This is a genomic window from Duganella alba (genome assembly GCF_009674495.1).
Taxonomy (GTDB): Bacteria; Pseudomonadota; Gammaproteobacteria; order Burkholderiales; family Burkholderiaceae_D; genus Rugamonas; species Rugamonas alba.
Window position 1 is genome coordinate 169,337 of the sequence record NZ_WKJN01000009.1, and the last position, 50,836, is coordinate 220,172.

Genomic DNA, 50,836 nt, shown 5'->3' on the forward strand with positions numbered 1-50,836 from the left:
GGCCCGGCCACTTGCGGCATGGCGGCGGCGATGATGGCGGCCAGCGGATCGTGTTTCTCGCACATGGTCAACGGCTCCGCTCAGGCGACCGACGGCACGGTGCGCGCACGCGCCATGATGCGGCTGAGGAAGTTGGTTTTTTCCTGCTCGTGCATATTGCGCTCGACTTCGCTGGCCCACTGTTCCGACAGCTGGGCGCAGGTGGCGCTCAGGACCGGCGCCAGGTCGGGCAGGCTGGCCAGCGCTTTCAGGTGGCGCTCGATGACCGAGGCCAGCTTGACGCAGCTGCCGGAGGTGTCGGCGCCGGCGGTGTAGTGCGACATCAGATGCAGCACGGCGGACAGCATCAGTTCGGGATTGTGGCCGCCATGCGATGGGGCGAGGAAAATCGGGTTGCTATGTTCGATGGCCATCAGACACTCCTGGTTCGGTAGAGAGTTTGGCTGGCTGCATGGCTGGCTACTCGGGGGGAGAGTGGGCGCGGCGGCGCCCTTTAACGCACAGTTAATCGTTGCTTACGCGGTCAGAATCAGTTTGTTGAGCTGGGTGATACGCAGGCGATACACGCGGCCGCCATGTTCGATTTCCAGCTCGCGGCCGCCATCCATCAGGCCGGCGCTGCTGACGCGCTTGACCGGCTTGACCGCTTGCACGGCGGCGTTGACAGGGTGGGCAGCGATGGCTGGCGGCATTGCAGGGGTAGTGGTAATCATCGTCTGGTTCTCCATAAATAAGAATGATTCGTATTTGCATTCATTATTGTGGAAGGTGGGCTGGAATGCAAGCGTTTTTCTACGGTTTTTCGTTGCAATGGAGATAAAACAGATAAAAAAACGGCCCGGTCATGAACCGGGCCCAAGGCTGGGTAATGCGGGAGGTAGTTACTACAGAATCACTACTGAATCACAACTGAATCACAACTGAATCACACTACTGGTACTACAAAGCCGCCAGCAACTGGCCGGACGGTACGGTGTCGCCACCCTTGGACTTGCCGGTGGCGGGCTTGCCCCGCGTGCGCGACGGCGGCAGGCGGCGCAAGGTTTTCAGGGCTTCGGAATCCTTGATGCCGATGGTGCGCTGGTCGACGCTGATCAGGCCGATTTCGTTGAACGCCGACAGCGTGCGGCTCACGGTTTCCAGCGTCAGGCCCAGGTAGCTGCCGATTTCGTGGCGCGTCATGCGCAGGTTGAACAGCTTGCTGGAATAGCCCATCTGCGCGAAGCGCTCGGCCAGCGCCACCAGGAAGCGCGCCACGCGGGCTTCGGCGCTGAGCGCGCCCAGCATGCCGATCATGGCCTGCTCGCGCACCAGCTCGCGGCTCATGACGCCGTACATCATGTTTTCCAGTTCCAGGTGGATGCGGCCCAGCGCGGTCAGCTTCTTGAACGGCAGCAGGATCAGGTCGCAATCGGACAGCGCCACCGCCTCCGACGAGTAGTGGCGGGTGTGGATGCCGTCCACGCCCAGCATGTCGCCCTTCATCGGGAAGCTGAGCACCTGTTCGTTGCCGTATTCGTCGATCAGCACGGTTTTCAGGAAGCCGGAGTTGACGATGTACAGCGTGTCGAACGGCTGGCCGATGGTGTGGATGCGCTGGCCGGTCTTGAACTGCACGTGCTGGAACAGCAGTTCTTCATTGGCGATCGAATTGGCCGCCGGAATGTGCAGCAGGTCGCAGACTTCCTTGAGGTTCGACCAGAGCCGCCCTTGACGCTGGCGGCCGGCTTCCATCGACGACGATTGCAGCGCCGTCGTGGCCGGGCGAATTTCAGACGTTTGCGTAGACAGCATGGTGGTCTCCTGTGGGCAGGTATCTGGACGGTATGGTTTCAGTATGCCAACACAGTGAGCGGATAGATATCAGCAATGGCTGAATCTAAAGGTAGGAGCCGGGCTAACGTTTGTAGGAGAAGTCCTACCAATGAGCCTGCTATCAGGTCTTGAACGGGGACAGCAGCCGGTGCGCGACCGCGTATTGCACCATTTCCGACAACGAGCTCATGCCCATTTTCTGCATGATGCGGGTTTTGTGGGTGCTGACGGTCTTGACGCTCAGGTGCAGGCTGTTGGCGATCTCGGTGATCGAGCGGCCGGCCACCAGCAGCGAGAACACTTCGAACTCGCGGTCCGACAGCTGCTTGTGCAGCAGCGACTCGTGCGGCATCATGATGTTCAGCGCCAGCTGCTCGGCCACCTCGGTGCTGATGTAGGGGCGGCCGGAGGCCACCTTGCGGATCGCGCCCACCAGCTGGGTGCCGGCGCTTTCCTTGGTCAGATAGCCCTGGGCGCCGGCGCGGATGGCGCGCACCGCGTATTGTTCTTCCTCGTGCATGGTGAGGATCAGGATCGCCAGCTTGGGCGCCTCGGCCTTGATCTGGCGGATCAGGTCGACGCCGCTGCGGCCCGGCATGGATAAATCGAGCAGCAGCAGGTCGAAGCCGCCCTGGCGCACGTGGCCCAGCACCTCGAAGCCGTCGATGGCTTCGCCGACGATGTCGATGTCCGGCGCGCCATCAAGGATGCGCTTGAGGCCTTCGCGCATAATGGTGTGGTCATCCGCAATCACGATTCGAATCATGGAAGGGCCGCTCAAAAATGATTAATAGTAAGTGTTATTATTTTTGAATCAACCTTATGATCTTACTACAAACTGCGGCCCGTGGGACGTTATTTGGTCCCGGGTTCCTTGATCAGACGGTGCACCAGCACCGGAATTTTGGAATGCTGCAACACCTTGTTGGTAACGCTACCTAGCAGCAGCTGGCCCCAGCCGCTGCGGCCGTGCGAGCCCATGAAGATCAGGTCGCAGCCATGCTGTTGCGCCACGTCGACGATTTTCAGCGCCGCGCTTTCGTGGAAGGCGGTCATGGCTTCGCAGCGCACGCCGCGCCTGGCGCAGGAGTCGGCCACGTCCTGGGTGTGCTCCTGGCCGGCGCGCTGCATGGCGGCGCGGTATTCGGTTTCGCTGGGATAGCTGGGCGGGATGATTTCGACGTAGATCGGGTACTGGTATTCGGGCGCCACGAACAGCGCCAGCACCTCGGCGCCGAGCTGTTCGGCGAACTGCACGCCGGCGCACGCGGTCTTGCTGGAGACGGCCGAACCGTCGGTGGTGATCAGGATTTTGCGGTACATGATGAACCTCCTTTCAGATCAACTCCGTGCTTCATTGTAGTCCCGATTTACATTATTGACAGTATAGAAAGACTTGATGTTTATCAAATAAAAGCGCTTTATCCTGTGCGGCACGGTGTGGGCTTTTATGCCTTTTACACCTTTTTTTTGCACTAAAGCACTACTTTTGTGTCATGGACCGTCCCCCGGCGATCTATCCAATGTTAGTATCTCCAAATACAGCAAGTTTAGGGCAGTAAATTTATCAATATGGAGAAGCAGGGATTATGACTAACGCCGCTGACGATTTCGACGCCTTATTTGAAGAAGTGTCCGCTCAGAGCAAGACCGCAGCGCCTGCTCCAGCGCCTGCGCCAGCCCCGGCCGCCAGCGCAGAAGATGACCTGGAAAGCCTGTTTGAAGAAGTCGCCGCCGCGCGCCCGGCCGATGCCGCGCCGGCCGCCGCCATTGCCGCACCTGCCGCCGCTGCGGCCGAGGGTGACGGCGACGGCGAGCCGAAGGAAGACAAAGCCATGTTCGAACGCCTGGGCGGCATCGTGCGTCTGCTGCACGATTCGCTGCGCGAGCTGGGCTACGACAAGGCGCTGACCGAGGCATCGACCCAGATCAACGACGCCCAGGACCGCCTGGAATACGTCGCCACGCTGACCGAGCAGGCCGCCAACAAGGTGCTCAACACGCTGGACGAGGCGATGCCCGACCAGGACACCCTGTCGAAGCAGTCGAAGGACATGGAAAACCGCTGGGCCGACCTGTTCGCGGGCAAGCTCAGCCTCGACCAGTTCAAGCAGCTGGCCGGCGATGCGCAGCAGTTCGCCATTGCCGTGTCGGCCGCGACCGAGACCGAGAAAGCCCGCCTGCTCGACATCATGATGGCGCAGGACTTCCAGGACATCACCGGTCAGCTGATCAAGAAAGTGGTGAACATCACCAAAACTGTCGAGAGTGAACTGGCCACGCTGCTGCGCGACAACGCGCCGCCGGCGGTCAAGGAGAAGATCGCACAGAAAGAGGTGTCCCTGATGTCCGGCCCGTCGGCTCCGACCGTGGCGCTGAACCAGGATAGTGTTGACGATCTTCTTGCCGATCTGGGGTTCTAATGGACGATATGCTGAAGGATTTCGTCGTCGAGGCGATGGATCTGGCGGTCAATGTCGAGGAGCACCTGCTGCGCCTCGAACGCGACCCGGACAATAAAGAAACGCTGAATGCGGTGTTCCGCTCCTTCCACACCATCAAGGGCGGCGCCGGGTTCATGGGCCTGCCGGCGATGGTGACCGCCTGCCACCTGACCGAGAATCTGTTCGACGCCCTGCGTACCGGCGCCGCGCCGGTGACGCCGCTGTCGATCGAAGCGGCGCTGCAGGCGTCGGGCTTCGTGGCCGACCAGCTGGCCGAACTGAACAACGGCGCCGAGCCGAGCAGCCTGCCGGCCTTGCCGGCCAGCCTGGAAACGCTGCTCAACGACGCCATCGCCGGCAAGACCGATTCCGCACCGGCCAAACCTGCCGCCGCACCGGCGCCAGCGCCGGCCGCCGCCGCGCCCGCACCGGTTGCGGTCGCCGCGGCGGTGTCGTCGCCGGACGGCCTGGACTGGGAAGGCATGTACGAAGCCGTGATGCCGGCCGGTAGCTACACCCGTTCCGCACCGGCCCCTGTCGCGGCTGCCGCGTCGGCGCCGGTGCCGGCCGCTGAAATCGCCGCCGTGGCCGCCGCCGTGCAGGTCGCGCCGAAAGCCCGCGAAGCCACCGAGAAACGCGAAGAGCGTCCGCAAAGCGCGCCGGCCAAGGAAGAATCGATCCGTATCGACGCCGTCAAGCTCGACGCGCTGCTGGAAGTGGCCGGCGAATCGGTCCAGGCCGCCAACCAGGCCGCCGTGCTGCTGGAGCGCCTGCTGCAATTCAAATTCGAAGGCCAGGCGCAGACGCTGATGGCGACGCTGGCGGAAACGCTGGAACGCGCCTCGCGCTACTCCACCGAACTGCAGCGCGCCACGCTGGCGACCCGCATGCAGCCGGTCGGCCGCCTGTTCCAGAAGTTCCCGCGCCTGGTGCGCGAGCTGGCCAAGGATCTGGGCAAGGAAGTCGAACTGAACATCGAAGGCGCGGAGACCGAAGTCGACCGCGTGGTCGTGGATTCGCTGTACGATCCGCTGGTGCACATGCTGCGCAACTCGCTGGACCACGGCGTCGAGACGCCGGAAGAGCGCGCCATTGCCGGCAAGCCGATCAAGTCCTTCATCCAGCTCAAGGCATGGCAGGAAGCCAACAGCGTCATGATCGTGCTGCAGGATGACGGCAAGGGCATGGACCCGGTGCGCCTGCGCCAGAAAGCCTTGCAGAAGGGCCTGATCTCGGAATCGGCGCAGTTGTCCACCGACGATTGCCTGCAACTGGTATTCTTGCCGGGTTTCTCGACCAAGGAAGTGGCATCGAGCGTGTCCGGCCGCGGCGTCGGCATGGACGTGGTGAAGACCGCCGTGGAGAAAAACCGCGGCGCGATCCAGATCGAGTCCGAGCTGGGCAAGGGCACCAAGTTCTCCATCCGCCTGCCGATCGAGCTGTCGATCGTGCCGACCATGCTGGTGTCGACCTCGGGCGCCGCGCTGGCGCTGCCGATGGCCGTGGTCCAGCGCGTAGTCGAGCTGCCGGAAGTGTTCATGGAAGTGGGCGGCGCGCCGGTGCTGAAAGACCAGGGCCGTCCGCTGCCGGTGCGCTCGCTGGCCGACTCGCTGGGCTACGACAGCTGCCGCGAGAAGGTGGGGATTGTTGTCTCGGCGCCACAGCCGTACATCCTGGCCGTGGAAGCGGTCGATGGCACCGCCGACCTGGTGATCAAGCCGATGACGGCGATTACCGTCGAGGGCATTACCGGCACGGCGCGCTCCGCGGAGGGCGAGCTGGTGCTAGTGGTGGGCCTATCGTTCCTAATGGACGGTTGTCGAGGTAGTGTACGCATGGCGGCCTGAGTCTTAGCAGACTCGGACCAGAAAGACCAAAAGCCTGCGTTCACGCAGGCTTTTTTTTTGCAGTACAGAATACAGGGGCCGTACCAAGTGGATGGATGGGCAGAAGGCGTCGGGCTCAAGAGGCTGGACCGCGGTGGCTGCTATTGCATTGCACAATATGGCATAATCAAGTTGGATAATAGTAGCAGTACCAAAAAGACATCATGAAGACGCTTTACGACAAACTCTGGGAATCCCATGTGGTCCGTACCGAAGACGACGGCACCACCATCCTGTATATCGACCGTCACCTGGTGCACGAAGTCACCAGCCCGCAAGCCTTCGACGGCCTGCGCGAAGCCAACCGCCAGCCATGGCGGCTGTCGGCCAACCTGGCGGTCGCCGACCACAACGTGCCGACCACCTCGCGCGCCGAGGGCATCGCCGATCCGGTCTCGCGCCTGCAGGTCGAAACGCTGGACAAGAACGCCAAGTCCTACGGCCTGACCTACTTCAACATGAACGACAAGCGCCAGGGCATCGTCCACGTGATCGGCCCGGAGCAGGGCGCGACCCTGCCGGGCATGACCGTGGTCTGCGGCGACTCGCACACCTCGACCCACGGCGCCTTCGGCGCGCTGGCGCACGGCATCGGCACCTCGGAAGTGGAGCACGTGCTGGCCACCCAGACGCTGCTGCAGAAGAAATCGAAAGCCATGCTGGTCGAAGTCAACGGCGCGCTGCCGGCCGGCGTCACCGCCAAGGACATCGTGCTGGCCATCATCGGCAAGATCGGCACCGCCGGCGGCACCGGCTACTGTATGGAGTTCGGCGGCGCGGCCATCCGCGCGCTGTCGATGGAAGGCCGCATGACCGTCTGTAACATGGCGATCGAGGCGGGCGCGCGCGCCGGCATCATCGGCGTCGACGACACCACCATCAACTACGTCAAGGGCCGTCCGTTCTCGCCGGCCGGTCCGCACTGGGACATGGCGGTCGCCTACTGGCGCACGCTGCACACCGATCCGGGCGCCAAGTTCGACCTGGTGGTGACGCTGAACGCCGCCGAGATCAAGCCGCAGGTCACCTGGGGCACCTCGCCCGAGATGGTGCTGCCGGTCGACGGCCGCGTGCCGGACCCGGACCACGAGAAGGACAGCGTCAAGCGCAGCGCCATGGAAAAGGCGCTGGTGTATATGGACCTGAAGCCGAACACGGCCATTGAAGACATCCGCATCGACAAGGTGTTCATCGGCTCCTGCACCAATTCGCGCATCGAAGACCTGCGCGCCGCCGCCGCCGTGGTGCGCGGCAAGCAGCGCGCCTCCAACGTCAAGCTGGCGCTGGTGGTGCCGGGCTCCGGCCTGGTCAAGGAACAGGCCGAACGCGAAGGCCTGGACCGCATCTTCAAGGATGCCGGTTTCGAATGGCGCGAGCCGGGCTGCTCGATGTGCCTGGCGATGAACGCCGACCGCCTGGAACCGGGCGAGCGCTGCGCCTCGACTTCCAACCGTAATTTTGAAGGACGCCAAGGTCAGGGCGGACGCACCCATCTGGTGTCTCCCGCCATGGCCGCGGCAGCCGGTATCGCCGGCCATTTCGTTGACGTGCGCGCATTGCACTAACACCCATTATCCATCGGGAACCACCATGAAAAAACTGTTCGCTCTGACTCTCCTCGCTATCGCTATCACCGGCTGCAACACCATTGCCGGCATGGGCAAGGATGTACAGAAAGCCGGCCAGGCGGTGCAGGGCGCCGCGGGCCATTGATACCCGACCCGGCCGCGCGGCCACGCCGCGCGGCACACTTATGAAGCATCATGGAAAAATTTACGATTTATGAAGGACTGGTCGCGCCGCTGGATCGCGCGAATGTCGATACCGACGCCATCATTCCGAAGCAGTTCCTGAAGTCCATCCACCGCACCGGCTTCGGTCCCAACCTGTTCGACGAATGGCGCTACCTGGACCACGGCGAACCGGGCATGGACAACAGCAAGCGTCCGCTGAATCCGGACTTCGTGCTGAACGAGCCGCGCTATCAAGGCGCCTCGATCCTGCTGACCCGCAAGAACTTCGGCTGCGGCTCCTCGCGCGAACACGCGCCGTGGGCGCTGGACCAGTACGGCTTCCGCGCCGTGGTGGCGCCGTCGTTTGCCGACATCTTCTTCAACAACTGTTTCAAGAGCGGCTTGCTGCCCATCGTATTAACTGAAGCGCAGATCGATCATCTGTTCAACGAAGTCAAGGCCTTCCCCGGATACAAACTGGTGGTCGACCTTGAGCAGCAGCGCATTTCCACCAGCAACGGCAGCGTCTCCTATCCCTTCGAGATCGACGCCTTCCGCAAATACTGCCTGATGAACGGCCTCGACGATATCGGCCTGACGCTGCGTCACGCCGACACCATCCGCGAATACGAAGCGCGTCATCTGGCAACCCAACCATGGTTGGCTAACGTCATCTAAAGATAAAAGACATGAAAATCGCAATCCTCCCGGGCGACGGCATCGGCCCGGAAATCGTCGCACAGGCCGTCAAGGTGCTGAATGTGCTGGGCGAACCATTTGAAATGGAAACCGCACCGGTCGGCGGCGCCGGCTACGAAGCCAGCGGCCACCCGCTGCCGGACGCCACGCTGAAGCTGGCCCAGGACGCGGACGCCGTGCTGTTCGGCGCCGTCGGCGACTGGAAGTACGACACGCTGGACCGCCCGCTGCGTCCCGAGCAGGCGATCCTGGGCCTGCGCAAGAACCTGGGCCTGTTCGGCAACCTGCGTCCGGCCATCCTGTATCCGGAACTGGCCAACGCCTCGACGCTGAAGCCGGAAATCGTTTCCGGCCTGGACATCCTGATCGTGCGCGAACTGACCGGCGACATCTACTTCGGCCAGCCGCGCGGCGTGCGCGAATGCCCGGACGGCCCGTTCAAAGGCCAGCGCGAAGGCTTCGACACCATGCGCTACGCCGAAGGTGAAATCCGCCGCATCGCCCACGTGGCGTTCCAGGCCGCGCAAAAGCGCGACAAGCGCCTGACTTCGGTGGACAAGGCCAATGTGCTGGAGACCTTCCAGTTCTGGAAAGACATCGTCACCGATGTGCACAAGGAATACCCGGACGTCGCGCTGGATCACATGTACGTCGACAACGCCGCCATGCAACTGGTGCGCGCGCCGAAGAAGTTCGACGTCATCGTCACCGGCAATATGTTCGGCGACATCCTGAGCGACGCGGCGGCCATGCTGACCGGTTCGATCGGCATGCTGCCGTCGGCCTCGCTGGACGCCAACAACAAGGGCCTGTACGAACCATCGCACGGTTCGGCGCCGGACATCGCCGGCAAGGGCATCGCCAATCCGCTGGCGACCATCCTGTCGGCCGCGATGATGCTGCGCTATTCGCTGAACAGGCAGGAGCAGGCGAACCGCATCGAGGACGCCGTCAAGAAAGTGCTGGCCCAGGGCCTGCGCACCGCCGACATCTACGAAGAGGGCACCACCAAGGTGGGCACCGAAGAGATGGGCAACGCGGTCGTCAAGGCACTCGCATAAAAATTCATAGACAAGGAAGAGCAAAATGAAACTCGTAGGTCTGGTAGGTTGGCGCGGTATGGTGGGTTCGGTCCTGATGCAGCGCATGCAGGAAGAGGGCGATTTCGCCCATATCGAACCGGTGTTCTTCACGACGTCGAATCCGGGCGGCAACGCGCCGGCCATGGCCAAGAACGAAACCAAGCTGAAAAGCGCCACCGATATCGACGAACTGAAAAAGTGCGAGATCATCATCTCGTGCCAGGGCGGCGACTACACCACCGAGGTGTTCCCGAAACTGCGCGCGGCCGGCTGGAACGGCTACTGGATCGATGCCGCATCGACGCTGCGCATGGAAAAAGACGCGGTCATCGTGCTGGACCCGGTCAATATGCACGTCATCAAGGACGCGCTGGGCAAGGGCGTGAAGAACTTCATCGGCGGTAACTGCACCGTGTCGTGCATGCTGATCGGCCTGGGCGGCCTGTTCCAGCACGGTCTGGTCGACTGGATGACCTCGATGACCTATCAGGCCGCATCGGGCGGCGGCGCGCAGCACATGCGCGAACTGCTGACCCAGTTCGGCACCATCAACGGCGCGGTCAAGCCGCTGCTGGACGATCCGGCGTCGGCCATCCTGGAAATCGACCGCCAGGTGCTGGCCACCCAGCATGGCCTGTCGCCGGAAGAGATCAAGCAGTTCGGCGCGCCGCTGGCCGGCAACCTGATCCCGTGGATCGACAAGGACCTGGGCAACGGCCAGTCCAAGGAAGAATGGAAAGCCGGCGCCGAGACCAACAAGATCCTCGGCCTGGGCGCGGACTTCGGTTCCAAGGCGATTCCGGTCGACGGCCTGTGCGTGCGCATCGGCGCCATGCGCTGTCACTCGCAGGCGCTGACCATCAAGCTGAACAAGGATGTGCCGCTGGACGAAATCACCGACATCATCGCCTCGGCCAACCAGTGGGCCAAGGTGGTGCCGAACACGCGTGAAGCGTCGGTCAAGGATCTGTCGCCGGCCGCCGTCACCGGCAGCCTGACGATTCCGGTCGGCCGCCTGCGCAAGATGAGCATGGGGCCGGAGTACCTGTCGGCCTTCACCGTGGGCGACCAGCTGCTGTGGGGCGCGGCCGAGCCGCTGCGCCGCATGCTGCGCATCGTGCTGGACCAGTAAGCGTCAGACGGCGATTCCGGCAGCGGCATCGTTGTAAGAGAAGGGGTTTTTCCTATGTGTTCTCATAGGAGAAATCCCTTTTTTACGTTTAAAGTAGTGTAATGCTTGCACGCTCTTGTGCAGGATGTTATGTTGATATATCTGGGAAAGTAACATTTTCCAACTGACAACCATAAGAATCGCCCCACTATGCCTGTACAAAATCGCCCCCGCATTGTTTCGTTTGCGTTGAAAACTCTCACCAGCGCAGTCGCCAGCGCGGTGCTGATGGCCGCCACGGCCAATGCGGCCGGATTGGGCAAGCTGACCGTCCTGTCTTCACTGGGCCAGCCGCTGCGGGCGGAAATCGAATTGACCGCCGTGTCCGCCGAAGAAGCCAATGGCCTGGTGGCCAAGCTGGCGCCGGCCGACGCCTTCCGCAGCGCCAATATCGACTTCAATCCGGCGCTGACGGCGTTGCGTTTTGACGTCGAGCAGCGCAACGGCCGCCAGGTCATCAAAGTGAGCTCCAGCCAGGCCATCAACGAGCCCTTCGTCGACATGCTGCTGGAACTGACGTGGACCGGCGGCCGCCTGGTGCGCGAATACACCTTCCTGCTGGACCCGCCGGACCTGCGCGCCACGCAGGCGCCGCAAGTGACGGCGCCGGTGGATGTCAGCAATCGTACCGCGCCAGCCGCCGCGCCAGCCGCCGCGCCAGCGCCGGCGCCAGCCGCCGCGCAGCCTGCGCCAGCGCGTGCGCCGGCAGCCGCACCGGCCAAGGCCGCTGCCGAGGAGTACACCGTCAAGCGCGGCGACAACCTGACCCGCATCGCCAGCCAGGTCAAGCCGGTCGACGTGTCGCTCGATACCATGCTGGTCGCCTTGTACCGCGCCAATCCGGAAGCCTTCAGCGGCAAGAACATGAACCGCCTGAAATCGGGCCAGATCCTGGCCGTGCCGGATAGCGAGCAGATCCGCGCTGTCGGCGGCGAAAGCGAAGCGCACGGCGTGGTGGTCGCGCATGCGGCCGACTTCAACGCCTACCGCGCCAAGCTGGCCGGCCAGGTGGCCGCCGCAACGCCGGCCAAGGAAGCCGATCCAACGCAGAACGTGTCGGGCAAGATCACCGCCAAGGTGGAAGAAAAACCCAACGCCACCAACACCGCCACCGACAAGCTGACGCTGTCCAAGGGCACCACCGCCGCGCCGCAGGCCGGCAAGACCGGCGTGGCGGCGGAAGAAGACAAGATCGCCAAGCAGAAGCAGGTGGACGAAGCCGCCGCCCGCGTCAAGGAACTGGAAAAGAACGTCAACGATCTGGAAAAGCTGATGGCGTTGAAGAGCAAGACGGCGGCCGAGGTGAAAGCGCCGGCGGCCTCCGCCTCGGCTTCCGCCGCAGCGTCGGTCCCGGCGCCAGCCGCCGACAAGCCGAAGCGCACGCCGGTACTGCCGCCGAAGCGCATCGCCGAGCCGAGCCTGTTCGAAACCCTGATGGACAACATGGCCTATGTCGGCCTGGCCGCCGTGGCCGTGCTGGCCGGCGCGCTGGCCATCATGTCCTCGCGCCGCCGCAAGAAATTCGTGGTGCCGCAGGACGAGCCGTCGATCCTGGGCGATACCGCCATGCCGCCGCCGCAGCCGCTGATCGCCGAAGCGGGCGGCCAGAGCATCGACACCAACAACAGCGTGTTCAACTCGAACTTTGCGCCGTCGGCCAGCCAGCTCGATACCAACGAAGTCGATCCGGTGGCGGAAGCCGACGTCTACATCGCCTACGGCCGCGATGCGCAGGCGGAAGAAATTCTGAAAGAAGCGCTGCGCACCCATCCGGAGCGCCACGCCGTCCGCCTGAAGCTGCTGGAAATCTATTCGGCCCGCAAGGATGCGCGCGCGTTTGAAACCCAGGCTTCCGAGCTGTACGCGCAAACGCGCGGCCAGGGCGACGAATGGGAGCAGGCCGCCGCCATGGGCAAGGCGCTGGATCCGGCCAATCCGCTTTACAGCGAAGGCCCGCAGGACGGTTTCGCCACCGCGCCGATCGCCACCGCCGCCGTGGCCGCAGGTGTCGCCGCTGCCGCCGCGCCGGACTTCGGCAGCGACTACGGCAACACCTTCGCCGCCGAGGCGCCCGCCGCACCGGCGCCGCTGGACTTCGACCTGAGCCAGGATGCGGTGCGTTCCGCGCCGATCTCGCACAGCCCGGACTTCGGCGCCGACTTTGGCGCCAACGATCTGGAAACCGCGCTGCCGCAAGCGGCGGACGCCAGCGTGTCGCCGGCATCGGTCGCGGCCGACAACCTGATGGACTTCGATCTGGGCGGCCTGAGCTTCGAGCCGGTCGCCGCGCCGGCGCCGGCGATTGAAATGCCGGCGCCGGCGGCGGAAGCCGACGACATGAGCATGGACTTCGGCTTCGATCTGCCCACCCCGGCGCCGGCGCCGGCTCCGGCGCCTGCCCCTGCCCCGGCCGCCGCACGGGAACTGACCGCGGTCGGCGATCCGCTCGACCTCGACCTGGCCGGCTTCGATATTCCGGAAGTGCCGGCGTTCACCGCGCCGCTGAAGGAAGCCACGCCGCTGGACTTCGAAACCACGCTGGACCTGCCGGGCGACGTAGAAACCATCGCTCCCGCGCCGGCCCCGGCCGCACAGGAATTCGACCTGTCCAGCATCGACCTCGACCTGGGCGGCTTCGGCGCCGACACCGCCGGCGAAGCGCCGGCCGCCGCGCCGGCCAGCAACGAACCGCTGTCGGCCCTGCACATGGAGATGGACACCAAGCTGGACCTGGCGGTCGCCTATCAGGAAATCGGCGACAAGGAAGGCGCGCGCGAGCTGCTGGACGAGGTGCTGCGCGGCGGTAACGACGAGCAGGTCGCCAAGGCCAACGCCATGAAGGCCCAGCTGGGTTAAAGTCCGGCCGTTATATAATGGCCGATTCAGACTTTTGGATTGGGCAGTAGTGAAACGGATAGCAATCGGTCTCCAGTACGACGGCCAGGCATGGCACGGCTACCAGAAGCAGGACCATGGCCTGACGGTGCAGGACAAGCTGGAGAAGGCGCTGCTGGCGTTCGCCACGGTGCCGCTGGCCACCACCTGCGCCGGCCGCACCGACGCTGGCGTGCACGCCTCCGAGCAGGTGGTGCACTTCGATACCGACCTCGACCGTTTGCCGCATGCGTGGGTGCGTGGCATCAACGCCTTCCTGCCGCCGTCGATTGGCGTGCGCTGGGCCAAGGAGCTGGAAGGCGATCCCGCCGTGGACGACTTCTTCCATGCCCGCTTCAGCGCCCGCGCCCGGACCTATCACTACGTGCTGTACAACCACCATACGCGCTCGCCGCTGCTGAACGGACGGGCCGGTTTCTACCATCGTCCGCTGGATGTGGAGCGCATGCAGGAAGCGGTCAAGCCGCTGCTGGGCTGGCAGGACTTCAGCACCTTCCGCGCCGCGCATTGCCAGGCCAAGTCGCCGGTCAAGCTGATGCATGACATCCAGATCCGCCGCCATGGCGAGCTGATCGTGTTCACGCTGAAGGCCAACGCCTTCCTGCACCACATGGTGCGCAACCTGGTTGGCTCATTGGTTTATATTGGCCAGGGCCGCGAGGAAGTCAGCTGGATGGGCGAACTGCTGGAAGCAAAAAACCGCCAACTGGCCGCACCAACGTTCATGCCGGACGGGTTATACCTGGCTAAAATCGACTACGACGAAAAATGGGGACTGCCGCTGGAAACCACCAGCGCCTTGCCCTGGTTCTAAACAGCACCCCGACCGAAAGGGTCTGACCCCGTACGGGGTCAGACCCTGGCCGCAGCGCTGTGCGGGTTGGGTTGGTGCCGCCAGCGCCCAAAGGAAAAAACATGCGTACCCGTATCAAAATCTGCGGCCTGACCCGTCAAGAAGACATCCAGGCGGTGGTAGCCGCCGGCGCCGACGCCATCGGCTTCGTGTTCTATCCAAAAAGCCCGCGCTACGTCACGCCCGAACGCGCCGCCGAACTGATCCGCGCCGTGCCGCCATTCATCACCACCGTCGGCCTGTTCGTCAACGCCACGCCGGAAGAAGTGGCGGCGGCGGTGCGCATCGCCCCGGTATCGTTGATACAATTGCACGGCGACGAAACGATCGCCGAAGCCGCCGCCATTGCCGCGGCCGTCAACCGCCCGTTCCTGAAAGTGTTCCGCGTCAAACCTGACACAGCCCCGGATGAACTGCTAGAATACGAGCAGGCAAACCGCGCCGCCAGTCCATTGTTCACCAGCCTGTTGCTGGATACCTACGTGGACGCCTACGGTGGCGCAGGAAAGGGTTTTGATTGGTCTCTCATTCCAAAAGATCTCGCGCCTCGGGTCGTTTTAAGTGGTGGCTTGAGCGTACACAACGCGACTGACGCGGTGGCCGGTGTACGCCCCTACGCTGTCGACATCAGTTCCGGTGTCGAAGCGGCCAAGGGGATCAAGGATGCCCGCAAGATCGCCGACTTTGTCGCGGCGGTGCGGGCAGGCGATACCACGATCGAAAGAGAACACATTCATGAAACCTCTGTTTCACGCCAAGGACTACCCACTTCCTGACGCCAAAGGTCACTTTGGCCCTTACGGCGGCAGCTTCGTCGCCGAAACGCTGACCTACGCGCTGGCCGAGCTCAACGAAGCCTACGAGCGCTACAGCAAAGATCCCGAATTCCTCAAAGAATTCCGCTACGAGCTGAAGCACTTTGTCGGCCGTCCGTCGCCGATCTATCACGCCAAGCGCTGGTCCGAGCAGGCCGGCGGCGCGCAGATCTACTTCAAGCGCGAAGACCTGAACCACACCGGCGCGCACAAGATCAACAACGTCATCGGCCAGGCCTTGCTGGCCAAGCGCATGGGCAAGCCGCGCATCATCGCCGAAACCGGCGCCGGCCAGCACGGCGTGGCCACCGCGACCATCTGCGCGCGTTTCGGCCTGGAGTGCGTGGTGTACATGGGCAGCGAGGACGTCAAGCGCCAGGCGCAGAACGTCTACCGCATGAAGCTGCTGGGCGCGACGGTGGTGCCGGTCGAATCCGGTTCCAAGACCTTGAAGGACGCGCTCAACGAAGCGATGCGCGACTGGGTCACCAACATTGAAAACACCTTCTACATCATCGGCACCGTGGCCGGCCCGCATCCGTATCCGATGCTGGTGCGCGACTTCCAGTCGGTGATCGGCGAGGAATGCCTGGTGCAGATGCCGGAAATGACCGGCCGCCAGCCGGACTACGTGCTGGCCTGCATCGGCGGCGGTTCCAACGCCATGGGCATTTTCTACCCCTACATCGACCAGAAGGATGTGAAGCTGATCGGCGTGGAAGCGGCGGGCGAGGGCCTCGACGGCGACAAGCACGCGGCCTCGCTGACCAAGGGCTATCCGGGCGTGTTGCACGGCAACCGCACCTATCTGCTGCAGGACGAGAACGGCCAGATCATCGAGACGCATTCGGTGTCGGCCGGCCTGGACTATCCGGGCGTGGGGCCGGAGCACGCCTACCTGAAGGACAGCGGCCGCGCCCAGTATGTGTCGATCACGGACGAGGAAGCGCTGCAGGCCTTCCACGACTGCTGTCATATCGAGGGCATCATTCCGGCGCTGGAGTCGTCGCACGCCCTGGCCTACGCGGCCAAGCTGGCGGCCACGCTGCCGAAGGATCAGATTGTATTGGCCAACCTGTCGGGCCGCGGTGACAAGGACATGCATACGGTCGCAGAACGTATGGGTCTGAACTTCAACTAAGGAAACCGACAATGTCCAAGATTGCAGCAACTTTCAGCGCCTTGAAGGCGCAAAACAAGACCGCGCTCGTTACTTTCATCACGGCCGGCGATCCCGGCAAGGAATCGACCGTGCCGCTGATGCATGCGCTGGTGGCCGGCGGCGCCGACATCATCGAGCTCGGCGTACCGTTTTCCGATCCGATGGCCGAAGGCCCGGTGATCCAGCGCGCCTGCGAGCGGGCGCTGGCCAACGGCGTCGGCATCCGCGATGTGTTCGGCTACGTGGCCGAGTTCCGCAAGACCAACCAGACCACGCCGGTGGTGCTGATGGGCTATGCCAATCCGATCGAACGCATCGGTCCGCAGGCCTTCATCGAGCAATCGGTGGCGGTGGGCGCGGACGGCGCGATCGTGGTCGATTATCCGCCGGAAGAGTGCGAAGAGTTCGCCGCCGCCATGCGCGCGGCCGAGCTGGACCTGATCTTCCTGCTGGCGCCGACCTCGACCGAGGAGCGCATTGCGCAGGTGGCCAAGGTGGGCGGCGGCTTCAGCTACTATGTCTCGCTGAAGGGCGTGACGGGCGCCGGCAATATCGACGTGGCCGATGTGGCGCAGCGCCTGACGGCGATCCGCAAGCACGTCAAGTTGCCGGTCGGCGTAGGCTTCGGCATCCGCGACGGCGCCACCGCGCGCGCCGTGGCCGAAGTGGCTGACGCGGTCGTCATCGGCAGCCGCATCATCCAGGAAATCGAAAGCGCCGGCCAGGACGGCGCAGTTGCCGCAGTGCAAGCCTTCACCACCTCCATCCGCACCGCCCTCGACGCCTGACGCCCCGCAAATCCCGACTGCTCACCTTGATACATAGTTAAGTATTCGCTATGTTGAAAGGGAGCGGTCGTGCGCTTCACCTGGGATCCCCGCAAAGCCAAAGCCAACCTGCGCAAGCATGGCGTGAGCTTTGAAGAAGCTTTAACCGTGTTCGACGACCGATACGCCGAGGTTGAGTTTGACGCCGTCCACTCTGACAATGAGGATAGATATATTATCCTCGGCTATAGCGAAAAGGCACGGCGCCTGGCTGTCTGCCACTGTTATCGTCAACGCGATTCGGTACGAATTATTTCCGCACGGAAGATTTCTTATTGAAAGGGTATTGTATGCCTAAGGTGATACTAAATCCGTATTTTGAGAGTTTAAGTAAGGAAATAACTTTCCGGCTTGATTTCCATTCGATCGACTACTACAAGAAATTAGGCGAGCCGTATGGCTTGTCAGCAGAAGACATGATTTATCGCTATCTGCGCTATATTGCGGGAACGGGATATACGATTGATATCAATGAGCCAACGTTGGCGGAACGCGAGGCGTAGTGGTTTACCTCTAAAGGCCCACCTTTTCCATGACGGCAGGTCAAAATTAATGTAATGCAATGTTCGACAGGGCGGCGGGAAACGGCTACACTTCGGCCCACGAGTTAGCTGCAAGGAGAATTTATGAGTTGGTTGGAAAAACTGCTGCCCCCTAGAATTCAGCGTTCCGACGCTGCCGCGCGCAAGACCATGCCGGAAGGCCTGTGGGTCAAATGCCCGTCGTGCGAAGCCGTTCTGTACCGCACCGACCTGGAGTCGAACCTGCACGTTTGCCCGAAATGCGACCACCATATGCGCATCCGCGCCCGCGAACGCCTCGACAGCCTGTTCGACGCCGGCGGCCGTTATGAAATCGGCATGGATACCCTGCCGGTCGACACGCTGAAGTTCAAAGACAGCAAGAAATACCCGGACCGCCTCAAGCAAGCCATGGAAGCCACCGGCGAGACCGATGCGCTGATCGTCATGGGCGGCTCCATCATGAGCCTGCCGGTCGTGGTGGCGTGCTTCGAATTCGAATTCATGGGCGGCTCGATGGGTTCCGTGGTCGGCGAGCGCTTCGTGCGCGGCGCGCAACAGGCCCTGGAACAGAAAGTGCCGTTCATTTGCATCACCGCCACCGGCGGCGCCCGCATGCAAGAGGGCCTGCTGTCGCTGATGCAGATGGCCAAGACCACCGCCATGCTGACCAAGCTGTCGGAAAAGAAACTGCCATTCATCAGCGTGCTGACCGACCCGACCATGGGCGGCGTGTCCGCTTCGTTCGCCTTCATGGGCGACGTCGTGATCGCCGAGCCGAAGGCGCTGATCGGCTTCGCCGGCCCGCGCGTGATCGAAAACACCGTGCGCGAGAAACTGCCGGAAGGTTTCCAGCGCGCCGAGTTCCTGGTCACCAAGGGCGCTGTCGACATGATCGTCGACCGCCGCAAGATGCGCGAAGAAATCGCCCGTCTGCTGGCATTGCTGCAAAACCAACCTGTGGAAGTCCTCGCCTAAAAACAGGCCCGGCTCACACGCCACGGCGCGCAATCGGATATCATCCGGCCTGCGCGCCGTTTTCATTTCAGAGTCTCATCATGTCGAACCTCCCAACTACTTTGCCCGCCTGGCTTGCGCTGCTCGAATCGCGCCACGCCGAAACCGTCATCAACATGGGCCTGGACCGCGTTCTCGCCGTCAAGGAACGCTTGCAGCTGAGCTTCAGCTGCCCGGTCATCATGGTGGCCGGCACCAACGGCAAGGGTTCGACCTGCTCGATGCTGGAATCGATCCTGCTGCGCGCCGGCTATAAGGTTGGCCTGTACATCAAGCCGCACTTCCTCGACTTCAACGAACGCGCCCGCGTCAACGGCGATCTGGCCAGCGATGACGTGCTGGTCGCCGCTTTCAACGAGGTCGAAGCGGCGCGCGGCGACACCACGCTGACCTATTTCGAATTCACCACGCTGGCCATCATGAAGCTGCTGTCGCAAGCCGGCATGGATGTCGTCATCCTCGAAGTGGGGCTGGGCGGCCGCCTGGACGCGGTCAATATCGTCGACGCCGACGTCTCCATCGTCACCAGCGTCGACATCGACCACACCGACTACCTGGGCGACACCCGCGAGAAAATCGGCTTCGAGAAAGCCGGCATCTTCCGCGCCGGTAAAACCGCGATCTGCTCGGACCCGGTGCCGCCGCAGTCGCTGATCGACCATGCCGAAGCCATCGGCGCCGATCTGTGGCTGATGGGCCGCGATTTCAATTACTCCGGCGACAAGCAGCAGTGGAGTTACGGCGGCCGCAACCAGCGCCGCAATTCGCTGGCCTATCCGAGCCTGCGCGGCGCCAACCAGATTCTCAACGCCTGCGCCGCCCTGGCCGCGCTGGAAGCGCTGAAGCTGGACCTGCCGGTCGGCGCGCAGGAAGTGCGTACCGGCCTGGTGACGGTGGAACTGCCGGGCCGCTTCCAGGTGCTGCCGGGCCGCCCGACCATCATCCTCGACGTCGCCCACAATCCGCACGCGGCCGCCGCGCTGAACCAGAACCTCGGCAATATGGGCTTCCACCGCTACACCTACGCCGTGTTCGGCTCGATGCAGGACAAGGACATCGACGGCGTCATCGCCGCCATGTCCGAGCACATCGACCACTGGTGCCTGGCGACGCTGCCGTCGCCGCGTTCGGCCAGCGCGTCGGAGCTGGCGGCCAAGGTGCAGCTGGTGCAGCCGGAGCGCGACGAACGCACCATCAATGTGTTCGACGATCCGGCCGCCGCGTACGCAAATGCCATCAGCCGGGCCGGTGAGGATGATAGAATTGTGGTCTTTGGATCTTTCCTGACCGTCGCCGGTGTCATGGCGGCGCGAAAATCCTCACTCCACTGAACGCACAGGACTGAAATCACGCATGGGCTTGTTCTCGAAATCCGGTAAAAACAAGCAAGACACCGCTGGTCAAGACAGCGGTTATTACACCAGCGCAGACGATCAGGCGATGACCGAACGTGCCCGCTCCAAGCGCGCTTCGTCGTCCGATGGTCCGAAGCGCCGCAGCCGCGACCGCGAAGAGGACGATCCGGTGTTGCCGGAAAAGAAACGCGCGCGCCGCCGCTTGGTGGGCGCCATCATGCTGGCGCTGGGCGTCGCCGTCGGCCTGCCGATGCTGCTCGATTCCGAGCCGAAGCCGCTGTCGACCGACATCGAAATCAAGATCCCATCCAAGGACAAGCCGTCCGCCGACATCGCCCCGGCGCCGGCCGCCGCCGTGCCGCCATCCGCCGCACTGGACAGCAAGGAAGAAATCGTCGACGACGTCAAGCCTGCGCCAGCCGCCAAACCGTCCCCGGCCGCCGCCGCTGTCGACACCACCAAGGCCGACGAAGCCAAAGCCAAGGCGGAAGCCCGCGCCGAAGCGCAAGCCAAGGCCCAGGCCGACCGCGAGCTGAAAGCCCGCCAGGACGCCGACTACAAGCAGGAACAGGAACGCAAGCTGGCCGAGGCCAAGGCCGAAGCCAAGTTGAAGGAAAAGCAGGACGCCGAGCGCAAGCTGGCCGAAGCCAAGGCCGCCAAGCCAGCTGAAACCAAGCCGGCCAAAGCGGACACCAAGTCGGAAGACGCGCGCGCGCTGGCCATCCTGGAAGGCAAGGGCGCCGCGCCTGCCGCCGCCGACGGCCAGAAATTCGTGCTGCAGGTGGCCGCGCTGAGCGACCAGGCCAAGGCCGACGAGCTGCGCACCAAGCTGAAAAACGCCGGCATCAGCTCCTTCACGCAGAAAACCGCGAGCGGCATCACGCGCGTGCGCGTGGGGCCGTTCAGCAGCAAGGAAGAAGCCGAGAAGGTGAAGGCCAAGCTGAGCAGCATGGGCCTCGAAGGCCGTCTGGAAACCGTCTGATCCGCAGCGCGACGTGACGATTTTCGACTACCTGGTGATCTTCGTGCTGGCCACGTCGGTCATCATCGGCGTGGTGCGCGGCCTGGTCAAGGAAGTGCTGTCGCTGGCCGGCTGGATCGTCGCCTTCGTCGCCGCCAACGCCTACGCCGCGCCGCTGGCGCAGATGCTGCCGGCGGCGGTGCCGGGCGAGGTGCTGCGGCTGATCCTTGCCTTTATCGCACTGTTTGTCGGTGCGCGGATTTTGATGGGCCTGCTGTCGATGGCGCTGGACGCCCTGATCGACGCGGGCGGCCTGAGCCTGTTCGACCGCCTGCTGGGCATGGCGTTCGGCGTGTGCCGTGGCCTTGTAATTGTGTTGGCCGGCGTCATCTTATGTGGGATGACCTCGTTGCCGAAGCAGGATTTTTGGAAGCATGCCGCTTTGAGTCCCACCGCCGAAACCGGCGCCCGCATGGTCAAGGCGTATCTTCCCGCTGCAATGGCGCAGCATGTGAACTTTTGAATTCTTTAAATCTGCGTTTTTAATCTTTAGTACCTGTCAGGAGCACCATCATGTGTGGCATCGTCGGCGTCGTTTCCCATCAACCTGTTAATCAAATGCTGTATGACGCTCTGCTGCTGCTGCAGCACCGCGGCCAGGATGCGGCAGGTATCGCGACCAATCACAGCAGCATGTTCGCCATGCACAAGGCCAATGGCCTGGTGCGCGACGTGTTCCGTACCCGTAACATGCGTACGCTGCAAGGCAATTCCGGTATCGGCCACTGCCGTTACCCAACCGCCGGCTCGTCGAGCGAGGAAGAAGCGCAACCGTTCTACGTCAACGCCCCGTTCGGCATCACGCTGGCCCACAACGGCAACCTGACCAACTGGGAACAGCTGAAAAAGGAAATGTTCGAGAACGACCGCCGCCACATCAACACCGATTCCGATTCGGAAGTGTTGCTGAACGTGCTGGCGCACGAGATCGAAAAAGCCACGGTCGGCATCTCGATCGACGCCGATACCATCTTCAACGCCGTCACCGTGCTGCACCGCCGTGTGCGCGGCGGCTACGCTGCCGTGGCGCAGATCGCCGGCGTCGGCCTGCTGGCCTTCCGTGATCCGTTCGGCATTCGTCCGCTGTGCCTGGGCATCAACGAAACGCCGGAAGGCGTGGAATACCTGATCGCGTCGGAATCGGTGGCGCTGGAAGGCATGGGCTTCCGCTTCGTGCGCGACATCGCGCCGGGCGAGGCGGTCTTCATCGACAACAACAAGCAGCTGCACGCGCGCCAGTGCGCCGACAATCCGTCGCTGAACCCTTGCGTGTTCGAGTTCGTCTACCTGGCCCGTCCTGACTCGGTCATCGACGGCGCCTCGGTCTACGCCACCCGCCTGAAAATGGGCGAGTACCTGGCCGAGAAGATCAAGCGCGAACTGAAGGACATGAAGATCGACGTCGTCATGCCGATTCCGGATTCGTCGCGTCCCGCCGCGATCCAGCTGGCGCTGGCGCTGAACGTGGAATACCGCGAAGGCTTCATCAAGAACCGCTACATCGGCCGTACCTTCATCATGCCGGGCCAGGCCGCGCGCAAGAAGTCGGTGCGCCAGAAGCTGAACGCGATTCCGGACGAGTTCAAGGACAAGGTCGTGCTGCTGGTGGATGACTCCATCGTGCGCGGCACCACCAGCCGCGAGATCGTGCAGATGGCGCGCGACTCGGGCGCCAAGAAAGTGATCTTCGCGTCGGCGGCGCCACCGGTGATCTACCCGAACGTGTACGGCATCGACATGCCGACCCGCGACGAGCTGATCGCCCACGGCCGCACGGTGGAAGAGGTGTGCCGCGAGATCACCGCCGATGCGCTGGTGTACCAGGACATCGATGCGCTGAAACGCGCCATCTCGGATGTGAATCCGGCGCTGACCAGCTTCGAAGCTTCGTGCTTCGATGGCGTGTACGTCACCGGCGACGTCACCCGCGAATACCTGGACAAGCTGGAGTACGAGCGCCACCACCCGAGCAAGGCCGCCGCGCCGGAAGACGCCGGCCGTTCGCAGCTGAACCTGAACCTGGCCGCCAGCGAAGCGTGATTGAGTGTTGACCCCGCACCCGGACGCGGGGTCAGACCCCGCATGGGGTCTGACCCCTGTTCGCCGCCGTGCGGGGTAGACGGCAGCAACACGGATCACCATTCGACAAGTTATCTGTATTCAAACGCTCATCCCATGAACGACAAGAAAAACTACGGTTTCACCACCACCATCCTGCACAACGACCGCCTGAAGGGTATCGAGCACGGTTCGCTGCACAAGCCGATCCACACCTCGGTGGCGTTCGGCTATGCCGATGCGCGCCAGCTGGCGTCGGTGTTCCAGGGCAAGGAGCCGGGCTTCCGTTACGGCCGCCAGGGCAATCCGACCATCTCGGCTCTGGAAGACAAGGTCAACAAGATGGAGCAGGGCGTCGGCACGATCTGCTTCGCCACCGGCATGGGCGCCATCGGCGCCGTGGTGCAGGCGCTGCTGCGCACGGGCGACCACGTGGTGTCGTCGGCTTTCCTGTTCGGTAACACCAACAGCCTGTGGCAGACCGCCATGAGCCAGGGCATCGGCGTGTCCTTCGTCGACGCCACCGATGTCGCCAATGTCGAAGCGGCCATCACCGAAAACACCCGCGTGGTGTTCGTCGAAACCATCGCCAATCCGCGCACGCAGGTGGCGGACCTGAAGCGCATCGGCGAACTGTGCCAGGCGCGCGGCATCCTGTACGTGGTGGACAACACCATGACCACGCCTTACCTGTTCCTGCCGAAGGACGTCGGCGCCGGCCTGGTGGTCAACGCGCTGACCAAGTCGATCGGCGGCCACGGCAACGCGCTGGGCGGCAGCCTGACCGATACCGGCGCCTATGACTGGACGCGCTTCCCGAACATCTACGAGAACTACAAGAAGGCCGCGCCGCTGCAATGGGGCCTGGCGCAGATCCGCGCCAAGGCGCTGCGCGACTTCGGCTCCTCGCTGGCGCCGGACGCCGCGCACCACATCGCCGTCGGCGCCGAAACGCTGGCGCTGCGCATGCAGCGCACCACCACCAATGCGCTGGCGCTGGCCGAGATGCTGGAAAAAGATGAACGTGTGGCCGCCGTCTACTACCCGGGCCTGAAATCGCATCCGCAGCACGCCATCAGTTCGGAACTGTTCCGCGCGCACGGCTCGCTGCTGAGTTTTGAACTGAAGGACGGCCTGGACTGCTTCGACTTCCTGAACCGCCTGAAGCTGGCGATTCCGGCATCCAACCTGGGCGACAACCGCACGTTGATCATCCCGGTCGCGCACACCATCTTCTTCGAGATGGGCGCCGAGCGCCGGGCGTCGATGGGCATCGCGGAATCGCTGATCCGCGTCTCGGTCGGCATTGAAGATACCGCCGACCTGCTGGACGACTTCTGCACCGCCCTGGAAGGGTGCTGAAAAACGTGGGGGGGGGGGCAACCCCCAAACGAAAGGGTCAGACCCCTGCGGGGTCTGACCCTGGCCGCAGCGGTGTGCGGGTTGCGCGGGTGCCGCGAGCTGTTACAGCATTAATGCCAGGTCCGCATCAGGCCGACCGCCAACCCTTCCAGCGCAAACTCGTCCGCCTCCGGATCGACCTTGATGATCTTGAAGTCCGGATTCTCCGGCAGCAGCTCGATGGTCGAGCCGGTCTTGCGGTAGCGCTTGACCGTCACTTCGCTACCGATGCGGGCCACCACGATCTGCCCGTTCTTGGCGCTATCCACCTTTTTCACGGCCAGCAAATCGCCGTCCATGATGCCGGCGTCGCGCATCGATTCGCCGCGCACCTTCAGCAGGTAGTCGGGCTTGGAGGCAAACATGGCCGGATCGACGTTGTAGCTCGCCTCCAGGTTTTCCTGCGCCAGGATCGGCGAACCGGCGGCCACGCGGCCGATCAGCGGCAGCGACATCATCAGCGCGGCCGGGATCTTCGGCGTGGCCGGTTCGGCGTGCACGCCCAGCAGGCGGATGCCGCGCGAGGTGCCGGCGGCGATTTCAATCGCGCCCTTGCGCGCCAGCGCCTGCAAATGCTCCTCGGCGGCGTTGGCGGACTTGAAGCCCAGTTCGTTGGCGATCTCGGCGCGCGTCGGCGGGAAGCCGGTGTTTTCGATGGCGTCCTTGATCAGATTCAGGATTTGTTCCTGGCGTGCGGTGAGCTTGAGCATGGGGTACGTTGGGCTGTGTATATAGACAGTCTGTATTTTTGTACAGTGCGCGCCGTAATGCAAGGGAATTTATTGCTTTGAACGAAATAATGTGAAAAAAGTTGCCTGATTCATCGCGTCGCGCCCTGCGGGCGGATCACGAAGCGCAGGCCGATGTCACGTTTGGCGCCCGGCTTGAGCGTGAAGCCGCCGGTGACCCAGCTGGCGTAGTCCTCGTTGGCGGCGCGCTGGTCGGCCGGCGGCTGCCAGCCGGTCAGCGGCGTGCGGCCGTCGGGCAGTACGCGCAAGGCCGGCGGCTGGCCGTTCAGGCGCGCCACTTCGACCAAGCCCTTGTCGCCGATGTGCGGCTTGACCGTGCTGGCGCTGGCCTGGATCTCGTCCGGCGTGCGGCCGGCGATCATGTTGTCGAACACCATCGGCATCGCCGCTTCACCCACCTCGACCGCCTGGCTGCCGCGGTTGACCAGGGTGTAGCGCAGCACCAGCGCGCCCTTGTCGTTGAGCCAGCGGCGCTCGACCGTCAGCGGCAGGCCGGCGCCCATGGTGGGGCCGAGGTCGGCGGCGGCCAGCACGCGCACCGCCGGCAGCACCCGTACCGGCTGGCGCGCCGAATAGGTGTCGTAGCGCTGCCACGCGCCGCCCGGCAGCCGCAGCTTGAGGCTCAGGTCGCCGATGTGGCGGTAGCCGTCGAACTGGCGTTCGGCCTCGCGCGGGCCGGGCGTGAAGTCGAAGCTGGGATCGGCCACCGGCGTCAGCCGCGCCAGCGTCTGGGTGTCGCTGCGCAGCGCGAACAGCAGCTGCGGCGTGCTGTAGGCCTTGGTCTGGATGGCGGGATAGTCGGTGGCGAGGGCCGGGCCGGCGGCCAGCGCGAAGGTGAGGGCGAGGTATGGCTTCATGGGCAATCCTGTTGTCAAGGCAAGCAAGCCGCACTGTAGCACCTGCCACGCCGCGCTGGCGTTCCGCTTGAAAAGCTGATATAGTCGCGGGCTTACCTCTTCCCACACCTGTCTTGACGCCAGGGTGGGCTATTTTTTAAAGTCCTTAAGGGAGTTATACATGCGTCACTACGAAATCGTATTTATCGTCCACCCGGACCAGAGCGAGCAAGTGCCCGCGATGATCGAACGTTACAAAACCACCGTAACGACCCGCGGCGGCGCCGTGCACCGTGTTGAAGATTGGGGCCGTCGTCAAATGGCTTACTCGATCCAGAAACTGGCCAAAGCACACTACATCTGCCTGAACATCGAATGCGACAACGAGACCCTGGTCGAGCTGGAAACCGCATTCAAATTCAATGATGCCGTTCTGCGTCACCTGACCGTCAAGATGAAGAAAGCGGAAACCGCTCCTTCGCCAATGATGAAGTCGGTACAACGCGAAGATGCAGCGAAATCGCATCGCACTGAAGCCCCGGCCGCTGCTCCAGCCGCTGCTTAATTGTTCTGAGAAGGAACCGCGCTGAACCAGCTCCAGTTCATCGCCCTCATCGCCGAACGGGATGCGATCCGTTACACCCCGGCCGGCATGCCGATCGTCAATGCTGTACTCCAGCACCGGTCGCAGCAGATGGAGGCGGGCATCGCCCGATTGAGCGAGTTTGAAATTTCCGCGATTGCCGCGGGCGAAATTTCAGGCCGCTTCAGTCAGACGCCGCTGGCAGGGCTGTACCAGTTCACCGGTTTTCTCAACAAGAAAAGCCGCAATAGCAAAAGCCTGGTGTTTCACATCATTGATTTTAGTGCTGTCGCAGACAGCTCAATTTAGATACAGGAGCCTAAAATGGCATTCGGTAAAAAGTTCGACAAAAACAAGCTCAAGCTGAAAGAAAAGCGCAAGCAACAAAACCCACTGTTCAAGCGCAAGAAGTTCTGCCGCTTCACCGCCGCTGGCGTTGAGCAAGTAGACTACAAAGACGTAGACACCCTGAAAGACTTCGTCCAGGAAAACGGCAAAATCATGCCAGCACGTCTGACCGGCACCAAAGCGCACTACCAGCGTCAAGTTGACACTGCAATCAAGCGCGCTCGCTATCTGGCCCTGCTGCCGTACACCGATCTGCACAACGCTTAATCGCGGCAGAGTAACTGGAGAAGAACTATGCAAATCATTCTGTTGGAAAAAGTTGTCAATCTGGGCAACCTGGGTGAAGTCGTTAAAGTTAAAGACGGCTACGCACGTAACTTCCTGATCCCGCAAAAAATGGCTCGCCGCGCTACCGCTGCCGCCGTTGCGGAATTCGAAGTCAAACGCGCTGAACTGGAAAAAGCTGCTGCCGCCAAACTGGCCGCCGCCCAGGCGCAAGGCGAGAAACTGAACGGCATGACCGTGACCGTTTCGCAAAAAGCCGGCGTGGATGGCCGTCTGTTCGGCTCGGTAACCAACTTCGACATCGCTGAAGCCCTGACCAAAGCCGGCTTCGCAGTGGAAAAAGCTGCCGTGCGTCTGCCAACCGGTCCGCTGAAGACCGTGGGCGAGTTCCCAGTCACCGTTTCGCTGCACACCGACGTGCTGGCGGAAGTGACCGTTGCTGTTGTGGGCGAAGCTGCCTAAGAACTGGCTGGGCGGCAACGCCTGACTGGTTTGCAACACCCTTGAAAAAAGCCGGGCTTGCCCGGCTTTTTTCTCGTCATAATTTTGTAGTACGGCACAAGCAGGTATAATTCGCGCCATGAACGCCCCCTCCGATCCGCAAGTCGATTCGCTCCGCGTCCCGCCGCACTCCATCGAAGCAGAACAGTCCGTCATCGGCGGCCTGCTGCGCGATAACGCGGCGTTCGACCGTATTGCGGACATGATGCAGCCGGATGACTTCTACCGCTACGATCACCGCATCATCTTCGAACAGATCGTCAAGATGATCAACTCGTCCAAGCCGGCCGACGTGATCACCGTCTTCGAGAACCTGACCCAGCTGGGCAAGGCCGACGACGTCGGCGGCCTGACCTACCTGAACGCGATGGCGCAGAACACGCCGTCGGCCGCCAACATCCGCCGCTACGCCGAGATCGTGCGCGACCGCTCGGTGCTGCGCCAGCTGATCACGGTGGCCGACGACATCTCCGGCCAGGCGTTCAGCCCGCAGGGCAAGGAAACCAAGGAAATCCTCGACGAGGCCGAATCGCGCATCTTCGCCATCGCCGAGCAGGGCGCCCGCGGCGCCGCCGGCTGGCTGGCGGTGCAGCCGCTGCTGACCCAGGTGGTCGAGCGCATCGACGAGCTGTACTCGCGCGACAACCAGTCCGAGATCACCGGCGTGCCGACCGGCTTCATCGACCTCGACCGCATGACCTCCGGCCTGCAGGGCGGCGACCTGGTCATCGTGGCCGGCCGTCCGTCCATGGGCAAGACCGCATTTTCCGTGAATATCGGCGAAAACGTCGCCATCGAAGCCGGCCTGCCCGTGGCGATCTTCTCGATGGAGATGGGCGGCGCCCAGCTGGCGATGCGTATGCTCGGTTCGGTCGGCCAGCTCGACCAGCACCGCCTGCGCACCGGCCGCCTGAACGACGAGGACTGGCCGCGCCTGACGCACGCCATCCAGAAGATGAACGACGCCCAGCTGTTCATCGATGAAACCCCGGCACTGAATCCGATCGAGATGCGCGCCCGCGCGCGCCGCCTGGCGCGCCAGTGCGGCAAGCTCGGCCTGATCATTGTCGACTACCTGCAGCTGATGCAGGGTTCCAAGGCGGGCGACAACCGCGCCTCCGAGATCTCGGAGATTTCCCGTTCGCTCAAAGGCCTGGCCAAGGAGCTGGGTTGCCCGGTGATCGCGCTGTCGCAGCTGAACCGCTCGTTGGAACAACGCCCCAACAAACGGCCCGTCATGTCCGACTTGCGCGAATCCGGCGCTATCGAGCAGGATGCGGACGTCATCATTTTCCTGTATCGCGACGAAGTCTATAACCCCGACTCGCCCGATAAGGGAACGGCCGAGATCATCATCGGTAAGCAGCGTAACGGCCCGATCGGCGCGGTGCGCCTGACCTGGATCGGCCAGTACACCAAGTTTGGCAACTACTCCGGTAACCTCGCGGTTTACCAGGGCGACTAATCCTCACGCCGGCCGGGCACAAGCCGGGCGGCGACCAGCAGTAATCAATAAAACGGAGAAGAGTATGTTTGGACGTTTGATGCCCTCCGAGGGCAAATTCTTTGACTTGTTCAATCAGCACGCCGAGCTGTGCGTCAAGGGCGCAAAAGAGATGGTGGGCCTGATGTCCAATTTCGATGACCTGGAAAACCGCGTGCACGCGATCGAGAGCATCGAGAAACAAGCCGACAAGATCACCTACGCCACGGTCGACCTGCTGCACAAGACCTTCATCACCCCGATCGACCGCGACGACATCCACAAGCTGATCACCCGCCAGGACGACATCCTCGACCTGCTGGAAGACGCGGCCCAGACCGTCTCGCTGTACGACCTGCATTCGGTCACGCCGGAGGCCAAGCGCCTGGCCGAGCTGGTGCTGGCCTGCGCCGAGAAGGTCAAGGAAGCCGTGGCGCTGCTGCACAACATGGACAACTCGCGCCAGATCGTCGCCATCTGCGAAGAGATCGACCGCCTGGAATCGGACGCCGACCACGTGATGCGCGCCGCCATGTCCAAGCTGTTCCGCGACGAACCGGACGTGCGCAACCTGATCAAGATGAAAGCCATCTATGAAATCCTGGAAACTGTGACCGACCGTTGCGAAGATGTGGCCAACATCATCGAAGGCATCATCGTCGAAAACGCTTAAGACAAAGATCTGACATGCATACCATCCAAATCAGTATCTACGTGCTGGGCCTGCTGATCGCCCTGGCGTTGATATTTGACTTCATGAACGGCTTCCATGACGCCGCCAACGCCATCGCGACCGTGGTCTCGACCGGCGTGCTGAAGCCGCAGACGGCGGTGGCCATGGCCGCGCTGTTCAACTTCGTGGCGATCTTCGTGGTGGGCCTGCACGTGGCCGGCACGGTGGGCAAGGGCACCATCGATCCCGGCATCGTCGACCAGTACGTCATCTTCGGCGCGCTGGTGGGCGCCATCGTGTGGAACCTGTTTACCTGGTACTACGGCATTCCGTCGTCGTCGTCGCACGCGCTGATCGGCGGCCTGGTCGGCGCCGCGGTGGCCAAGTCCGGCACCAGCGCGCTAGTCGGCGACGGCCTGTGGAGCACCGTCAAGTGGATCGTCATCTCGCCGCTGATGGGTTTTGTGTTCGGCTCGATCATCATGCTGATCGTGTCGTGGATCTTCGTGCGCTCGACGCCGCGCCGGGTCGACAAGTGGTTCCGCCGCCTGCAGCTGGTGTCGGCCGCTTCGTACAGCCTGGGCCACGGCGGCAATGACGCGCAGAAGACCATCGGCATCATCTGGATGCTGCTGATCGCGGTCGGCCAGGTGCCGGCCGGCGGCGATGCGCCGCCGCTGTGGGTGATCGTCTGCTGCTACGGCGCGATCTCGTTCGGCACGCTGTTCGGCGGCTGGCGCATCGTCAAGACCATGGGCCAGAAGATCACCAAGCTGAAGCCGGTGGGCGGCTTCTGCGCCGAAAGCGGCGGCGCCATCACCCTGCTGATCGCCTCGCACTTCGGCGTGCCGGTCTCGACTACGCACACCATCACCGGCGCGATCGTCGGCGTCGGTTCGGCGCAGAAGATGTCGGCGGTGCGCTGGGGCGTGGCCGGCAACATTGTCTGGGCCTGGGTCTTCACCATCCCCGCCTCGGCCTTCGTGGCCGCGCTGGCCTGGTGGGTCGGACACCACATCATGTAACACCAAGGGAGCCGCGGCTCCCTTTTTTGTTCCTGCTGATCTGGCGCAAATGCCTGGGTTGGCAATCGGTGTGTGATGGGCCTTCTGGGAGGAGCTCATGGATACCGTCGACTTGCCTTGGGAATCGATTGCACAACGGATACTCGTCGACTTCATTTTCGAGCTCAATCAGGCTGAGCTCGACATCTTGAGGTCGCAATTTGCGACTTCAAGTTGGGGCGGGAAACCGCGCAGCTTTCAGCGAGGCATGAAGGTTTTGCTGAACAGCTTGCCCAGGTGATTGAGGCGATCAGACTGCTCACGGCGGTGCCGCCGGCGGCCGAAAAGCGGCCGATCGGCTTCCTCGCCCACGAAGAAAAGAAACATTAGGTATAGTGCTGGTTTGTTGTGTTCTGGTGAATTAAAGAATGGCCATCGATTTCGCAACCCTGAAGCAGATGGCGGAGCAGTCCGCCGCAGTGACCCAATCCTGCCGCTGCAACGACGCGCAGGCATGGGGCTGGCAGCAGATGCCGCTGACGCTGGAACTGGATCAGTTCGAGGAAGTGGGCACGCTGGTGGAAAATCCGTATGACGAACCCACGTTCAAGGAATACCATGCCGCCGGCACCCGGCTGCAAAGCGACGATGCCCCCATCGCGCCGCGTTACTATCCTGCCAATCTGAGCCAGGTACTGCGCTGCGTGAAATGCAGTCGCCTCTACCTGCGCTACACCGAAGGCGGCGGCTACTTCACCGAGGTGCGCATCCGCGCCTTGCAGCCGCAGCTGCTGGTGGACGCCGCGCTGTAACGCTCTCCCTCAAAAGCGCCGCGATGGCCGCCGGCTATTGCGTGATTGCCGTCCCGACCTTAGACTAACCAATTATCAATATTGGCAGCTGACAAATGGCCGACACTCATCCCGCCCACGATCTTGAATGGGACGCCGGCGACCTTGCCTGCGGCGACCTGGTGCTGGAACTGCGCCGCCGCGTGCGCGCCGAACCGGGCAAGGTCTTCAAGATCATCGCCCGCGATCCCGGCGCGCCGGCCGACCTGCCGGCCTGGTGCGGCATGACCGGCCACCATCTTATCGCCCAGGACGGCGCCGCCCAGGCCTACTGGATACGCGCCAAGTCCTGATCCACCACCGCTGTACTCAACCAAGGAGTCATCATGTCCGGCAAATTCCTCGTCAACCTCACCAGCGGCCTCGATAACACCGACAAGGCCACCGTCGCGTTCGTGGTCGCCAACGCCGCCGTCGCCTCCGACAAGGAAGTGATCGTGTTCCTGTCCACCGAAGCGGTGCGCCTGTCGCAACAAGGCGTATCCGACGCCGTCCATGAAGAAGGCTTCGCGCCGCTCAAGGAACTGATGGACAACTTCGCCGCCGCCGGCGGCCGCATGTTCGTCTGCTCGCCGTGCTTCAAGAAGCGCGCGCTGGACGAGAACGCGCTGGTGCCCGGCGCGGCCGTGGTCGGCGGCGCCAAGCTGGTCGAGTTCATGACCACCAGCGAATGCCCTAGCGTCAGCTACTAACCAACAAGGATACCCATGACCGCACCTAAACGCCGTCAACTCATCAAGGCCGGCGCGTTCGCCGCCGGCGCCATGGCGCTGGGCGCCGCCGCCCCCGTGCTGGCACAGACCAAGCGCAAGCTGCGCTTCGGCGTCGGCCCGCTGCTGCCGACCGCCGAGGACACCAAGAAAGCCTACAACGCCTTCTTCGCCCACCTGGCCAAGGAACTCAACGCCGACTTCGAACTGCACGCCACCACCGACTGGGCCGGCATGGCCGTCGCCATGGGATCGAGCCAGCTCGACCTGGCGTGGATGGGCCCGTGGGGCTACATCATCGCCAACAACAGCACCGGCTGCACCGCGCTGGCCACCGTCAAGTACGACGAGAAGCCGGTGTACCACGCCATCATCATCGGCAAGCCGGACCTGAAGGTGAACAAGTTCCCGGAAGACACCAAGGGCCTGACCATTTCGTTCGCCGACGTCGGCTCCACCTCGGGCTGGCTGATTCCAAGCTGGTACGCCAAGGAAGTGTGGAAGATCGATCCGAAGAGCTACTGGAAATACAGCGAAGGCGCGACCCACGCCGCCAATGAAATGGCGGTGCAGGCAGGCCAGGCCGACATGGCCACCGACTTCGACCGCAACCGCAACGCCATGATCGAGTCGGGCAAGGTCAAGCCGGACAGCAACAAGATCCTGTGGACCTCGGCGCCGCTGCCGAACGACGCCATCGCCGTGCCGAAGGGCACCTCGCCGGCGCTGGTGGCGCAGATCCAGAAGATCCTGACCGCGATCACGGTCGAACAGGCCAAGACGCTGCTGCCTAACCATTACACCGGTTTCGTCGCCGCCACCCATGCCGACTATGCGTCGATTGAAAAAGCCGGGCTGACGCTGGGCAAACTCAAGAAGGCATGAGCGTGAGCAGGCCACCAAGCGCGCGTGTCAGCGTGACAGCGGTGCAGGCCGCGCTGGCGCGCCAGCTGGGCGGCCGCGCCAGTCCGGGCCGCCGCCTGCGGCGCGCCGCGCTGGTGGTGGTGCTGATCGTGTTGTACGGCCTGTGCTGGCAGCTGGCGCAGGTCGACCTGGTCAAACTGGCGGACGGCCTGCCCAAGCTGGGCCACTGGCTGGCGCAGGCCTGGCCGCCGGACGTGGCCGAGCTGCCGCTGTTTGCGCAGCGCATGGGCGAGACCATGGCGATGGCGGCGCTGGGCACCACGGCCGCCGCGCTGCTGGCGCTGCCAATGGCGGTACTGGCCAGCCGCAACATCACGCCGTTCCCGAAACTGTACTATCCCGCGCGCTGGCTGCTGAACGCCTTGCGCGGCATCGATTCCTTTGTCTTCGCGCTGCTGTTCGTGGCGGCGGTGGGCCTGGGGCCGTTTGCCGGCGTGCTGGGCATCGCGCTGCACACCTGGGGCAGCGCCGCCAAGCTGTTTGCCGACCACATTGAAAACGCCGGCACCGGCCCGCTGGAAGCGGTGCGCACCACCGGCGCCGGACGCGGCACGGCCATTGTCTACGCCTTGCTGCCGGACCTGCTGCCGGTGCTGCTGTCGACCACCTTGTTCTGGTGGGAATTCAACGTGCGTGCCTCCACCGTGCTGGGCGTGGTCGGCGCCGGCGGCATCGGCCTGGAGCTGAAGAACAGCATGGACCTGCTGGACTTCTCGCGCCTGTTCACCATCATCGCGCTGATCCTGGTGGTGGTGACGCTGCTCGACCAGCTGAGCGGCTGGCTGCGGAAGCGCCTGGTATGAGCGCGCCGCTGTTCGAAGTGCGCGCCGCGCGCAAGAGCTATGGCGAACTGGTGGCGCTGGACGACGCCAGCTTCCGCGTCGCGCGCGGCCAGATGCTGGCGGTGCTGGGCCCCAGCGGCGCCGGCAAGAGCACGCTGTTCCGCTGCCTGGCCGGCCTGGCGCCGCTCGACGGCGGCGCGGCGCTGCTGCACGGCGGCGACGTCGCCGAGCTGCGCGGCCGCCAGCGCCGCAGGATCGCCGTGGTGTTTCAGCAGTTCAACCTGGTGAACCGCCTGAGCGCATTGGACAACGTGCTGGCCGGACGGCTCGGCCATGTGCCGGCCTGGCGCGGCTGGCTGCGCCGCTTCGGCGCGGACGACATCCGCCTGGCGCTGGAATGCCTGGACCGCGTCGGGCTGCTGGAGCATGCCGACCAGCGCGCCGATGCGCTGTCCGGCGGCCAGCAGCAGCGCGTGGCGATCGCCCGTGCGCTGGCGCAGCAGCCGGACCTGATCATCGCCGACGAGCCGGTGGCCAGTCTTGATCCGCACACCGGCGCCGGCGTCATGGCCTTGCTGTCGTCGATCTGCCACGAAGGCGAGGGCGGCATCGCTGTCATCTGCAGCCTGCACCAGCCGGAACTGGCGCGCCGCTACGCCGACCGCGTGGTTGGCCTGCGCCAGGGCCGCATCGTGCTCGACGTTGCCGCCGCCGACTGCGCCGACGACGCGCTTGAACAACTGTACGGCGCCGCGCCGCTGGCGCCCGCCGCCTGAATCACCCGGAGAAACACCATGACCGCATCCTTCAACCACCCGCAGCAGCCGGACGTCAGCTTCGACGGCGGCGATCTCGACTGCGGCAACGGCCTGCTGCTGCTGATCCGCCGTCACATCGATCCGCTCGAGCGTGGCGGCCTGCTGGAAATCCGCTCCACCGAAATTTCGGTCGATGAAGACCTGCCGGCGTGGTGCCGCATGACCGGCAACGAGCTGGTGTCCTTCATCAAGGAAGGCAGGCAGCGCAGCTTCCTGGTCTGCAAGGGCCAGCTGGCCGAACGCCGCGCGGCGCCGGCGCAACCGCCGCAGCAGCGCGGCGGTATCGAACTGGTGGCGGTCAAGCCGCTGACGGTGTACCCGGCGCCGGCCACCGCACCGGCGATCCGGCCGCTGTCGGTGATGGGCATCGGCAGCTGGCCGCGTCCGCGCTGGATGCTGCAGGCGGTGCACGAGCATATGGAAGGCCGGCTCGATGACGCCGCCTTCCACGCCACCGCCGACGACGCCGTCAGCCTGGCCATCAATGCCCAGCTGCGCGCCGGCGCAGACGTGGTCAGCGACGGCGAGCAACGGCGCGACAGCTATTCCAGCTTCGTCGCCTCGCGCCTGGACAACTGCCAGCTGATTCCGCTGACCGACCTGCTGCCGCTGGTCGACGATCCCGAGGAATTTGAACGCGAGCTGCGCGCGCTGGACGTGCCGGCCGGCGACGTGCGCCATCCCGCCGTGTTCGGTCCGCTGGGCCGCAGCCGGGGCATTGCCGTGCACGAAGTCGACTACGCGCGGGCGCTGACCAAGGCGCCGGTCAAGGTGGCGCTGCCCGGGCCATACCTGCTGACGCGCACCATGTGGATGGAATGCATCTCCGACCGCGCCTACGACAACCGCGAAGACCTGGCGCGCGACATCGTGCGCGTGCTGCGCGAGGAAATCGCCTGCCTGCTGGCCTCCGGCGCGGCGCTGGTGCAGCTCGATGAGCCGGTGCTGTCGGAAGTGGTGTTCAGCGGCCCGGCCAACCAGCGCAGCTTCATGTGCGGCGCGCTGGGCGCCAAGGGCGACACGCCGACCGAACTGGCGTTCGCGCGCGACCTGGTCAATGCCGTCACGCAGGGTTTCCCGCGCGAGCGCATCGCCCTGCACATGTGCAGGGGCAACTGGACCGCCGACGAAAGCAAGGCGCTGTCGGGCAACTACCAGCCGCTGGTCGACACGCTGGGCCAGATGCGGGTCGGCACGCTGTTCCTGGAACTGGCCACGCCGCGCGCCGGCGAGATGGAAATTCTGCGTTCGCTGCCGGACGACATCCGCATCGGCGTCGGCGCCTGCAACCAGAAGCACGCGCACGTGGAAAGCGTGGACCACGTGGTGGCGCATGCCGAGCACGCGATCCAGCTGTTCGGCGCGCAGCGCGTGCTGCTGACGCCGGATTGCGGCTTCGCCACCTTTGCCGACAATCCGCTCAATTCCAGCGCCACGGCGGAAGCCAAGCTGGCGGTGCTGGCGCAGGCCGCGCGCATCCTGCGGGAACGTCATGGCATCTGACATCGCGGGCAAGCTGGTGGTGGTGCTGGAACGCGCGGTGACGGCGCCGGAGGTGATGTCGGCGCTGCGCTACGCCAGCACGGCGGCCGCCATGGACATGGCGGTGGAGGTGCACGCGGTCGGCGCCTCGGTGGCGCTGTTGCGGCGCGGTGCCGAAGCCGGCGATGCGGCCTGGCAGGCCGCGCTGGCGCAATCGCTGGAGCTTGGCGTGGAATGGTTTGCCTGCCCGCAAGCGTTGACCGGGCACGGCATGACGCAGGACGACCTGGCCGGCGGCGTGGCCGTGCGCGGCGCGGCGTCCCTGCTGGCGGCCGGCATGGCGCCGGGCGGCCGCTTCATGGTCTTCTGAAACGCCGGGGATTCACCGGCTGCCGCCCGGATAGGCTATCATCGCGGCTCTTCTGTTGTCCCCGAGTCCCATGAATCCTCCCCGCAACAAGCGCTACTCCCGAATTCACCACGGTATGGAAGTCCTGCTGGACTGGGCCATGCTGGGCGGGCTGGTGAGTGCCTTGAGCTACCACTGCGGCCTGCATGGCCGCATGGGCGTGACGCGCTACGCGCTGACGCTGCCTGATGAGCGCCGCCTGCCGCAGCCGCTGAAGATCGCCTTCGCCTCGGATTTCCACGCCGGCCGTCCCACCCATCCGGCCATCTTCGACGATCTGTTCGCCCGCATCAAGGAAGAACAGCCGGACGTGCTGCTGCTGGGCGGCGACTACGTCACCGGGCCGGCGCGCAACGCGGCGGTGCTGTGTCCCGGCCTGGCGGCCTGCCGGCCGCCGCTGGGCAAGTTCGCGGTGCTCGGCAACCACGATTTATCCACCGACGACGGTCTGCTGATCCGCATGTTTGCTTCGGCCGGCGTGCGCACGCTGGTCAACCGCGCCGTGACGCTGCCGGCGCCGTTCGACAGCGTCTCCATCTGCGGCATGGATGATCCGTGGACCGGTGCGCCGGACGCCAAGTCCACCTTTGCCGGCGCCGCCGCCACCCGCGTGCTGCTGATGCATGCGCCGGACGGCCTGCTGATGCTGGACGGCCAGCACTATGACATCGGCTTTGCCGGCCACACCCACGGCGGCCAGATCGCCTTGCCGAACGGCACGCCGCTGGTGATGCCGCAGGGCCCGCTGTCGCGGCCGTTCTACTATGGCCGCTTCCCGGTGCGCGACAACGGCGACCTGGTGGTCAGCCGTGGCGTCGGTTGCGGCGGCATTCCGGTGCGCATCAACGCCGATCCGGAACTGGTCATCTGCACTGTGCAATAATCTGCACCATGCATCCCATCCATTTGATTGAAGAAGATCCTGGCGCGCCCGAGTCGGCCCTGCTGATGGCGGAGTTGTCGACCGCGCTCGAAGCGATCACCGGCGACAGCGGCCGGGCCTCGTTCGACGTCGATGACGTGCGCGGCCCGCTGGCCTGCTTTGTCGTGGCGCGCGGCGGCGACGGCGCGGCGCTGGGCTGCGGCGCGTTCCGGCCGCTGGAGCCGGGCGTGGCGGAAATCAAGCGCATGTATGCGCGCCACGGCACGCAGGGCGTCGGCAGCGCCGTGCTGCGCTACCTGGAGGACGAGGCGCAGGCACTGGGCTACCAGGCCATCTGGCTGGAAACGCGGCTGGTCAATCGGCGCGCGATGGCCTTCTACGAGGCGCGCGGCTATGCGCGCATCGCCAACTATGGCAAGTACATCGGCAATCCGCTGGCCGTGTGTTTTGAAAAGCAGCTGTCATGAAACCGTATATTTTCCTTGCTTTGGCATTGATGCTGACGTCCAACATGCCGGCGGCCGGCCCGTTGCGCGACCGCCTCGCCGCCATGCGCAGCGAGATGGAGGAAGAGGGCGCCGCGCCGTTCGCGCTGCCGGACGGCGTCAGGCTGCTGGCCGACCAGCCCTATGGCGAGCATCGCCAGCAGCGCTACGACGTCTACCTGCCGGCCAAGGCCGACCATGCGCCGGTGATCTTCATGGTGCATGGCGGCGCCTGGCGCACGGGCGACAAGGCCAGCGCGGCGGTGGTGCAGAACAAGGTGCGGCGCTGGACCGCGCGCGGCATCATCGTGGTGTCGGTCAATTACCGCTTGCTGCCCGGCGCCGACGTGGCGGCGCAGGCGGCCGATGTCGCCACCGCGCTGGCGGCGGTGCAGGGCAAGGCGGCCGGCTGGGGCGGCGATCGCGCCAGATTCGTGCTGATGGGCCATTCGGCCGGCGCCCATCTGGTGGCGCTGCTGGCGTCGGCGCCGGTGCCGGCCGGCGTCACGCCCTGGCTGGGCACGGTGGCGCTGGACAGCGCGGCGATGGACGTCCCGGCGCTGATGTCGCAGCGGCATTTCCCGTTTTACGACGCCGTCTTCGGCAGCGACGCTGCCTACTGGCGCGCGGTATCGCCGCTGGCGCAGCTGAAGGCGGGCGGCATGCCGCTGCTGGCCGTGTGTTCGTCGCGCCGCCAGGATTCCTGTCCGCAGGCCGAGGCCTACGCCGCGCGCGCCAACGCGCTGGGCATGCGGGTGCAGGTGTTGCCGCAAAACCTCAGCCACCGCGAGATCAATCAAACGCTGGGGCAGGCCGGTGCTTACACTAGCGCTGTGGAAACTTTCCTTGCCAGCCTGGATGCCGTGTTCGCGGCGAAACTTTTGTAAGTATCGTCTTACAAGGAGCCGCGCCCGGCGCTGGTTCCGGATGCGGCCGGCAGGCGTCACAATGCTGCCTATGAAAATCATCGATCAACGCTATCTGGACAGCGGCAACCGCTACTCCACCCAACCATGCCTGCTCAGCATCCTGGAACTCGAACCGGTGACTGAGGCGGCAACGGAACAATTGCAACAACGCCTGTACGCCGCCCTGCCTGGCCTGCGCCGTCTGCACGGCCTGGTCGGCAAGCGCGCCGACGAAATCCCGACCATCGTGGAACTGGTGCAGCAGACCGCACTGGAATTGCGCCGTCTGGCGCTGAATGAAGTGACGCTGGGTTTTGTCGGCGTGGTGCCGGGCATGCCGGGACGCTATCGCATGGTGCTGCCGTACAGCGCCCAGAGCGCCGCCGCGCCGACGCTGGCCATGGCCACGCAACTGGTAAACGCCATGCTGGCCGGCCGCTCGTTCAACGTCAAGGCCGGCCTGGCGCGTCTGCGCGCGCTGGCCGACCGCCGCAGCAAGCCGCGCGGCACGCTGATGCAAACCGCCCGCACCCTGCTGATGTCCGTCATCCCGAAACGGACTTTCGCCGCGCCATTCCTGGTGCCGCGCCTAAGCTAATTCGATTTCCATGCCTTCGTAAGCCAGGAACACCTGCAGCCCGCCCAGCAGCGGCGCGTGGCGTTCCATGACTTCGGCGAACACGGCTTCCAGCTCGTCGTCGCTGCGGGTCGGCTCGTGGTGGGTGCAGTACAGCGCCTTGGCGCCGGTGCGCAGCGCCAGCGCGAAGGCGGAATCGAAGGTGCCGTGGCCCCAGCCCTGTTTGGCAGGGTATTCCTCGCGCGTGTAGGAGCAATCGACGATCAGCGCATCGACGCCGCGCACGGTGGCGTCGATGGCGGCGTCGCGCTCGGCCATCCAGGCCGCGTAGGCCGCATGTTCAGGGTGATCCGCCGGATGGATGTTGTAGTGCGGCTCGTGGTCGCCGGTGAAGAACAGCGAACGGCCATTGCATTCGACGCGGTAGCCCAGGTCGGTGACCGGATGGTTCATCACCACATTGCTGACGGTGGCGTCGTCCACCGCGATCGGCACATCCACCTCCAAAGTACGGTATTCGATGGTCGCGTCCATCTGCGTCTCGCTGACCGGGAAGTAGCTGTTTTGCAGCTGCACGCCCATCACGTGCTCGATCCCGTTGCCGGTCACCGGATCGGTCACGCCATGCAGGCGCACGCGGCTGTCGCGAATGAACAGCGGCGTGAAGAAGGGCAGGCCGTGGATATGGTCCCAGTGACTGTGGGTAATGAAAATGTTGGCGTGGATCGGGCGGGCTTTTTGCTGGATGAGCGACTGCGCCAGCGAGAACAGGCCGGTGCCGCCGTCGATGATGATCAGGGTGTCGTTGTCGGTCCGGACTTCGATGCAGGTGGTGTTGCCGCCGTAGCGTGCCGTGCGCGGCCCGGGCGATGGGATGGAACCACGGACCCCCCAAAATTTGAATTTCATACGCGATCCCTGGTGTGCTCTTTTTATTGCTATGTGTGTTGCCGCATTGCCTACGGCGGATGATAGCTTTTTTTTCCGGGCACAGGGAAAAGCCGACGCAATTTTGTCGCATCCGTCATTTCCCGATGTACAACAGCTTGCACTACAGCTACACTTCCACACTGCGCCTGCCACTTGTGCATGGTTGCGTTCCGTCCCTACAGGTATCGAAAAAACAACCATGCAAGAGTTGAATCAAACGCAAATCGCCGAACGCCTGGACCAGTTGACGGAATTGAGCGTCCGGCTGGGCAGCAGTCACGATACCGACTCGTTGCTGGAGCGCATACTCATTGTCGCCAAGAGCATGACCAACGCCGACGGCGGCACGCTGTACCGCCCGAGCGAGGACAAGCGACAGCTGAATTTCCACATCCTCATCAACGACACGCTCAACACCCACCAGGGCGGTTCCAGCGGCCAGCCGGTGACGGCCGGCAGCGTGCCGCTGTTCAACGACGACGGCGAGAAGAACCTGTCGGCGGTGGCGGCCTATGCCGCGCACTTCGGCCTGTCGGTCAACATTGAGGATGTGTACAAGGCCGACGTGTTCAACTTCTCCGGCATGGTCAAGTTCGACCAGATGCGCAACTACCACTCGCAGTCCTTCCTGACGGTGCCGATGAGCGACCACGAAGGCGAACTGGTGGGCGTGCTGCAGCTGATCAATTCCAAGGACACCGAAACCGGCCAGATCCGCGCCTTCACCCAGACCGACCAGCGCTTCATCGAAGCCCTGGCGGCGCAGGCGGCGGTGGCGCTGACCCACCAGCGCCTGATCGCCCAGCTGGAAGAGCTGCTGGAATCGCTGGTCAACCTGATCAACATCGGCATCGACGAAAAGTCGCCGTATACCGGCCGCCACTGCCAGTTCGTGCCCGAGCTGACCATGATGCTGGCCGAGGCGGTGCACAACACGGACACCGGCCCGCTGGCCGATTTCCAGATGACCGACGCCGACCGCAAGGAACTGTGGCTGGCCGGCCTGCTGCACGACTGCGGCAAGATCACCACGCCGGTGCACGTGGTCGACAAGGCCACCAAGCTGGAAACCATCTTCGACCGCATCGCGCTGGTGGACACGCGCTTCGAAGTGCTGCTGCGCGACGCTGAAATCGCCGCCCTCAAGCGCAAGCTCGAAGCCGGCGCCGACCACGCTGCGATCGATGCCGAACTGGCCCGGCAGCAGGCCGCGCTGCGCGACGAGCGCGATTTCATCCGCTACGCCAACGTCGGCGGCGAAGGCATGAAGCCGGAAGACCAGGAGCGCGTGCGCCAGATCGCCCAGCGCCGCTGGACCGGCCCGGATGGCTCCGAGCAGGCCTTCCTCGACGCCGACGAGCTGACCAACCTGACCATCAAGTTCGGCACGCTGACCGAGCCGGAGCGCAAGGAAATCAACAACCACATCTCGATGACCATCAAGATGCTGGAAGCGCTGCCGTGGCCGAAGCACCTGAAGAACGTGCCGGAATACGCCGGCGGCCATCACGAACGCATGGACGGCAAGGGCTATCCGCGCGGCCTGACCAAGGACCAGATGTCGGTGCAGGCGCGGGTGATGGCGATCGCCGACATCTTCGAGGCACTGACCGCCAAGGACCGCCCGTACAAGAAGGGCAAGATGCTGTCCGAGTCGCTGCGCATCCTCGGCCATTTCTCGCTGAACGGCCATATCGATCCGGACCTGTTCGACATCTTCATCCGCAACAAGATCTATCTGGAATTCGCCCACAAGAACATGGACGAAAAGCAGATCGACGCCATCGACGAATCGCAGATTCCTGGCTACCGTGCGGATCAAAACACTTAAAAAGTACGGCCTGCGCTGGACGCTGGGCCTGCTGCTGACCGTCGTCGCCGTGCTGCAGGTGTCGGGCGCGCTGCGCATCGACGCCATCGAACGCATGGACACCTTCTTTGCCGACCTGCGCATGCGCCTGGTCAAGCCGGTGCTGGACCCGCGTATCGTGGTGGTCGACATCGATGAAAAGAGCATCGCCGAAGTCGGGCACTTTCCATGGAACCGCAAGATCGTCGCCCGGCTGGTCACGCAGCTGACCGAACACTACGGCGTGGCCTCGGCCGGCTTCGACATCGTGTTTGCCGAAGCCGACAACACCTCGGGCTACGACGTGCTGGAACAGCTGGCGCAGCGCGAAATGAAGGACGTCGGCGGCTTCGGCGCCCGCGTCGCCGCCATGAAGGACGCGCTCGACTACGACGGCCTGCTGGTCAAGGCGCTGGAAGACCAGCCGGTGGTGCTGGGCTATAACGTGGCCGAGGACCAGCGCAAGGGCAAGCTGCCCGATCCCTTCTTCAACACCGACACGCTGAACGGCCGCGAGCTGCCGGCCAACACCTACAACGGCTATCTGGCCAACCTGGACCGGCTGCAGGACGCGGCGGCCACCGGCGGCATCTTCACCGCCTTGCCCGACCCGGACGGCATCCTGCGCCACACGGCGCTGCTGATGCGCATCGGCGACGGTTTCTATCCGACGCTGTCGCTGGCGACGGCGGCGGTGGCCCTGCAGGCGCGCGCCATCACGCCGCTGTGGGAAACCAATGTGGCCGAGCTGTCGGCGCGTCAGCGCGCCAACGGCGGCCTGGATACGCTGCTGATGTTCGTCGGCCAGAAGAAGGCGCCGATGCGCATCCCGGTTGGCGAAAACCTGTCCAACCTGATCGAATTCCGTGGCGTCGGCGGGCCGAAGGGCGGCGCCTTCACCTATGTGTCGGCGGCCGACGTGCTGGCCGGCCGTGTCGGGAAAGAGGTGCTGGCCGACCGCATCGTGCTGATCGGCACCACCGCGCCGGGCCTGCTGGACTTGCGCGCCACGCCGGTCAACAGCGCCTATCCCGGTGTGGAGGTGCACGCCAACATGATCAAGTCCATCCTCGACGGCCGCTTCAAGGTGCGGCCGGATTATGCCGACGGCGTCGAGGCGCTGCAGGTCGGCGTGGTCGGCGTGGTGCTGGCGCTGGCGCTGGGCGTGATGGCGCCGCTGCCGTCTATCCTGCTGGCGGCGGCGATGGCCGGCGCCGTGTTCGGCTTCAACTACTGGACCTACACCGAGATGGACTGGGTGCTGAAGATGGCGATGACGCTGGTGCTGATCGCCGCCGTGTTCGTGCTGAACGTGGCCTGGGGCTATTTCTTCGAAGTGCGCCGCAACCGCGGGCTGGTGTCGCGCTTTGGCGAATACGTGGCGCCGGAGCTGGTGGCGCAGATGGCCGAGAATCCCGAGCAGTACAACATGGACGGCGAAAGCCGCGAGCTGACCGTGATGTTCGTCGACGTGCGCGGCTTCACCACCATCTCGGAAGGGCTGACGCCGAAGCAGCTGCGCGAATACATCAACCTGTACCTGACCGCCATGTCGGAAGACATCCGCAGCGCCCACCAGGGCACGCTGGACAAGTACATCGGCGACGCCGTGATGGCGTTCTGGGGCGCGCCGGTGCACTTCAGCGACCACGCCCGCCGCGGCGTCGCCACCTCGCTGCTGATGCAGGCCAGCGCCCGCCGCCTGAACGAGGACTTCATCGCGCGCGGCTGGCCGGAACTGAAAATCGGCATCGGCCTCAATTCCGGCCTGATGCACGTGGGCGACATGGGGTCCAATATTCGCCGCGCCTATACGGTGATGGGCGACGCCGTCAACCTCGGTTCGCGGCTGGAGGGCATCACCAAGGTCTACGGCGTTGGCATCGCGGTGGGCGAGGTGACGCGTGCGGCGGCGCCGGAGTTCGCCTACCGCGAACTGGACCTGGTGCGCGTCAAGGGCAAGAACGAGCCGGTGGCCATCTTCGAACCGGTGGCGCTGGCGCCGGAGGTCGACGCCGCCACGCTGCACGAACTGGAGCGCTGGCACCTGGCGCTGGCCGCCGTCCGCGCCCAACGCTGGGACCAGGCCGAAAGCCTGCTGGCCGAACTGCAAATCTTGTCGCCGCAGCGCGGCCTGTACGCGCTGTACGTCGAACGCATAGTCTACTACCGCGCCCATCCGCCAGGCGAAAACTGGGACGGTGTTACCACCTTTGAGACAAAATAATTCCAAAAAAATAACAGGCAGCGAATTTTCGTGGCGAACTGAACAAACACGGATTACACTTCACTAAGTAGTTTCCTGACGGCTATACTCAGCCTCCCCGCACCCAGGCCCCGTGCTTCTTACACAATAAAAAAGCAATTCCCGCCGTCCGTGACGCCCCGCAGGCGCCGGCGGTAAACAGAATCCGTCTTAGCCAGAGGATGTCGTTATGAAAGCCAATCGCCCTCACAACTTGCGTCGTAAAGCCCTCGCCGTACTGGTGGCGGCCTGTTATGGCAGCGCCCACGCGGCGCCGGTAAATCCTGTGGTGGTGGCGGGACAGGCCACCTTCAACCAGCAGGGCAAGACCTACACGATCACCAATACGCCCAACGCCATCATCAACTGGCAGGGCTTTTCGATCGGCGCCGACGAGATCACGCGCTTCGTGCAGCAAAGCAGCGACAGCCGGGTGCTGAACCGCATCACCGGACAGGACCCGACGCAGATCCTCGGCTCGCTGCAATCGAACGGCAAGGTGTTCCTGATTAATCCGAACGGCATCGTGTTCGGCGCCGGTGCGCGGGTGGACGTCAACGGTCTGGTGGCGTCGAGCCTGAATATTTCCAACGCTGATTTCCTGGCCGGCAAAAACAACTTCGACGGCGCCGCCAATGCGGGCAAGGTCAGCAACCAGGGCACGATCACCACGCCGTCCGGCGGGCAGATTTTCCTGATCGCGCCGGCGGTGGAAAACAGCGGCATTATCTCTTCGCCGAATGGCGACGTGGTGCTGGCGGCCGGCCACAGCGTGCAGCTGTTCGACTCGAATGATCCGAATGTGCAGGTGGTGGTGTCGTCGCCATCGGACCAGGCGTTGAACCTGGGCAGTATCGTGGCGCAGGGCGGCCGCGTGGGCGTGTACGGCGCGCTGGTCAATCAGCGCGGCGTGATCAATGCCAATAGCGCGGTGCGCGGCGAGAACGGCAAGATTGTGCTCAAGGCCAGCGGCACCACGCTGGTGGAGGCGGGCAGCGTGACCAGCGCCAGCGGCAGCAATCTGAACACCGGTGGCGACATCCTGTTGCTCGGGCAGCAGGTGGGCGTGACCGGCAACGCGGTGGTGGACGCCAGCGGCGCGGCCGGTGGCGGCACGCTGCTGGTCGGCGGCGATTACCAGGGCAAGAACGCGGCGGTGATGAACGCCCAGCAGGCCTACCTGGGCAAGGATGCGGTGCTGCGCGCCGACGCCACGGACAGCGGCAACGGCGGCAAGGTGGTGGTGTGGAGCGACCAGGCCACCCAGATGTTCGGCACGATTTCCGCGCGCGGCGGCGCCAGCGGCGGCAACGGCGGGCAGGTCGAAACCTCCGGCCATTATCTGAACATGCAGGGCACGGTCGACACGCGCGCGCCGAAGGGCGTCAGCGGCTCGCTGCTGCTGGACCCGAGCGATGTCTATATCTCGGTCGATGGCTCCAACGTGGCCGGCATGGTCAACGGCGGCGTCCTGCCGCTGGTGGGCAGCGTGTTTGTCGACACCAGCGCGGTCAAGGATTCGCTGCTGCTGACCGGCGTGCTGCAAACGGCGCTGCTGACCACCGACGTCACCATCAGCACCGCGAACGCCAACGGCACCGGCAGCGGCGTCATCAGCGTGCTGAGTCCCCTGGAGTGGAGCAGCAGCCGCAGCCTGAATTTGCAAGCCAATAGCGACATCCAGCTCAAGGCTGGCATTACCGGCATCTATGGCGGACTGAACATGACGGCCGGCGGCGCCATCACGCAGGTCACCAGTCCGATCGATGCGCTCAAGGTCAGCAGCGTCAACGCCATTGCGGCCGGCAGCATTACGCTGGACAATAACAGCAACACCATCGGCGGCGCGGCCACGCTGGTGAGCAATGGCGGTAACGTCACCCTGACGGCGGTCAACGTCAACCTCGGCGCCAGCTCGGCGGCCGGCACGCTGACCGCCAACGCCTACAATGGCGACCTGCTCGTCAGCGGCAATATCAGCGGCGCCGGCGGCGTGACGCTGGCGTCCAACAAGGCGGGCGGCGCGGTGACCATCGACCAGGCGGTGACTTCGTCGGCCGGCAATATCTCGCTGATGGCGGACAAGATGACGCTGAACGGCGCCATCAGCGCCAGCACCCAGCATTCGGTGCAACTGCAGCCGAACCAGGATTCGGTCAACATCGTCGTCGGCGGCAGCGCGGCCGACGGCACTGGCGTGCTGGGCCTGAGCGAAGCGGAATTGCAGCACATCAGCCTGGCGCCGAACGGCTTGCTGTCCATCGGCACCTCGTTCAACAACAGCGCCGCCACCGGCACCCTGACCGTGGATGGCAGCCTTGATCTGCATAGTTCGCTGTCCGGTGGCGGCTTGCTGCTGCAAACCCAGTCCGGCGCGCTCAACATCAACAGCGGCGCGGCGTTGACCGTGCCCGGTGTCATCAGTTTGCAGATATTGACCAGCGGCGATCATCGCGTGAGCAATGCCGGCACGGTCAGTTCTAACTCGAACATCAACATCTTTGCGGGCACGATGACGCTGGCCGGCGGCACGCTGAGCGCGCCTTCGGTCAGCCTGGAAAGCACGAACCAGATCAACCTTGGCGCGACCGGCAATCCGGCCAACACGCTGGCGCTGACCAATGCCGACCTGGCCAGCGCCAGTACGGCGCCCAACCTGTACGTATCGGTCAACGGCGGCAACCCGACGGGCGACATCGTGGTCAGCGCGCCGATTTCTACAGCGCATAATCTGAACCTGACGGCGCAGCGCAATATCGCGCTGCAGTCGTCGCTGAACACCGGCGGCCTGCGCCTGGACACGCCGGGCAATATCAGCGCCACCGGCGACGTCGCGGTGAGCGGCGTGTTTGAACTGACGAACGGCAGCTGGAGCCAGAACAGCGGCACGCTGCCGGCGTTCAGCGCCACCGATTTCCGCCTGACCGGCGGCAGCTTCCTGCGCGTGCAGGGCGGCGACGGCAGCCTGTCGCTGCCGTATCAACTGGCCGATGCCTACGGCCTGCAAGGCGCGGCGACGCTGGCGGCCTACAACGCCTACGTGCTGAACGGCGACATCGACGCCAGCGGCACGGCAGCCTGGAATAATCCGACCGGCCTGGCTGCGGCCGGATTCAAGCCGATCTCGACGGACGGCTATTACACCGGCGTGTTCGACGGCGCCGGTCACGCGATCTCCGGGCTAACGATCAATCGTCCCGGCGAGAGCAATGTCGGCCTGTTTGGACAGGTCGCCACCGGCACCATCCGCGACCTGACGCTCAATGGCGCCGCCGTTACCGGGGCCAGCAACGTCGGCGCGCTGGCCGGTTATGTGTCGCAAGGGTTGGGCTATATCAGCAACGTCAATGTCAGCGGCCAGGTCACGGGTATCGGCAACGCCGGCGCCCTGGTCGGCAACAATGGCGGCCTGATTACCGGTTCCGGCAGCAGCGGCAGCGTGACCGGGCTGGGCGGCTATAACGCATCCAATATCGGCGGGCTGGTGGGCCGCAATACCAACCAGGTGGCCGACTCGTGGTCGAGCGCCGATGTCGTCAGCCACGGCCAGGGCTATACCGGCGGGCTGGTGGGCAGCAATACCGGCAGCGGCCAGGTGTTGCGCTCGTTCGCCAGCGGCTCGGTGGACAGCTCCGGCGAAATCATTGGCGGCCTGGTGGGCGACAATAACAACTACGCCAGCATCAGCCTGTCCTATGCCACCGGCAGCGTCAGCGGCGGGCGCAATGTCGGCGGACTGGCGGGACGGAATACGGATTCCGCGTCGATCAGCAATGCCTATGCGACCGGCGACGTCAGCGGCAATTTCAACGACTACAGCGTCAACCATCAGAATATAGGCGGCCTGATCGGCGATCTGTATGGCGGCAGTGTCAGCAACGTCTACAGCATTGGCGTGGTCAATGGCTACGGCTTCGATGGCGGCGTGCATGGCGCGGTGGGGGCGCACGAAAGCGGGACGCTGACGCACGGCTATTTCAACCTGGACACGGCCGGCACCAACAGCGACCCGGCCGGCGCCACCGGACTCACTTCGGACGAGATGACGCGCGGCGCCAGCTATGCCGGCTTCGACCTGGCGTCGACCTGGCGCATTTACGATGGCCACACCACGCCGCTGCTGAAGAATTTCCTGACGCCGTACCAGGTGACCGTCACCGGCGGCGGCAACGTCACCAAAATCTATGACGGCACCCCCGACACGGCCTTCACCGGCACCACTGGCACGCTGCCATCCGGCATCAACGGCAACCTGGGTTTTGACGGCGCCGTCAACGTCGGCACTTATGGCGTAGGCGGCCTGTGGTCCACCACCTACGATATCAGCTACACCGGCGCGACCGCGTCGCAGCTGACCATCACGCCGCGCACGGTGACCGCCACCGTCAGCGCCAGCAAGGTCTACGACGGCAACACCTTCCTGGAAGGGCAGGCCAGCTACACCTTCAGCGGCCTGGTCGGCTCGGACATGCTGGGCGCATATGGTCTGGTCCAGTTCGACAACAAGAATGTCGGCACCAACAAAACGCTGACCTCCACTGGTACTGAACTCACCGGCAACTACTACGGCAACTATGTGCTGTCGAACGCCACCGTCACCGGCAACAGCGGCACCATCACGGCGGCGCCGCTGGCCACCTGGACCGGCACCGGCCCCGGCTTGTGGAGTGCCAGCAGCAACTGGCTGAACGGCCTGGTGCCCGAAGGCGCCAACGTGCTGACCGCCGCGTTGGGCGGCAGCGCCGGTCTGATCACCTATGACGGTACGGCCGGCAACACCACGCTGGTGACGCTGACCTCGACCGGCGCGCCGCTGACGCTCACCGGCGGCAAACTGACGCTGACCGGCAGCGGCGATGCGGCCTCCAACTTTGCCGGCACGCTGACGCAGAACGGCGGTGGCCTGGATGTGCTGGGCCGCCTGCACGCCAACACGCTGGTGCTGACCAGCGGCGTGTTGAACGGCATCGGCAGCTACAGCCAGCTGGAAACGGACGGCCTGACCCAGACCGGCGGCGTCATCAACAGCGCCGGCGCGGTCAGCATCGGCAGTAGCGGCAATATCACGCTTGGCAATATTCACGCGCACAGCCTGCTGCTGAACACGGGGCTGACCGGGTCCATCACGCAGAACAGCGGCACCCAGCTGGTGGCCGATACGGTGAATGCGAACGCCCACGGGGACATCACGCTCACCAACAGCAATCAGGTGGGGGCGTTTGCCGCCGGCGCTTCCGGCGCAGGGAATATCGCACTGAACAACACGGTATCCAGCGGCGAGCTGGAACTGGGGCCGTTGACCGCACCGGGCAATATCGTCATCGACAACCATGGCGGCATCCATACCGCCGGCGCGATTTCGGGCGGCGGGCTGGTGTCGATCACCGCGCACAGCCCGGTAACCATCAACGATGCGATCAGCGGCAACGACATCCAGCTGGCGGCCAGCACCGACATCACGCTGAACAGCAACTCGCAGCTGTTGTCCAGCCACGCCATCGGCCTGACGGCCGGCGCCAATATTCTGCTGGGCGGGGTGTTGTCGGTGCCGTCGGGCGGCAGCATCAGCGCCGTCGCCACCAGCGGCAATATTTCCACCAGCAGCGGTACGCAGATCAACAGTGCCGGTTCGCCGGTGTCGCTGTCGGCGCCGAACGGGACGGTCAGCACGCAGGGTGGCATCTTCGGCGCTGGCACGGTGCCGGTGGTTAATCAAAGCCCGGCGGCGGCCGCTGCGGCCGCCGCGGCTGCGCAGGCCGCCGCCCA

At 64.2% G+C, this 50,836-nt stretch carries 52 protein-coding genes (1 of these 52 only partly in view); 43 read left to right on the top strand and 9 right to left on the bottom strand.

Features of this window, described 5'->3' with window-relative positions; all coding sequences use genetic code 11:
• The 6 genes from GJ695_RS11670 to GJ695_RS11695 all read right to left on the bottom strand — a co-directional run.
• On the bottom strand, nucleotides 1–65 hold the 5' portion of the coding sequence (locus GJ695_RS11670; protein ID WP_154364851.1) for a DUF2325 domain-containing protein. 1,234 nt of this gene lie to the left of the window's left edge; 65 of the gene's 1,299 nt are visible here — the first part of the coding sequence; its start codon is at nucleotides 63–65; its stop codon lies off the left edge, out of view.
• Nucleotides 66–80: 15 nt separating this feature from the next.
• Nucleotides 81–413 (bottom strand): hypothetical protein, encoded by a 333-nt coding sequence (locus GJ695_RS11675; RefSeq protein WP_154364853.1) that lies wholly within the window; start codon nucleotides 411–413, stop codon nucleotides 81–83.
• 102 nt (nucleotides 414–515) lie between these two features.
• Nucleotides 516–713: a hemin uptake protein HemP gene (locus GJ695_RS11680; protein ID WP_208023386.1), complete on the bottom strand. Its 198-nt coding sequence runs from the start codon at nucleotides 711–713 to the stop codon at nucleotides 516–518.
• A 226-nt stretch (nucleotides 714–939) separates the two neighbouring features.
• Nucleotides 940–1,734 carry a Crp/Fnr family transcriptional regulator gene (locus GJ695_RS11685; protein WP_154364951.1) on the bottom strand — a complete coding sequence of 265 codons (795 nt, stop codon included), beginning with the start codon at nucleotides 1,732–1,734 and terminating at the stop codon, nucleotides 940–942.
• Between the two features lie 202 nt (nucleotides 1,735–1,936).
• On the bottom strand, nucleotides 1,937–2,581 hold the full coding sequence (locus GJ695_RS11690; RefSeq protein ID WP_090176109.1) for a response regulator: 645 nt from the start codon (nucleotides 2,579–2,581) through the stop codon (nucleotides 1,937–1,939).
• A gap of 89 nt (nucleotides 2,582–2,670) precedes the next feature.
• Nucleotides 2,671–3,138 (bottom strand): universal stress protein, encoded by a 468-nt coding sequence (locus GJ695_RS11695; protein WP_154364855.1) that lies wholly within the window; start codon nucleotides 3,136–3,138, stop codon nucleotides 2,671–2,673.
• Nucleotides 3,139–3,404: 266 nt separating this feature from the next.
• Between GJ695_RS11695 and GJ695_RS11700 the strand changes: the two genes are divergently transcribed.
• From GJ695_RS11700 to GJ695_RS11795, 20 genes are all read left to right on the top strand, one after another.
• Nucleotides 3,405–4,238 (top strand): protein phosphatase CheZ, encoded by an 834-nt coding sequence (locus GJ695_RS11700; protein ID WP_154364857.1) that lies wholly within the window; start codon nucleotides 3,405–3,407, stop codon nucleotides 4,236–4,238.
• A complete protein-coding gene (locus GJ695_RS11705; protein WP_154364859.1) occupies nucleotides 4,238–6,106 on the top strand; it encodes a chemotaxis protein CheA in 1,869 nt (622 codons plus the stop codon). The genes GJ695_RS11700 and GJ695_RS11705 overlap by 1 nt, the downstream gene beginning before the upstream one ends.
• A gap of 200 nt (nucleotides 6,107–6,306) precedes the next feature.
• On the top strand, nucleotides 6,307–7,710 hold the full coding sequence (gene leuC, locus GJ695_RS11710) for a 3-isopropylmalate dehydratase large subunit (RefSeq protein WP_166455120.1): 1,404 nt from the start codon (nucleotides 6,307–6,309) through the stop codon (nucleotides 7,708–7,710).
• Between the two features lie 25 nt (nucleotides 7,711–7,735).
• Nucleotides 7,736–7,858 carry an entericidin A/B family lipoprotein gene (locus GJ695_RS11715; RefSeq protein ID WP_154361018.1) on the top strand — a complete coding sequence of 41 codons (123 nt, stop codon included), beginning with the start codon at nucleotides 7,736–7,738 and terminating at the stop codon, nucleotides 7,856–7,858.
• A 50-nt stretch (nucleotides 7,859–7,908) separates the two neighbouring features.
• Nucleotides 7,909–8,556: a 3-isopropylmalate dehydratase small subunit gene (gene leuD / locus GJ695_RS11720; RefSeq protein WP_154361017.1), complete on the top strand. Its 648-nt coding sequence runs from the start codon at nucleotides 7,909–7,911 to the stop codon at nucleotides 8,554–8,556.
• Nucleotides 8,557–8,567: 11 nt separating this feature from the next.
• On the top strand, nucleotides 8,568–9,638 hold the full coding sequence (gene leuB / locus GJ695_RS11725) for a 3-isopropylmalate dehydrogenase (RefSeq protein ID WP_154364863.1): 1,071 nt from the start codon (nucleotides 8,568–8,570) through the stop codon (nucleotides 9,636–9,638).
• Between the two features lie 25 nt (nucleotides 9,639–9,663).
• Entirely contained in the window at nucleotides 9,664–10,791 is a 1,128-nt protein-coding gene (asd, locus tag GJ695_RS11730) for an aspartate-semialdehyde dehydrogenase (RefSeq protein ID WP_154364865.1), read from the top strand.
• Between the two features lie 228 nt (nucleotides 10,792–11,019).
• Nucleotides 11,020–13,686 (top strand): motility hub landmark protein FimV, encoded by a 2,667-nt coding sequence (locus tag GJ695_RS11735; protein ID WP_308492649.1) that lies wholly within the window; start codon nucleotides 11,020–11,022, stop codon nucleotides 13,684–13,686.
• A 49-nt stretch (nucleotides 13,687–13,735) separates the two neighbouring features.
• Nucleotides 13,736–14,539 carry a tRNA pseudouridine(38-40) synthase TruA gene (truA, locus tag GJ695_RS11740; protein WP_166455113.1) on the top strand — a complete coding sequence of 268 codons (804 nt, stop codon included), beginning with the start codon at nucleotides 13,736–13,738 and terminating at the stop codon, nucleotides 14,537–14,539.
• Nucleotides 14,540–14,640: 101 nt separating this feature from the next.
• A complete protein-coding gene (locus tag GJ695_RS11745) occupies nucleotides 14,641–15,354 on the top strand; it encodes a phosphoribosylanthranilate isomerase (RefSeq protein WP_154364871.1) in 714 nt (237 codons plus the stop codon).
• A complete protein-coding gene (gene trpB / locus GJ695_RS11750) occupies nucleotides 15,314–16,534 on the top strand; it encodes a tryptophan synthase subunit beta (protein ID WP_154364873.1) in 1,221 nt (406 codons plus the stop codon). Before GJ695_RS11745 ends, trpB begins: the two co-directional genes overlap by 41 nt.
• 11 nt (nucleotides 16,535–16,545) lie before the next feature.
• Nucleotides 16,546–17,343 carry a tryptophan synthase subunit alpha gene (trpA, locus tag GJ695_RS11755; protein WP_154364875.1) on the top strand — a complete coding sequence of 266 codons (798 nt, stop codon included), beginning with the start codon at nucleotides 16,546–16,548 and terminating at the stop codon, nucleotides 17,341–17,343.
• A gap of 69 nt (nucleotides 17,344–17,412) precedes the next feature.
• Nucleotides 17,413–17,661 carry a BrnT family toxin gene (locus GJ695_RS11760; RefSeq protein ID WP_166455114.1) on the top strand — a complete coding sequence of 83 codons (249 nt, stop codon included), beginning with the start codon at nucleotides 17,413–17,415 and terminating at the stop codon, nucleotides 17,659–17,661.
• An 11-nt stretch (nucleotides 17,662–17,672) separates the two neighbouring features.
• Nucleotides 17,673–17,885: a hypothetical protein gene (locus tag GJ695_RS11765; protein WP_154364877.1), complete on the top strand. Its 213-nt coding sequence runs from the start codon at nucleotides 17,673–17,675 to the stop codon at nucleotides 17,883–17,885.
• A gap of 123 nt (nucleotides 17,886–18,008) precedes the next feature.
• Nucleotides 18,009–18,881 (top strand): acetyl-CoA carboxylase, carboxyltransferase subunit beta, encoded by an 873-nt coding sequence (gene accD, locus GJ695_RS11770; protein WP_110844538.1) that lies wholly within the window; start codon nucleotides 18,009–18,011, stop codon nucleotides 18,879–18,881.
• Nucleotides 18,882–18,961: 80 nt separating this feature from the next.
• Nucleotides 18,962–20,251, top strand: coding sequence for a bifunctional tetrahydrofolate synthase/dihydrofolate synthase (gene folC, locus GJ695_RS11775; protein WP_154364879.1), 1,290 nt, complete (start codon nucleotides 18,962–18,964; stop codon nucleotides 20,249–20,251).
• Between the two features lie 109 nt (nucleotides 20,252–20,360).
• Nucleotides 20,361–21,257, top strand: coding sequence for an SPOR domain-containing protein (locus tag GJ695_RS11780; protein WP_308492654.1), 897 nt, complete (start codon nucleotides 20,361–20,363; stop codon nucleotides 21,255–21,257).
• Between the two features lie 13 nt (nucleotides 21,258–21,270).
• Nucleotides 21,271–21,759, top strand: coding sequence for a CvpA family protein (locus GJ695_RS11785; RefSeq protein ID WP_166455115.1), 489 nt, complete (start codon nucleotides 21,271–21,273; stop codon nucleotides 21,757–21,759).
• A gap of 50 nt (nucleotides 21,760–21,809) precedes the next feature.
• Nucleotides 21,810–23,336 (top strand): amidophosphoribosyltransferase, encoded by a 1,527-nt coding sequence (gene purF, locus GJ695_RS11790; RefSeq protein WP_154364882.1) that lies wholly within the window; start codon nucleotides 21,810–21,812, stop codon nucleotides 23,334–23,336.
• A 135-nt stretch (nucleotides 23,337–23,471) separates the two neighbouring features.
• Complete coding sequence (locus tag GJ695_RS11795; protein ID WP_154364884.1) at nucleotides 23,472–24,716, top strand: cystathionine gamma-synthase family protein; 1,245 nt, start codon at nucleotides 23,472–23,474, stop codon at nucleotides 24,714–24,716.
• Nucleotides 24,717–24,826: 110 nt separating this feature from the next.
• On the opposite strand, the gene lexA is transcribed toward GJ695_RS11795, so the two are convergent.
• Nucleotides 24,827–25,465, bottom strand: a complete 639-nt coding sequence (gene lexA, locus GJ695_RS11800; protein ID WP_154364886.1) for a transcriptional repressor LexA — start codon at nucleotides 25,463–25,465, stop codon at nucleotides 24,827–24,829.
• Between the two features lie 110 nt (nucleotides 25,466–25,575).
• Nucleotides 25,576–26,361, bottom strand: a complete 786-nt coding sequence (locus GJ695_RS11805) for a DUF5695 domain-containing protein (RefSeq protein ID WP_154364888.1) — start codon at nucleotides 26,359–26,361, stop codon at nucleotides 25,576–25,578.
• 160 nt (nucleotides 26,362–26,521) lie between these two features.
• Here GJ695_RS11805 and rpsF point away from each other — a divergent pair, with 160 nt between their 5' ends.
• From rpsF to GJ695_RS11905, 20 genes are all read left to right on the top strand, one after another.
• Entirely contained in the window at nucleotides 26,522–26,905 is a 384-nt protein-coding gene (gene rpsF / locus GJ695_RS11810; RefSeq protein WP_154361001.1) for a 30S ribosomal protein S6, read from the top strand.
• 21 nt (nucleotides 26,906–26,926) lie between these two features.
• Nucleotides 26,927–27,232: a primosomal replication protein N gene (priB, locus tag GJ695_RS11815; protein WP_154364890.1), complete on the top strand. Its 306-nt coding sequence runs from the start codon at nucleotides 26,927–26,929 to the stop codon at nucleotides 27,230–27,232.
• Nucleotides 27,233–27,247: 15 nt separating this feature from the next.
• Entirely contained in the window at nucleotides 27,248–27,538 is a 291-nt protein-coding gene (rpsR, locus tag GJ695_RS11820; RefSeq protein ID WP_090176193.1) for a 30S ribosomal protein S18, read from the top strand.
• A gap of 27 nt (nucleotides 27,539–27,565) precedes the next feature.
• Nucleotides 27,566–28,018, top strand: a complete 453-nt coding sequence (gene rplI / locus GJ695_RS11825) for a 50S ribosomal protein L9 (protein WP_154364892.1) — start codon at nucleotides 27,566–27,568, stop codon at nucleotides 28,016–28,018.
• Between the two features lie 118 nt (nucleotides 28,019–28,136).
• Nucleotides 28,137–29,522, top strand: a complete 1,386-nt coding sequence (locus tag GJ695_RS11830) for a replicative DNA helicase (RefSeq protein WP_154364894.1) — start codon at nucleotides 28,137–28,139, stop codon at nucleotides 29,520–29,522.
• Nucleotides 29,523–29,586: 64 nt separating this feature from the next.
• Nucleotides 29,587–30,213 carry a DUF47 domain-containing protein gene (locus GJ695_RS11835; RefSeq protein ID WP_154360997.1) on the top strand — a complete coding sequence of 209 codons (627 nt, stop codon included), beginning with the start codon at nucleotides 29,587–29,589 and terminating at the stop codon, nucleotides 30,211–30,213.
• 14 nt (nucleotides 30,214–30,227) lie between these two features.
• The gene (locus GJ695_RS11840; RefSeq protein WP_154364896.1) at nucleotides 30,228–31,238 is read left to right on the top strand and encodes an inorganic phosphate transporter; all 1,011 of its coding nucleotides are present in this window, start codon (nucleotides 30,228–30,230) and stop codon (nucleotides 31,236–31,238) included.
• 97 nt (nucleotides 31,239–31,335) lie between these two features.
• A complete protein-coding gene (locus tag GJ695_RS11845) occupies nucleotides 31,336–31,518 on the top strand; it encodes an ORF6N domain-containing protein (protein ID WP_154364898.1) in 183 nt (60 codons plus the stop codon).
• Between the two features lie 127 nt (nucleotides 31,519–31,645).
• Nucleotides 31,646–32,029, top strand: a complete 384-nt coding sequence (locus tag GJ695_RS11850) for a hypothetical protein (RefSeq protein WP_154364900.1) — start codon at nucleotides 31,646–31,648, stop codon at nucleotides 32,027–32,029.
• Nucleotides 32,030–32,124: 95 nt separating this feature from the next.
• On the top strand, nucleotides 32,125–32,361 hold the full coding sequence (locus tag GJ695_RS11855) for a sulfurtransferase TusA family protein (protein ID WP_154364901.1): 237 nt from the start codon (nucleotides 32,125–32,127) through the stop codon (nucleotides 32,359–32,361).
• A 33-nt stretch (nucleotides 32,362–32,394) separates the two neighbouring features.
• Entirely contained in the window at nucleotides 32,395–32,760 is a 366-nt protein-coding gene (locus GJ695_RS11860) for a DsrE family protein (protein WP_154364903.1), read from the top strand.
• Between the two features lie 15 nt (nucleotides 32,761–32,775).
• Entirely contained in the window at nucleotides 32,776–33,663 is an 888-nt protein-coding gene (locus tag GJ695_RS11865) for a phosphate/phosphite/phosphonate ABC transporter substrate-binding protein (protein ID WP_154364905.1), read from the top strand.
• A 2-nt stretch (nucleotides 33,664–33,665) separates the two neighbouring features.
• Nucleotides 33,666–34,505, top strand: coding sequence for a phosphonate ABC transporter, permease protein PhnE (gene phnE / locus GJ695_RS11870; protein ID WP_371866520.1), 840 nt, complete (start codon nucleotides 33,666–33,668; stop codon nucleotides 34,503–34,505).
• Nucleotides 34,502–35,260, top strand: coding sequence for a phosphonate ABC transporter ATP-binding protein (gene phnC / locus GJ695_RS11875; protein WP_154364909.1), 759 nt, complete (start codon nucleotides 34,502–34,504; stop codon nucleotides 35,258–35,260). The genes phnE and phnC overlap by 4 nt, the downstream gene beginning before the upstream one ends.
• A gap of 18 nt (nucleotides 35,261–35,278) precedes the next feature.
• Entirely contained in the window at nucleotides 35,279–36,805 is a 1,527-nt protein-coding gene (locus GJ695_RS11880; protein WP_154364911.1) for a 5-methyltetrahydropteroyltriglutamate--homocysteine methyltransferase, read from the top strand.
• Nucleotides 36,795–37,154: a DsrE family protein gene (locus tag GJ695_RS11885; protein WP_154364913.1), complete on the top strand. Its 360-nt coding sequence runs from the start codon at nucleotides 36,795–36,797 to the stop codon at nucleotides 37,152–37,154. The genes GJ695_RS11880 and GJ695_RS11885 overlap by 11 nt, the downstream gene beginning before the upstream one ends.
• Before the next feature lie 70 nt (nucleotides 37,155–37,224).
• Complete coding sequence (locus GJ695_RS11890; RefSeq protein ID WP_154364915.1) at nucleotides 37,225–38,076, top strand: metallophosphoesterase; 852 nt, start codon at nucleotides 37,225–37,227, stop codon at nucleotides 38,074–38,076.
• Nucleotides 38,077–38,084: 8 nt separating this feature from the next.
• Nucleotides 38,085–38,543 (top strand): GNAT family N-acetyltransferase, encoded by a 459-nt coding sequence (locus GJ695_RS11895; RefSeq protein WP_154364916.1) that lies wholly within the window; start codon nucleotides 38,085–38,087, stop codon nucleotides 38,541–38,543.
• Nucleotides 38,540–39,448, top strand: a complete 909-nt coding sequence (locus GJ695_RS11900) for an alpha/beta hydrolase (protein ID WP_154364918.1) — start codon at nucleotides 38,540–38,542, stop codon at nucleotides 39,446–39,448. Before GJ695_RS11895 ends, GJ695_RS11900 begins: the two co-directional genes overlap by 4 nt.
• Before the next feature lie 61 nt (nucleotides 39,449–39,509).
• The gene (locus GJ695_RS11905; protein WP_229260414.1) at nucleotides 39,510–40,067 is read left to right on the top strand and encodes a cyanophycin synthetase family protein; all 558 of its coding nucleotides are present in this window, start codon (nucleotides 39,510–39,512) and stop codon (nucleotides 40,065–40,067) included.
• Here GJ695_RS11905 and GJ695_RS11910 read toward each other — a convergent pair.
• Entirely contained in the window at nucleotides 40,059–40,955 is an 897-nt protein-coding gene (locus GJ695_RS11910) for an MBL fold metallo-hydrolase (protein ID WP_154364920.1), read from the bottom strand. The genes GJ695_RS11905 and GJ695_RS11910 overlap by 9 nt on opposite strands.
• A gap of 220 nt (nucleotides 40,956–41,175) precedes the next feature.
• On the opposite strand from GJ695_RS11910, the gene GJ695_RS11915 reads away from it, so the two are divergent.
• From GJ695_RS11915 to GJ695_RS29605, 3 genes are all read left to right on the top strand, one after another.
• Nucleotides 41,176–42,807, top strand: a complete 1,632-nt coding sequence (locus GJ695_RS11915; protein WP_154364922.1) for an HD family phosphohydrolase — start codon at nucleotides 41,176–41,178, stop codon at nucleotides 42,805–42,807.
• The gene (locus tag GJ695_RS11920) at nucleotides 42,788–45,052 is read left to right on the top strand and encodes a CHASE2 domain-containing protein (RefSeq protein ID WP_166455116.1); all 2,265 of its coding nucleotides are present in this window, start codon (nucleotides 42,788–42,790) and stop codon (nucleotides 45,050–45,052) included. Before GJ695_RS11915 ends, GJ695_RS11920 begins: the two co-directional genes overlap by 20 nt.
• Before the next feature lie 208 nt (nucleotides 45,053–45,260).
• On the top strand, nucleotides 45,261–50,836 hold a 5,576-nt coding region (locus tag GJ695_RS29605), incomplete at its 3' end, for a two-partner secretion domain-containing protein (protein ID WP_166455395.1).

What these genes read in the sequence shown, in the direction of transcription:
- rpsR (WP_090176193.1), top strand. Translation starts at nt 27,248, where the DNA reads ATGGCATTCGGTAAAAAGTTCGACAAAAACAAGCTCAAGCTGAAAGAA.
- leuD (WP_154361017.1), top strand. Translation starts at nt 7,909, where the DNA reads ATGGAAAAATTTACGATTTATGAAGGACTGGTCGCGCCGCTGGATCGC.
- GJ695_RS11705 (WP_154364859.1), top strand. Translation starts at nt 4,238, where the DNA reads ATGGACGATATGCTGAAGGATTTCGTCGTCGAGGCGATGGATCTGGCG.
- GJ695_RS11745 (WP_154364871.1), top strand. Translation starts at nt 14,641, where the DNA reads ATGCGTACCCGTATCAAAATCTGCGGCCTGACCCGTCAAGAAGACATC.
- purF (WP_154364882.1), top strand. Translation starts at nt 21,810, where the DNA reads ATGTGTGGCATCGTCGGCGTCGTTTCCCATCAACCTGTTAATCAAATG.
- GJ695_RS11695 (WP_154364855.1), bottom strand. Translation starts at nt 3,138, where the DNA reads ATGTACCGCAAAATCCTGATCACCACCGACGGTTCGGCCGTCTCCAGC.
- accD (WP_110844538.1), top strand. Translation starts at nt 18,009, where the DNA reads ATGAGTTGGTTGGAAAAACTGCTGCCCCCTAGAATTCAGCGTTCCGAC.
- GJ695_RS11895 (WP_154364916.1), top strand. Translation starts at nt 38,085, where the DNA reads ATGCATCCCATCCATTTGATTGAAGAAGATCCTGGCGCGCCCGAGTCG.
- phnC (WP_154364909.1), top strand. Translation starts at nt 34,502, where the DNA reads ATGAGCGCGCCGCTGTTCGAAGTGCGCGCCGCGCGCAAGAGCTATGGC.
- GJ695_RS11830 (WP_154364894.1), top strand. Translation starts at nt 28,137, where the DNA reads ATGAACGCCCCCTCCGATCCGCAAGTCGATTCGCTCCGCGTCCCGCCG.
- GJ695_RS11905 (WP_229260414.1), top strand. Translation starts at nt 39,510, where the DNA reads ATGCTGCCTATGAAAATCATCGATCAACGCTATCTGGACAGCGGCAAC.
- GJ695_RS11675 (WP_154364853.1), bottom strand. Translation starts at nt 413, where the DNA reads ATGGCCATCGAACATAGCAACCCGATTTTCCTCGCCCCATCGCATGGC.
- GJ695_RS11865 (WP_154364905.1), top strand. Translation starts at nt 32,776, where the DNA reads ATGACCGCACCTAAACGCCGTCAACTCATCAAGGCCGGCGCGTTCGCC.
- GJ695_RS11685 (WP_154364951.1), bottom strand. Translation starts at nt 1,734, where the DNA reads ATGGAAGCCGGCCGCCAGCGTCAAGGGCGGCTCTGGTCGAACCTCAAG.
- GJ695_RS11900 (WP_154364918.1), top strand. Translation starts at nt 38,540, where the DNA reads ATGAAACCGTATATTTTCCTTGCTTTGGCATTGATGCTGACGTCCAAC.
- trpA (WP_154364875.1), top strand. Translation starts at nt 16,546, where the DNA reads ATGTCCAAGATTGCAGCAACTTTCAGCGCCTTGAAGGCGCAAAACAAG.
- GJ695_RS11805 (WP_154364888.1), bottom strand. Translation starts at nt 26,361, where the DNA reads ATGAAGCCATACCTCGCCCTCACCTTCGCGCTGGCCGCCGGCCCGGCC.
- GJ695_RS11850 (WP_154364900.1), top strand. Translation starts at nt 31,646, where the DNA reads ATGGCCATCGATTTCGCAACCCTGAAGCAGATGGCGGAGCAGTCCGCC.
- GJ695_RS11890 (WP_154364915.1), top strand. Translation starts at nt 37,225, where the DNA reads ATGAATCCTCCCCGCAACAAGCGCTACTCCCGAATTCACCACGGTATG.
- GJ695_RS11860 (WP_154364903.1), top strand. Translation starts at nt 32,395, where the DNA reads ATGTCCGGCAAATTCCTCGTCAACCTCACCAGCGGCCTCGATAACACC.
- leuB (WP_154364863.1), top strand. Translation starts at nt 8,568, where the DNA reads ATGAAAATCGCAATCCTCCCGGGCGACGGCATCGGCCCGGAAATCGTC.
- GJ695_RS11910 (WP_154364920.1), bottom strand. Translation starts at nt 40,955, where the DNA reads ATGAAATTCAAATTTTGGGGGGTCCGTGGTTCCATCCCATCGCCCGGG.
- GJ695_RS11840 (WP_154364896.1), top strand. Translation starts at nt 30,228, where the DNA reads ATGCATACCATCCAAATCAGTATCTACGTGCTGGGCCTGCTGATCGCC.
- GJ695_RS11835 (WP_154360997.1), top strand. Translation starts at nt 29,587, where the DNA reads ATGTTTGGACGTTTGATGCCCTCCGAGGGCAAATTCTTTGACTTGTTC.
- GJ695_RS11845 (WP_154364898.1), top strand. Translation starts at nt 31,336, where the DNA reads ATGGATACCGTCGACTTGCCTTGGGAATCGATTGCACAACGGATACTC.
- lexA (WP_154364886.1), bottom strand. Translation starts at nt 25,465, where the DNA reads ATGCTCAAGCTCACCGCACGCCAGGAACAAATCCTGAATCTGATCAAG.
- GJ695_RS11885 (WP_154364913.1), top strand. Translation starts at nt 36,795, where the DNA reads ATGGCATCTGACATCGCGGGCAAGCTGGTGGTGGTGCTGGAACGCGCG.
- GJ695_RS11855 (WP_154364901.1), top strand. Translation starts at nt 32,125, where the DNA reads ATGGCCGACACTCATCCCGCCCACGATCTTGAATGGGACGCCGGCGAC.
- asd (WP_154364865.1), top strand. Translation starts at nt 9,664, where the DNA reads ATGAAACTCGTAGGTCTGGTAGGTTGGCGCGGTATGGTGGGTTCGGTC.
- GJ695_RS11780 (WP_308492654.1), top strand. Translation starts at nt 20,361, where the DNA reads ATGACCGAACGTGCCCGCTCCAAGCGCGCTTCGTCGTCCGATGGTCCG.
- GJ695_RS11880 (WP_154364911.1), top strand. Translation starts at nt 35,279, where the DNA reads ATGACCGCATCCTTCAACCACCCGCAGCAGCCGGACGTCAGCTTCGAC.
- GJ695_RS11765 (WP_154364877.1), top strand. Translation starts at nt 17,673, where the DNA reads ATGCCTAAGGTGATACTAAATCCGTATTTTGAGAGTTTAAGTAAGGAA.
- GJ695_RS11700 (WP_154364857.1), top strand. Translation starts at nt 3,405, where the DNA reads ATGACTAACGCCGCTGACGATTTCGACGCCTTATTTGAAGAAGTGTCC.
- GJ695_RS11715 (WP_154361018.1), top strand. Translation starts at nt 7,736, where the DNA reads ATGAAAAAACTGTTCGCTCTGACTCTCCTCGCTATCGCTATCACCGGC.
- GJ695_RS11690 (WP_090176109.1), bottom strand. Translation starts at nt 2,581, where the DNA reads ATGATTCGAATCGTGATTGCGGATGACCACACCATTATGCGCGAAGGC.
- folC (WP_154364879.1), top strand. Translation starts at nt 18,962, where the DNA reads ATGTCGAACCTCCCAACTACTTTGCCCGCCTGGCTTGCGCTGCTCGAA.
- trpB (WP_154364873.1), top strand. Translation starts at nt 15,314, where the DNA reads ATGAAACCTCTGTTTCACGCCAAGGACTACCCACTTCCTGACGCCAAA.
- GJ695_RS11795 (WP_154364884.1), top strand. Translation starts at nt 23,472, where the DNA reads ATGAACGACAAGAAAAACTACGGTTTCACCACCACCATCCTGCACAAC.
- rplI (WP_154364892.1), top strand. Translation starts at nt 27,566, where the DNA reads ATGCAAATCATTCTGTTGGAAAAAGTTGTCAATCTGGGCAACCTGGGT.
- GJ695_RS11680 (WP_208023386.1), bottom strand. Translation starts at nt 713, where the DNA reads ATGATTACCACTACCCCTGCAATGCCGCCAGCCATCGCTGCCCACCCT.
- rpsF (WP_154361001.1), top strand. Translation starts at nt 26,522, where the DNA reads ATGCGTCACTACGAAATCGTATTTATCGTCCACCCGGACCAGAGCGAG.
- GJ695_RS11915 (WP_154364922.1), top strand. Translation starts at nt 41,176, where the DNA reads ATGCAAGAGTTGAATCAAACGCAAATCGCCGAACGCCTGGACCAGTTG.